Origin of the sequence: Parasphingopyxis sp. (assembly GCF_052168295.1) — a bacterium.
Classification (GTDB): domain Bacteria; phylum Pseudomonadota; class Alphaproteobacteria; order Sphingomonadales; family Sphingomonadaceae; genus Parasphingopyxis.
In genome coordinates this window covers 1-53,388 of sequence record NZ_JBQLZN010000003.1, presented here as the reverse complement: position 1 = coordinate 53,388, position 53,388 = coordinate 1, and the positions used below count along the sequence as shown (strand labels likewise).

The window sequence follows — 53,388 nt, the reverse complement described above, 5'->3', positions numbered from 1 at the left end:
GGTCGTGTTGACGAGCGAAAGCGGCGTTACGATCACCGCTTCGGAGCTCGCACTGTCGTCGGCCGCGATCGCGGCGCCATGCTGGCCCAAGGCCAGGGCAGCGGCGGACGCCGCCCACATCATCTTGCGTTTCATAAATCCCCCCGGATTCGAACGCTGCTTGTGGCCGATCATCGTCAAGATCGGGTCAAGCGACATGGTTAACGCTCTCTCAATGAGCCGATCGCGGTAAAGCTTTGCTTAAGCCTATTTTTCAGGACGGGCTTAAGAGATTGGGGCCTAATCGGGATGCATGACATGGCAATCTATCCTTGGCGCCTGGCGCAAGATGGTCGCGGAAATCGGCGACTCCGTCGCGCTCGTTGCGCAGACTTTCCAGTCCGGATCCTTCTGATCCGGCTGCGGCGCGGCGTGCCGCCAGCCCGCCACTTCTTCACCCCTGTCTAGCGTTCGCGAAGGCGATTGCGCGCGTATCGGCGCGTTGCTATGCGCAGCGCCGCTATGACAGACCAGCCTGAAACCGTGCGCGTCTCCGAATCGCGTGTCGCCTGCGACGGGGCGGACGACATCCCCGGCGGCGCGGCGCTCGGCCATCCGCGCGTCTGGCTCGAGATCGACGAGGCGGGCTTCGTCGATTGCGGCTATTGCGACCGCCGTTTCGTGCTGATCGGCGGCCCGGCCGATATTGGCTCGGCCAGTGCCGATGCGGACGCTGATTCCGGCAAGGGTGTATCCGGCGGCCAATAGCCTTATATCGGACGGCATGACGATAGCCTCCGATCCCCGTTCGCTGCTCTACCGCGCCGATGCGCTCGATCCCGATCGCGCCCAGTCGCTCGCGGCCGAGATCCTGAAGACCGCCGACGATGGCGAGCTTTACCTCCAATATAGCGCGAGCGAGGCCTTCGCCTTCGACGACGGCCGCCTGAAAACCGCCGATTACAGCACCGAGGCGGGATTCGGCCTGCGCGGCGTCTCGGGCGAGACGACGGCCTTCGCGCATGCCAACGAGATCAGCGAGGCGGCGATCCGCCGCGCGGGCGAGACGATGCGGTTGCTCGATCCGACGACGCAGACGCGCCAGCCGCCGCCGCGGCCGACCAACCGGCATCTCTATACCGATGCCGATCCGCTGACCCTCGTGCCCTTCGCCGAAAAGGTCGCGCTATGCGAACAGATCGACGCCGCGGCGCGCGCCCGCGATCCGCGCGTCGTGCAGGTGACGGCCGGACTTTCGGGCTCATGGAGCGTTGTCGAGATCGTCCGGCCCGACGGCTATGTCGCGACCGATATCCGCCCGCTGGTCCGGCTCAACGTCTCGATCGTCGTCGAGGAGAAAGGACGGCGCGAGAGCGGTTTCTTCGGCATGGGCGGGCGCTATCTGTACGAACGCCTGTTCGATCCGATCGCCTGGAACCGGGCGATCGACGAAGCGCTGGCCCAGGCGATCGTCAATCTGGGATCGGAACCGGCGCCGGCGGGCGAGATGACCGTCGTGCTCGGCCCGGGCTGGCCCGGCGTGCTGCTGCACGAGGCGATCGGCCATGGCCTCGAAGGCGATTTCAACCGCAAGGGCACATCGGCCTTTTCCGGGCGGATCGGCGAGCGCGTTGCGGCGCCGGGCGTTACTGTGGTCGACGACGGCTCGATCGCGGACCGGCGCGGCTCGCTCTCCATCGACGATGAGGGCACACCGACCCAGGAAACGGTGCTGATCGAAGACGGCATTCTCGCCGGCTATATGCAGGACCGGATGAACGCGCGGCTGATGGGCGTGCCGGCGACCGGCAATGGCCGCCGCGAAAGCTTTGCCCATGCGCCGATGCCGCGCATGACCAACACCTTCATGCGGTCGGGCGAAGACGACCCGCAGGAAATCATGAGCCGGGTGAAGGACGGCATCTTCGCCAAGAGCTTCGGTGGCGGGCAGGTCGATATCACGAGCGGCAAGTTCGTGTTCAGCTGCACCGAGGCCTATCGGGTGAAGAACGGCAAGATCGGCGCGCCGATCAAGGGCGCGACGCTGATCGGCGATGGCCCGACGGTGCTCACCAAGGTCGCGGCGATCGGCAACGATCTGGCGCTCGACGAAGGCATCGGCATCTGCGGCAAGGCCGGGCAGTCGGTGCCCGCCGGCGTCGGGCAGCCGACGCTGCTGGTGGACGGGCTGACCGTCGGCGGGACGGCGGCGTGAACCCAAGCTGGCGAAGCGTCGGGCTTTTAGCCGTCACTTTTTTGCTGCTCCTTCCAGCGCTTTCCACACTCGCAGCGTGCAACAACGGTGTGACGAGAAGCTACTACGTCACGTCTGAATCGATGATGCCGACACTTCTTCCGGGTGAGCGTTTTTTGGCCGTCCGGGCCGTCCAGCCACCCTATCGGCGCGGAGATCTCGTACTCGTTCGGACACCTACCGGCGAATATATCGACCGCGTCATTGGCGTTCCGGGAGACGTTGTTGAGGTGCGCGAAGGGATCGTCATTCTTAATGGCGAGGCCCTCGATCAGTCGCCCATGGGTGATCAGTTCGACACCGAGTACGGCCCGGCACACATTTATGAAGAGCGATTTCCCGGTGCGCGATCTAGCCATTTGATCGCCGATGCTGGCCCGTCTCCGAGCGATTTCTTTTCGGAGGCGACCGTGCCGGAAGCACATTATTTCGTCATGGGCGACAATCGTGACATGGCGGCAGACAGTCGGCATTCGCCAGAGATTGGTGGATTGGGTATGGTGCCAGAGAACGACATAGTCGGACAGCCCACACAGATTTATTGGAGCGAAGACACGTCCCGCATTGGAACCGCTCTATAGATCAGGCTTGTGACAGCTTGGGAGCAGATGCCGCTCCCCTGTATTGAGATGGAGAATCCTATGGCCGATTTTTTCGACGCACTGACGGACAAGCAAATCGCATTCGTCGATAAGCAGCCGATGTTCTTCGTCGCGACGGCGGCGAGCGACGGGCGGATCAATCTCTCGCCCAAGGGCTATGACAGTTTCCGCGTATTGGGGCCGAACCGCGTCGCCTATCTCGATCTCGGCGGATCGGGCAACGAGACGCATGCGCATCTCGCCGCCGACGGGCGGATCACGCTGATGTTCTGCGCCTTCGAAAATCCGGCGCTGATCTTCCGCATCTATGGCCATGGCAAGGCCGTGCTGCCGCAGGATGACGGTTGGGACGAACTGGCGGACCAGTTCGAGCTGCTGCCCGGTACGCGGCAGATTTTCGATATCGCGGTCGATAGCGTTCAAGAGAGCTGCGGCTGGGGCGTGCCGATGATGGAGCACAAACATGACCGCGTGACGCTGCAAAAAGCGCATAAGCAGCTCGATGAAGAGGCCTGGCTCGACAAGGCGGCGGGGCGCACGGAAAGCATCGATGGCCTGCCGACCCGGCCGACCACCAAATATTTCGGCGATCGCGAGATGAAGCTCGATGGCGCTGGTTGAGCTCGCCAAATTTTCGAGCGGCGCCGAGGCGGCCATCGTCCATGGCCGGTTGCAGGCCGATGGCATCGAATCGGTCTGTTTCGACACCGGCATGAACATCGCCGAGAGCGTCGGCATCATGATCCCCGTGCGGCTGATGGTCGATGAGGACGATCTGGAGGCGGCGCGCGCCGTGATCCGCGAAGCGGAGGCGCGATGAGCATTGCGCTGGTCCTCGGCGGCGGGGCGGGCCTGGGCTGGGCCCATATCGGCGTTTTGCGCGAACTCGAAGCGGCCGGCATCGAAATCGACGCGCTGACCGGCACGTCCATCGGCGGCGTCGTATCCATCGCCTTTGCCTCGGGCCGGCTGCAGACGCTGGAGGACCTCGCCCATTCCGCGTCCTCGATGCGCTCGGTGCTGCGCTATCTCGGGCCGAACTGGCGGCCGGGAAGCGTGTTGAGCGGCAAGGCCATCGCCAAGCTGATCGAGGAGCATCTCGGCGATCTGACTTTCGAGATGCTGTCCATCCCGACCGCGGTCGTCGCGGCCGACCTGCTCTCGGGAGAAGCGGTCGTGCTCGATTCCGGCCCGGTCGGCGATGCCATCCATGCGACCATCGCGCTGCCCGGTATCTTTCAGCCGGTCGTGCGCGACGGCATGATCCTGTCGGACGGCGGCGCGGTCATGCCGGTACCCGTCACCCCGGCGCGCGCGATGGCGAAGGGCCGCCCCGTCGTCGCGATCAACCTGCAGGGCAATTATACCGCGCGGCGGCAGGCGGTCGGTCTCAGCGATGTGGAAAATGCGAAGCTCACGACGCTGTCAGTGGTGCGCAGCGCGACCGGCCTGATGCTGTCCAAGCTCGCGCGCCTGTCGATCGACAGCGATCCGCCGGATCTCGAGCTCGCGCTGCCGGTCGGCCATATCGACACGTCCAATTTCACGCGCGCCGAGGACCTGATCGAGATCGGCCGGCGTTCGACAGCCGAGGCGCTGCCCCAGATCGAGCGGCTGATACAGTCTTAACAAAATTTTTTCGCATAGCCGCGCTGCCCGAAAAACAGCCATATTTTGATCTTCGCGCAATAATATTACTCTGAATTCGGCATTTTTATAGCTTTTCCGATTTGACAGTTTTGTTGCGATGCAGCAAGTTTGGCCAAACAGGGAGGCGATATGAAACTCATTATTGCGATCATTAAGCCGTTTAAACTCGACGAAGTGCGAGAGGCATTATCCGAAGTCGGCGTGCAGGGTATGACCGCCGTCGAGGCCAAGGGATTCGGCCGTCAAAAAGGCCAAACCGAGGTTTATCGCGGCGCCGAATACGCCACGAACATGGTCCCCAAAATCCGGATCGAGACGGTGGTGAGCGACGATCTCGCCCCGCGCGTCGTCGAGACGATCGCCGCGGCCGCAAACACGGAATCGATCGGCGACGGCAAGATTTTCACGCTCGACGTTGGTGCTGCACTGCGAATTCGCACCGGCGAAACCGACGAAACCGCCCTTTAGGGTCCAAGGGGGATATGATGAACAAATTTACCATTCCGGCTATCGGTTTTGCCGCGCTCGCCTTTGTCGAGCCGGCTTTTGCGCAGGAAGCGGCCGAAGCCGCGGCCGAGGCGCCCGATCCGGCAGCCGCTGTCTCGGGCGGCACAACCTATATCTTCAACACCTTGCTGTTCCTGATGGGCGGCTTCCTCGTCATGTGGATGGCGGCCGGCTTCGCGATGCTCGAGGCGGGCCTTGTGCGCTCGAAGAACGTCTCGATGCAGTGCCTGAAGAATATCGGCCTCTATTCGATCGCCGGCATCATGTTCTGGGTGCTCGGCTACAATATCGCCTATGGCGTGGGCGAAGGCGGCTGGCTCTCCAGCACCTGGGGTCCCTATGCCATGCAGGGCGTGGGCGAAGCCGATACCGGCACCGGTTACTCAGTAGCCTCCGACTGGTTCTTCCAGATGGTCTTCTGCGCGACCACGGCCTCGATCGTGTCCGGCACGGTGGCCGAGCGCGTGAAAATCTGGCCCTTCTTCATCTTCACCGTCGTGCTGACCGGTGTCATCTATCCGATCGTCGTCAGCTGGGAATGGGGCGCGGGTGCGCTCGACGCGATGGGCTTCTCCGACTTTGCCGGCTCCACCCTCGTCCACTCGACAGGCGGCTGGGCGGCGCTGGCCGGTGCGCTGATCATCGGTGCGCGGCTCGGGCGCTATGGGAGCGACGGGAAGGTCAACGTCTTCCCGGGCTCGAACATCCCGCTCGCGACGCTCGGGACCTTTATCCTCTGGCTCGGCTGGTTCGGCTTCAACGGCGCCTCGCAGCTCGCCATGGGCACGATCGGCGACGTCAGCGACGTTTCGAAGATCTTCGTCAACACGAACATGGCGGCCGCCGCCGGTGTCGTCGTCGCGATCATCGGCACGCAGATCCTCTACAAGAAGATCGACGTGACGATGGCGCTCAATGGCGCGCTTGCCGGTCTCGTGTCGATCACGGCCGAACCGCTCACGCCCTCGGTGCCCGAGGCGCTGTTTATCGGCGGTATCGGCGGCCTGATCGTCGTGCTCGCCGTGCCGCTGCTCGACAAGCTCAAGATCGACGATGTCGTCGGCGCCATTCCGGTCCACCTGCTGGCCGGTATCTGGGGCACGCTCATCGTGCCGCTGACCAACACCGAGGTGCCCTTCATGGCGCAGCTCACCGGTGTGGCCGCGGTCGGCGTGTTCGCCTTCGGCGCCAGCGCGATCGTCTGGATGGCGCTCAAATACACGATCGGCGTCCGCCCGGACGAAGAGCATGAAATGAGCGGCATGGACCACACCGAAGTCGGCGTGGAAGCCTATCCCGAATTTGCGCGGACCTGACCGGGGTCCCGCATACAGAGGTTCGTTCCCGCGAATCCCTGGGCCGGCGGAGAGATCCGCCGGCCCATTTTTATTGGTCGATATAGCCGTCGTCCCACAGGCGCTCCGGATCGTGGCTGCGCAGGTCGATGCCGAAATCGGCAACGCCCTTGAGCGGGAAAAGAACGTTGAGCCAGCCTGCAAGGACTTCCTCATACTCGTCGTCCGGTACGCCGCGATTGCGGAGCGTAAGATCGGTGCCGCCGCGCCCGTCGGGCGCCAGCTCGAAAACCACGTCGGAATCGAAATAGCGAAAGGCGATGCAGGTTGGCGGTTCGCTGGCCCTGACCAGGGTTTCGGTTTCGACGCCGTTGATAAAGTACATCACGATCCGGTCGCCGGACTGCCGGGATTTCTCGCACCAGAAACGCTCGCGTCCGTCATCGGTCGATAGCAGGGCGAAGACCTCTTCCGGCGGCGACGCTAGGTGCAGCTTCCAGACGATCTCCTCGCGCGAAGACGGAAGCGCCACCGTCAGGCCCCGTGTCGGACAGCGCGCGTGTCTTGCGCGTCCGGCACTGCGTCCAGGCCTGCTTCCGGCTCCTGCTCGCGCCAGCGCGCCTTGATCGTGTCGCTCGTGTCGCGCGAGCCGTCGTGACTCCATCCGGGCGGGCGGAAAATATAGCCGAGCTTGTTCCTGATGCCCGGCACGGTCGCGACGTCTTTCGCGATGTCGATCCATTCGTGGAATGCGGCCCATAACAGGTTGAACGACCCGAGATTCTTGATGATGCCGTAGCGCGGCCGGTCGTCGTCGCGTTCCGGCTCGAACGTGCCGAACATCCGGTCCCAGATGATCAGCATGCCGGCGTAATTCTTGTCGAGATAGCGCGGATTGGTCGCGTGATGGACCCGGTGGTGCGAGGGCGTGTTGAAGATCGCCTCGAACCAGCGCGGCATCCGCTGAATCGCCTCGGTATGGATCCAGAACTGGTAGATGAGGTTCACCCCGCTCGCGAAGAGCAGCATCTCGACCGGAAAACCGATCAGGACGATGGGCAGCGAAAAGGCGAAGGAGAGCGAGAAAAAGCCCGTCCATGTCTGCCGGAGCGCGGTCGAGAGATTATAGTGCTGGCTCGAATGGTGGATGACATGGCTGGCCCAGAACCAGCGGACGCGATGCGCGAGCCGGTGAAAGACATAATAGGCGAGATCGTCGAGCAGGAAGACGAGGATCCACGCCCACCAGACGAAGCCGATATCGAACAGCCGGAACTGGTAAAGCCAGACCGACAGCGCGACCACGGCGCCGCCGGTCAGTGCGCCCGCGACCGTGCTGCCCGTGCCGAGCAACAGCGAGGTCAGCGTATCCTTGGGTTCGTAGCGGCTCGGATCGACGCGCCGCGCGATCAGCATCTCGACGAGCACGAGGATGACGAAGGCCGGCACCGCATATTGAACGGGATCGGGCAGCTCGTTCATAGCGCCGCCTCGCTGCGGTTGCTTCCCAGCCTTTCCGACCAGCGCGCGGCATCCGCTTCGCCGAGATCGAGACGCAGGTCGCCGAACAGCTTTTCGCCCGTCGCCACCGTCAAAACGCCATCGTCGCGCCGCGCATCGGGCGCCCGCCGGAACACGCGTGCCGCGATATTGGCGCCATGCTCGCGCAGCAGCACGAAATCCCCGTCGCGCCCGGCGACCAGCGCCGCCTTGCCGTCCCGGCTCACCGCCGCGCCTTCCGGTACGAAGCCGCTATGCGCGTCGCGCGCCAGCCGTTCGGCCTGCGCGGTGTCGGCGATGCGCGGCGTCCGTCCCATGCCGAGCAGCCAGGCGATGGCGGCCAGCGCGAAAACCGCCGCCAGCGAGCCAATGAGCACGGTCAGGTTCATTTTGCCGCGGCGAAGGCGTCCATGATCGAACGGATCGGCGACACGTCATAGCCGGCTTCGGCGGCTTCGCCGGCAATCGTTTCGGGATCCCGGCCGTCATGCGCCTCGGCCAACGCCCAGAGCAACGTCGAGCGCGTGCCCGAGCGGCAGAAAGCCAGCGTCTTGCCGTCATTGCCGTCCAGCGCCTCGCGCATCGCCTCGACCTGCGGCACGGAAAAGCCGGCATGGGTCACGGGGATCGCGACATAGGCCATCCCCGCATCCTGCGCCGCGGCGGCGATCGCCGCGCCCGCCGGCTGGCCCGGATCTTCGTCGTCAGGTCGGTTGTTGATGATCAGCGTCACGCCCATCTTTGCGGCCTCAGCGACATCGTCGGTGGAAATCTGCGGCGAAGCCAGAAAATTGTCGGTCACGGTGCGGAACATACGCGCTCTCCTCTTGCGCCGCTCAATATGGCGAGACGGCCTTCCGGCGCAAGCCGTGCGGGCTAGCCATGTTCCGCGATAACGGCCAGGAAATCCTCGCCGTAGCGCGCGAGCTTGGCCTGGCCGATACCCGATATCTGCGCCATCGCCGAAAGGGTGGCGGGCTTGGCTCTGGCCATTTCGCGCAGCGTCGTGTCGTGGAAGATCACATAGGGCGGCACGGCGTTCTCGGCCGCCATCACGCGCCGCTTCTCGCGCAGCGCGTCGAACAGCGGATCGCCGACCGGGTTGGCGTCGCGATTGGCGCGGCGCTTGCGCGGCTTTTTCGGCGGCAGGACGAGCGCGACCTCGGTTTCGCCTTTCAGGATCGGCCGCGCCTCGGGCCCCAGCGCCAGCCCGCCATGTTCGGTCTGCACGAGCGCGTCGCGCGTCTGCAGCGCGCGGGCGACGGGCTTCACCATCGGCTCCTCTTCCTCGCCCACGATCCCGAAGACCGAGAGCCGGTCATGGCCGAGCTTGATGATCCGCTCATTCTCGCGGCCCGCCAGCACCTCGCCGACATGGCCCATGCCGAAGCGCTGGCCCGTGCGATAGACGGCGGAGAGGAATTTGCGTGCGGTTTCGGTCGCGTCCACGGCCTGGGGCGGATTGAGGCAATTGTCGCAATTGCCGCAGCGTTCGGGCGGGTCCTCGCCGAAATGCCGGAGCAGGATCGCGCGCCGGCACCCGGCCGTCTCGACCAGCGCGCCCAGCGCGTTCAGCCGCGCCCGCTCACCGCTCTTCCGATGATCCTCGACCTCCGTCTCGATCCGCCGCCGCGCGCGGACGAAATCCTCCGCGCCCCAGAAGAGATGCGCCTCGGCCGCGTCGCCGTCGCGGCCCGCGCGCCCGGTTTCCTGATAGTAGGCCTCGATGGATTTCGGTATGCCGGCATGGGCCACGAAGCGGACGTCCGGCTTGTCGATCCCCATGCCGAAGGCGATGGTCGCGCACATCACCATCTCTTCGGACGCGACGAAGGCGGCCTGGTTGGCGGCGCGCTCTTCGGGCGGCAGGCCGGCATGATAGACGCCCGCCGGGCGGCCGGTCGCCGCGATCTGCGCGGCCAGCTTCTCGGTCGCCGCCCGGCTCGGCGCATAGACGATGCCCGCGCCCGGCTGCTCAGCGATCAGCGCCGTGATCTGCCGCCCGATCCCGGCGCGCGGCTGGATCGCATAGCGGATATTGGGCCGGTCGAACCCGGCGATAATCGCACCCTCTTCGGGAATGCCCAGCTGCTCGAGAATGTCGGCGCGCGTATGCCGGTCGGCGGTGGCGGTCAGCGCGAGGCGCGGCACATCCGGAAACTGGTCGAGCAGGGGCCGGAGCAGCCGGTAATCGGGCCGGAAATCATGTCCCCATTCCGATACGCAATGCGCTTCGTCGATGGCGATCAGCGCCAGTGGCGTCTCGCGCAGCATCTCCTGAAAGCCCGCGCCGCTCGCCCGTTCAGGCGCAACGTACAGAAGATCGAGCGCGCCGTCGCGGAACCGCGCCATGGTCTCCGCCCGGTCGTCGTCGGCCGAGGTCAGCGTCGCCGCCGCGATGCCCGCCGCCTCGGCCGCGCGCACCTGATCGTGCATCAGCGCGATAAGCGGCGAAATGACGAGGCCCGTGCCCGGCCGGGCGAGCGCCGGGATCTGATAGCAGAGCGACTTGCCCGCGCCTGTCGGCATCACGGCCAGGCTGTGCGCCCCCGCCATGACTCGCTCGATCACTTCGCGCTGCGTGCCGCGAAAATTCTCGAAGCCGAAGACATTGTGGAGGATGGATTCGGGGGAGGGCATATCGGGTTGAACTGCCAAGTCCGTTTCTGGCCGACAGCGGCCGTTTGTCAGTTTGCCGTATCCGATCCGGGGACAACGCGCAGGATCCTGCTTTCGGAACCCGGCTCTTCGGTGAGCAGGTAGAGAAATCCGTCCGGGCCGGACCGCACGTCTCTGAATCGCACGTCCAGTTCGCCGAAAAGCTCGCGCTGCGCGCCCAGCGAACCATCGGCATTCATGGCGATATGCCGCACATGCTGGAGCGCCAGCGCGGACACGAACAAATCGCCCCGCCAGTCCGGAAAAGCCGCGCCCGAATATTGCGCAAAACCGGAGGGCGCAATCGACGGCGTGAAATGGACCAGCGACTGCTCCGTGCCTTCGAGCGCTTCGTAGGGCGACACGCGTCCGCCCGAATAGTCGAGCGCATAGGTCACCGTCGGCCAGCCATAATTGGCGCCGGGCTCTATCTCGTTGATTTCATCGCCGCCTGCCGGGCCATGTTCATGCTCCAGCACGCGGCCATCGGCGGCGAGGATAATCCCCTGCGGGTTGCGATGCCCGTATGACCAGATCTCCGGCAATGCGCCTTGCGTATCGACAAAGGGATTGTCCGCCGGCACGGAGCCATCGGCATTCAGCCGGACGATCTTACCGAAATGGTTGTCCAGAGTCTGCGCCTCTTCGCGGAAATGAAAGGCGTCCCCGATCGCCATCATCAAGGTGCCGTCGGGCAGGAAGATGAAGCGCCCGCCATAATGATTGCCCTGCACACGGCTTGGGGACGCGGAAAAAAGCTGTTCGCCATCGACCAGCCGCGGCCCGGCCTCACTGTCCACATAGCGGAAGCGCATCAGGAAGAGCGTGTTTTCGCCATCGTCCTGGATGCCGGCATAGGAAATATAGACGAGGGCATTCTCTGCGAAATCGGGATGCAGGACCACATCGAACAGGCCCGCCTGAAGGCCGTCACCGAAATGCACCGGGGGAAATTCGCCATTTTCGTTGAAATCATGAACGGTCTGCGTCGCGCCGTCCCGTCCAATCAGAAGCAGCGCGCCGGTCCGCTGCGTCACCAGCATGTCGCCATCGGGCAGGAACGCGATCGACCAGGGGTGATCGAGGCCATCGGCGACCGTTTCCAGGCTGTAGTTGACGGGCCCCGCCTCGACGCGCCCGACAAGCTCGCTGGTCTTCTCGCCCGATTCCGATGCGCCCTGGTTGGAGCAGGATGCCGCAAGCAGGCCTGCCGCCGATATCGCGAGAATGGTAGAGAATGTCCGCATCTTGGGCCCTTACTTCATACGGACGCCATGTCCGCCAATCGGATCGCTAACAGCATTTCGCCGCCGTATCCATAAAGCTTGATCGCGCGCCGGAAGCATCTAGGCTGTTTCGCGACGGGAGAGAATGGAATGCGGTTTGTTCGCTGGATCGTCGCGCTGCTCATCGCGGCGCTGGGCACCTATGTCGTGGCAGTCGTCGCCAACGCGCAGTTCGTCATGAACGCCCATAACGTGCCCATCAGCTTTGGCGACCGCCTCAACATGACCGCGTTCGATGTCTCCAATATGTGGCTCTACTTCGTCATCATAAGCGTCGCGCTGCTTCTGGGCTTTCTTATCGCGATGCTGGTCAAGCGGCTGCTCCCCGGCCTTTCGCGCGCCGCATTTCCCGTCGCCGGCGCCGCCGCGATCGGCGCCACGCTCGGGCTGATGTATCTGCAGTTCCAGACGGTGCCGATCAGCGGCGCACGCTCGACACTGGGCTTTCTCTCGCAGGTCCTGGCCGGCGGAATTGGCGGCTGGATCTTTGCGAAGATTCTGGAAGGGCCCAAGGCTTCGAGGGCAGCGCAGTCAGAGTAGGGCGCCCGGGTGGCATAATGGCGGGAGTGCCAAATTGGTGAATCCGCTTCTGGCCGAAAGCAAGTTTTTTGCGGTGGCCAGTTTTACGGCAGTCAACGACCCCAATTTTTGTCATCGTGCGACAATGACCTGAGGCTCGAAAGCTGACATTCCCTCGAGGTCGGCAAATGTTCGCTGCTCGGCTCCACTGCTCAGGCGACGCATTTTCGCGACTGTAGGATTTGGCATGAATCCCGGATTGGCAGGCAAGCGCCTATTTCTGAGCAAGGCTATTTAGCTTCTCGCAAACGCAAACCGCTTGACTTTTCCGAGGAGCAAATATGACAAATTCGAACCAAAATCTGGAAAGCACGCCGCATAACGACGGGCCCCAAAATCCGGATCGCCGAAGCCTGCTAGCTACGGCCGCAATCGGCGCGGCCGCAGTAGCCGGCCCTGCAGTTCTTAGTGCTACAAGCGCTTCCGCTCAATCATCTGACGACACGACCGACCGGCGCGAACTGTCGGGGAAAGTGGCCTTTATTACAGGTGGTGCTCGCGGCATCGGTCTTGCATCAGCCGAGGAGTTGGCCAAGGCCGGGGCAGACATCGTCCTCTTCGATATCGCAACCCCCAACGTGCCCCATGTCCAATATCCGTTATCGTCTGAAGCGGACCTGCAGTCTGCCATGACGAGCGTGGAAGCGCTTGGCGCCCGGTGCCTCGCCATCAAAGGCGACGTTCGCGATCGGGCGGCTTTGGACAGCGCGATGCAACAGGCCGTCGACACCTTCGGCAGCCTGGATATTGTCGTCGTCAATGCCGGTGTCTCTCAGATCGGAGCCATCCGCGAGTTCTCTGCGGACGAAATCAGCACGGTCTACGAGATCAATGTCGCTGGTGCGATCAAGACCACGCAGGCTGCCGCTCGCATCATGGTGCCGCAGAACTCAGGCCGCATGATCTTCATTTCGTCCGCGCTCGGTCGAATGGGCAATGAACTGTTTCCCGTCTACGCCTCGACCAAATGGGCAATGATCGGCTTCGCCAAGTCGGCTGCGGTGTCCTATGGCAAATCCAACATCCTGTGCAATGTGGTCGCGCCGGGCCTTGTCGACACTCCCCTTGCCAACAATTCCGTGGTTCTTGGCAGGATGATGCCCGATGCAGCAAATCCGTCCTTCGAAGAGGTCGCCGAAGCTGGCCTGGCCGGAAGTCCGTTGAATGTCGCGCATCTCGAACCCGTCGACGTTGCCAAGGCCGTTCTGTTCTTTGCCGGGGACAGCACATCGAAAGTCGCTGGTGAGGTCTTCGATGTCAGCTACGGGTCGCTTTCTCGGACGATCGCGTAGCTTGGCAGGCCGCCGGAAGGGCACTAGCTCGCAGCAGCTCTCGCCTCTTTCGGCGGCATTCCAAAATTCTTCGCATAGTCACGGCTGAAATGATTGACGCTCTTGTAGCCAACCTCGAAAGCCGCGTGCGTCACTGATGCTCGCTCGATTGAAAGCAAGCTGTGTGCCTCCTGAAGTCTCAACAACTTCTGATATTTGTTCGGCGTGGTCCCCGTGACTTCACGAAATCGCTGGTGGAACGCCGTTGCACTCATGCCAGCTGCGGCAGCGACGTCTCCGACCTGACAAGGCTTTTTGTAATTGTCTCTAATGAAGGCGATAGCCCGCGCAATTCTATTAGCCGGACTCTTCGGAGAACCTAAAGCGCGAAGCATTCCGCCATGCGATGCCTGTAGCATCCGAAGGTGGACTTCCTTCGATGCGGCTCGACCCAGCAACTGGGACTCCAGCGGATCTTCCAAAACGCCGAGCAATCGATCAATCGCTTCAAGAAGCGCCAATTCTGCCTTCTCCGAAGCGACGGACTGAATATCCTCAAGTCCGCCAGTAATTTTTTCGATTTCCGCGGCCAGGCTGCGAATGATCGACATGTCCAGCCTTACTATGAGAGCCGTGTATGGAGCCGCCTCGCTCGCTTCGGTGATTCTGGCCTGGACAGGAACATGGTGGCTGATGAGCACCGTGTCGCCGGCAGACAGGGCAAGCTTTCGGCCGTCGATGATGGTTTGCTTGGCGCCTTGCACGATAAGACAAAGCGCTGGCTCGTACATCGTGTCACGCAGTTCCGACGTGTGGCGCTCGCGAAAGCAGAAGACGTCATCGGAAAGCTCGCAAAAGTCGTCGCCCTTCGCCTGATCGCGAAAAACACGGTTGACCCGGCTTCTGATAACTTCAAGCATTGTTTTCAATTAGTTCGTTCGCGCACGCCGGGCAACTGCAACGCGTGGCGTGAACATTGGCTCCGCCCATATCGGCAGTATCAGCCAACCGCCTCCCGCTCCTCCTGCTGCCGCGCCCACATTTCGGCGTAGAGCCCGCCCTTCGCGATCAGCGCCGCATGGCTGCCGCGTTCGGCGATGCTGCCGGCGTCGAGCACGACGATCTCGTCGGCATCGACGATGGTGGAGAGGCGGTGGGCGATGACGATGGTCGTGCGGCCGCGGCCGGCGCGGTCGAGCGTCGCCTGGATTTCGCCTTCGGTGCGCGAATCGAGCGCGCTCGTCGCTTCGTCGAGGATCAGGATCGGCGGGTCCTTGAGGAGCGCGCGGGCGACGGCCACGCGCTGTTTTTCGCCGCCCGACAGTTTGAGCCCGCGCTCGCCGACGCGCGTGTCATAGCCGTCGGGCAGCGAGAGGATGAACGCGTGGATCGCGGCGCCTTTCGCCGCCGCCTCGATCTCCGCCTGGGTCGCGCCCTCGCGGCCATAGGCGATATTGTAGCCGATCGTATCGTTGAACAGCACGGTATCCTGCGGCACGATGCCGATCGCGGCGCGCAGGCTTTCCTGCTGCACGGCGGCGATATCCTGGCCATCGATCAGGATGCGGCCGTTCGTCGTGTCGTAGAAGCGGAAGAGCAGCCGGGCGATGGTGGACTTGCCCGCGCCCGAGGGGCCGACAATGGCGAGCTTGCTGCCCGGCGCGATCTCGAGATCGACGTCATGCAGTATGCGGCGATCGGCATCATAGCCGAAACCGACTGCCTCGAAGCGGACCGCGCCCTTGGACACGGCCAGCGCCGGTGCGTTCTCCCGATCGACGATCTCGGCGGGCGTGTCGATCAAGTCGAACATCGCTTCCATGTCGATCATGCCCTGCTGGATCGTCCGGTAGACGGTGCCGAGAAAATCGAGCGGGCGGAAGAGCTGCATGAGCAGCGCGTTGACGAGCACGACGTCGCCGACCGTAAAGCGGCCCTCGCTCCAGCCCCAGACGGTATAGGCCATGGCGCCCGCCATCATCGCGTTGGTCAGGAGCGCCTGGCCGACATTCAGGAGCGCGAGGCTGTTTTCGCTTTTGACCGCCGCGCCGGCCCAGCTCGATACGGCGCGGCTGAAGCGCTGCGCCTCGCGCGCTTCGGCGTTGAAATATTTGACGGTCTCGAAGTTGAGCAGCGAATCGACGGCCTGGCTGTAGGCGGTCGTGTCGAGCTCGACCATGTCGCGGCGCAGCTTGGTGCGCCAGATCGTCACGAGCCGGGTGAAGGTGATGTAGAGCGCGATTACGCCGAGCGTCACCGCGACGAGAGTCGGGCCGAACTTGACGTAGAAGATGATGCAGACGGCGAGCAGCTCGATCGCGGTCGGCGCGATGTTGAACAGCAGGAAATAGAGCATCGTGTCGATGCTCTTGGTGCCGCGTTCGATGATCTTGGTGACGCCGCCCGTCTTGCGCTCGAGATGGAAGCGCAGCGAGAGCGCGTGGAGATGGGCGAAGACGTTCTCGGTGAGCGCGCGGGCGGCGGTCTGGCCGACCTTCTCGAAGATCACGTTGCGCAGATTATCGAACAACACGCCGCCGAAGCGCGCGCCGGCATAGGCGACGACCAGCGCGATGGCGAGCATGACGGCCGGGTCGGCCTCGCCGTCCATGCTGTCGATCACGGCCTTGTAGGCGAAGGGCATGATCAGGATGACGGCCTTGGCGCACAGTACGAAGGCGAAGGCGCCGATGACGCGCGCCTTCAGCCCCGGCTGACCCTTGGGCCAGAGATAGGGGAGGAAGCGGCGCAGCAACGCCCAGCCGGGCTGTTGGAGTGCGGTGTCTTTCGGGAGATCGGGCGGCATGCGCGCCCTAGATAGGATATTTTCGCAAAACGGCCAGCCTGTGATGCGCGGCACAGTCCGGAACCGGCCTCTGCCGCTATGCATTGGTCTATCGAAGGGAAGGAAAGACCAATGGGTGCAGCATTTTACGTTCTGGCGATCATGGGATGCGGCGATGGCGCCGTCCAATGCGAACCGCTTATGCGCGAAGATCGTGTATTTCGCACCGAAGCCGCCTGCCAGGCGGAAATCGAAGGTGCGCTGATGCGCGCCACCGATCAGCCCTATCCGACGCTCGCCGCCGAGTGCCAGAATGTCTCATCGCAAATTGCGGCCTATTGGGGCGGCAGCGACAGCTAAGCGCCTTTACGGCATATCGAGGATAACGAGATCGCAGTGCTGACGCGCACCGTCTTCGCGGCAGCCGCGGCGCACAACGGCCGCAGGCGTCACCGGCAGACCGGAAATGTCCGCGAAATCACCACTGCTTTCGAATAACGCATCCGTACGCAGAGCGGTCGGGTTCAAGATCGTCGCGCTTGCATGCCCCATGACTGCGGCGCCGCGTGCATCGTCGGCACGCTCGGCCGCCTGCGCTGCCCCGCCGAGACCGGCGAACAGCATGACGCCGGCAAGCGCGGACAGGCCGCTGCGCAGCATTTTTCCAGTGATGGGGCGATCGCTCATACCCTATCGACGAATGGCGGCGGCAATCGTTGCATACCCGCCAGATTCGCACTCGCTCCAACCGGGGGTAACATCTGCGATAAACCACAGTTTTCTGCGGCTTTCGGCTTATGGAAGAAATATCGGTCTTAACCGTTACATAACGGTTTCGCGCTAATCAGAACGCGGCCGGGGGCGCGAAAGCGTGAGGCCTGCATGTCCATTACCGAAGCCAGTAGCGTGGATATTGCCAGCGCGCCGGCGATCGAAGCAGAAATCGCGCGGTTGTTCGCCGCGCCGCAATTTGCGCGTGCGCCCGTGATGCGCCGCCTGCTCACCTATCTCATCGACCAGACGCTCGCCGGCAACGGCACGCGCCTCAAAGCCTATACGATTGCCGTCGACGGGCTTGGCCGCGATCCCGATTTCGACGCCAAGCAGGACAGCTATCCGCGCGTGCAGGTCGGCCGCCTGCGGCAATTGCTCGACGATGCATATGCAAAGGCGGGCTCGCGCGCGGGTGTGCGGATTCAGATTCCGAAGGGCGCTTATGCGGTCGAATTCGAACAGGCCGACGAGGCTCCCGAGCAGATCGACCATGACGCGCGGACGGGCGTAGCACGCGCGGATATGCCGATCCGCCAATGGATCGTCATGGCCGCCATTGCTGTCGCCGCCGCCTTCATTGCCGTAGCCACTGTGCATGCGCTTGGCGGCGCCGCCGGCGCGAGCGCAGACCGTGCGAATAGCCCGGTATCGGCCAAGCCAGCCGCCGATATGGCCAGCCGCTAGAAGCTGCCGGCAATCTGGAAGGAAAAGATCGGTCCGAATTCGCGCGACCGGTCCTCGATGAAATCGATCGGGCCGTCGCGGCGGTTGACGAAGAATGTCCGCGTAAAATTCTCGTCGCGATCGAGCAGATTGTAGATGCCGCCGCGAACGCGCAGGCCGAACACATCCTTATGTTCGATATAGGCGCCGACAAATCCCGGCGTGGCGATGAAATCGTTGAGCTGGCTCAGCCGGAACCCCACAGCTTCCCGATAGTCCTCATATTCGAGGCCCCAGGCCCAGTCGGTGCCCGGTATATCGTGGCGCAGCTCGATCTCTATATCGCGCAGCATGTCGTTCGAAATCGACCGGCGCTCTCCGGTCAGCGGATCGCGCACCCGGCTGCGCTGGAACTGTGCCTCGATATCGAGCCGCCCGCCACGCCAGCCGAGCGGATCGAAGTTGAACGTGCTGTTCCACTCGATGCCGTAGCGGTTGGCACTGTCGATATTGCCGGGCGCTTCGGCCGTCGCCCCGATCGGGATCTGGTCGACGATATCGCTGATCTGCTCATAATAGACACGCGCGGTGATCGAACCGAACGCGCCAAGCTGCTGCGTCGCCTCGATCTCGTAATTCCAGCTTTGCGGCGGAACGAGATTGGGGTTGGCGGCGTCCTGATTCTCGCCGCCCAGATTGGTCGAGGCGACGAAATCGGAAAAGTTGAGCTGGCCGACTTCGCGCTCGACCCGGGCGCGGATGTCGAGCGTATCGCTCGCCTGCCAGGCAAACGACACAAAGCCCTTCGGCCGGTAGAAAGTCCGTGACAGCCCGATCGCGCCGCTCTGGGTGATCGTCGAATATTCGCCGCCGATTGAGGCCTGCAGCGTCAGCGAATCGGTGAGCGGACGGCCATAGGTGATGTTGATCTCCGCCCGCTCTTCTTCGACCTCCGAATTCGAATTCGGCAGCACGACCGGCTGGAAATCGCCATTGGCGTCGAGCGTCGAGAGCTGTGAGCGCACATCGAGCGTGTTGAGCGCGCCTTCCACGGCGACCTGCCAGTCCCCGCCCATCGCCCAGCCATATTCGGCGCGTGCGATCCATTCGCCTTCGTCCAATGTCCGCACGAAGAGATCGCCGATCGTCGGCGTATCGTCGATAAAGTCCGTGATGAGGCTGGTCTCGAACGGGCTGCGTTCGAAGCGCCTGAGCCCGATCAGCTTGAGCCGGCCGGGTCCGAGCGCGAATTCGAAGTCCCCGCCGATCTCGAAATTCCATTCGTCCTCCCGGTCGCGGAAGAAGCGCGTGCGGTCCGGCAGGCCCGAGCCCGTCCGTAAGGAATCTTCGCGCACGCGATTGTACCAGCGCTCGTACGAGAGGTTGAGATTGCCGACCGAACTGCCCGGGCCGTCGTAACGAAACGTGCCGGCGAGCTGCGGCCGATCGCCGTTGAAGGTCGCAATCTCTTCGTGCCGGCCGATGATGTTGCCATCCGCATCGAGCACAAGCTCCGGCCCTTCCGCGCCGCCGCGGAACGAATTATCCGTATTGGACAGGCTGAGCGTATAGTCGAACGCGCCCTGGCTGCCGCTGACCGAGATTTCGGCATTGGTGACGCGCGGCTCGGTGATCCGCGTGCGAAATTGCGGGTTCCAGGCGAAGTTGCCGCTGATCCCGGTCGTTTCGGCGATGATGTTGACGACCTGACCCGACAGGCCGGGAATGTCGAGCGAGGCGGCGTCGCGTACCTCGATCCGGATCACGTTGCTTGCCGAAATCCGGCTGAGCGTCGTCACCGCATCGTTCGATTTGCCCGAAACGCGTTCGCCGTTGATCAGCACATTATCGCCGCCCTGACCGAGGCCGCGCCGGTCGTCGCCCTGCTGGATCGCGAAACCGGGAATTTGCCGCACCATGTCGAGCGCCGTGTTGGGCGAGAATCGCGCGAAGAATTCGGGCGCGTAATTTTGCCCGTCCGTAGGTTCCGCCACGCTTTCCGCGGGCGCGGTGTCCGCGCTGTTGTCGGTTTGCGCATAGGCGGGCACGGCAAGCAATGAACAGGAAGTCAGCAGCCAGGAAGTACGCCGCATTATTTTTGTCCCCTCCCAGAGAATGCAGCGTCAATTCAGCAATACCGCCTCGTCATCCAGTGCCCGGGCGGCCTTTTACGACCGGAGACGGATAGTTTTCGACAAATGTCGTAAAAACGGGGTGGCTTTGCGGTTCGGTGCGTCAGGAAGTCTTGGTTTCGGTCGGGGCGGCACTGCCTTCGATCCGGTGCATTGGCAAGGCCCATTCGATCTGGGCCCGCACCATAGTCTCCAGATCGTGTCACCCATAAGATGGACTGCGCCTTTGGCCGGCTCTTGTGCGACAACCGCTTCGAGGTTTACCGGACCATATTTCGGCGGATCGCCTGTTTCGGCTTGGCTATCCGGGACAGCGCATCCGGATCGACATGCTGCCGTCGGGCGAATTGACGGTCAGCCGGTCGCCATCTTCGCTCAATTCGTAAGCCAGCGTTTCTTCCCACTCCTCGCCCTCGCCTGAAAAGCGATGGATGACGGTCAGCGTCGCCGGGCCGGTCTCGGTAATCGTCACCGGGATGGCGGCGCTCTCATAATAGGCGATCCGCTCCGCCTCTATATCCAGCCGCATTTCGCTGGCCGGGTCCGCGCAGGTTTCTTCGGAAAAATCCCAGCGTCCCCGGAAGCGTTCCGGGATCGTGTCCAGCGTCGCCGCTTCCGCTGCCGCTTCGACGTCGATATTTGCCGCAGCGGGCTGTTCCTGCTCGGCCGCCGGCTCGTTGCCGCCCGAACAGGCGGCGAGCGCTAACAGGGCGGCGGCGGTCGCAATACGGTACATGGCGATCTCCCTAGGGTGCGGTGCGTGCGATGAGCGCTTGCGCCGCGGCCGGGGCGCGCACCTTCGCGCCGCTGATGAAGAAGACATAGGCGTCCCGCCCGCCCTTCAGCGACGGTTGCTCGGGCGACGCATAGTCGAGGCCCTCGGGCTGTTTCCCGTCCCGCCATGCCTGCGCCGTTCCGGCCCAGTCATCGAGTTCGCCATCGGGATAACCGGTCTCCACCTCTTCGCGCGATCGCATCAGCCGCGCATAGGCGAAGTCGGCGGTCTGGTCGGCAAGCTGCGGATATTTGTCGCTGTCGGCACAGACGATCGCGGCATTATGCTTGCGCATCAGCGCGACGAAGTCGGGGCAGATGAAACTTTCGTGCCTGACGTCCAGCGCATGGCGCAGCTTCACCCCGTCCCATTCCGCCGGCAACATCTCCAGAAACGCCTCGAACTCTTCGGCGTCGAATTTCTTGGTCGCCATGAACTGCCAGAAGATCGGCCCGAGCTTGTCGCCGAGCTCGGCGATTCCCTGATTGCAGAATTTCTCGATGCTCTCGCCCGTCTCGCGCAAATCCTTGCGGTTCGTGCAGTAGCGCGAGGCTTTGATCGTGAACTGAAAGCCTTCGGGCGCGGCGTCGCGCCATTTGGCGAAGCTTTCGGGTTTCTGCAGCCGGTAATAGGTGCCATTGATCTCGATCGCGCCAAGCTGGCTCGCGGCATATTCGAGTTCATCGGCTTGGCGCAGGCCCTTGGGGTAGAAGGTGCCGCGCCAGGGTTTGAAGGTCCAGCCCCCGATGCCGACGCGGATTTTGCCGTTCGCCGCCATCTAGTCGGCCGCCTGCAAGGCACGGATTTCGTCGAGGCTCTCGGGCGGCGTCCGCCAGAGCGGCGCGTCGGTCTCGATATAGTTGCGCAGATCGGCGGGGATGCCGGTAAAATCGTCGATCCGCCAGGTGATCATATGCATGATCACATCCTGTCCGCCGGCCCAGTTCGGCGCCGGGCCGTAGCGGACCCAGCTGAGCTGATGCGGTTCATCGACGGCGCCCTCGGGCTGCACGAAGAAATCGTAATTCTCGAACGCCTGATACCGCATCTCGGTGCCCGGAATCGGAAAATCGAGATAGACGGGCGCGGTATAGACGGTCGTATCGCCGAGCATCCGGGCATGGATATCGCGACCCGGACCGATCCGGCGGACGGCCGCGCCCGCGCCCTGCTCGACAAAGGTTTCGACCTCGTCGCCGATCAGCTCATAGGTGATGAACTGATAGGGATAGGCGATCGGCTCGACCGGCTGGCCCTCATATTCGCGCAATATCTCGCCGCTGTCGGGATCGCGGAAGACGTAGATCTTGCGGTTATACTGGTGCGCGAGCGGCTGGGCCGGATCGGGGCGATGCATGCGGGCCGCGTCATAGCCTTCCATTGTGAAGAGCAGCTCGCCGCTCGGATAGGCGCGCACCGTGCCGATCGAATACCAGTAGACGGGTTCCCCCGTGCCGACCCGCGCATCGATCCAGCGCTCGAACAGGTCTGGGGTAAATCCGCCCGCCAGCGTGGGGCTCGCCATGGCGGCGAGGGCAAGGACCGCCGCGCGCATCAGGGATATCAGTCGGTTCATCCGTTGCTCCGTATCGCCAAACATTCCGCCGCCGCCTATCTATGCCATGAAGCGCGGACTGGGGGAAAGATAAAGTGGGAGGGCTGGCGCGACGCCGATGGCCTGCCTAAGATCGGCGCATGATACGCGCCGCGCCCATCCTTGCCGCTCTCGCAGTGCTTGCCGCCTGCTCGTCGTCGCCGGAAAGCGAGGGCACGCCGCTCGAAGGCGATCCCGATCCGCAGGTGGAATTCCTCGAGCGGCTCTCGGAACTCTGCGGTCAGGCCTTCGCCGGAGAGCTGGTCTCCGACAATGAAGCCGATGCCGATATCGCGGGCCAGCCACTCGTCATGCATGTCGCCGAGTGCGCGCCCGACCAGATCCGCATTCCCTTTCATGTCGGCGACGATCGTTCCCGGACCTGGGTACTGACCGATACGGGCACGGGCATTCTCCTCAAGCATGATCACCGCCATGAGGATGGCAGCGAAGACACCGTCACCCAATATGGCGGCGAGACGGGCGATCCGGGCACGGCGACGCGGCAGGAATTTCCGGTCGATGACGAGTCCATCGCGCTGTTCGAGCGCGAGGGGCTGAGCGCGTCGGTCACCAATGTCTGGGCAATGGAGGTGGACGAGACGCGTTTCGCCTATGAGCTGCGCCGCCCTCCCGGCGAGAATGAACGCTTCTTCCGCGCCGAATTCGACCTGACCGAACCGGTCGAAACCCCGCCGCCCGCCTGGGGCAGCGAATAAAGATTTTCGCGGCAACACGGCATTTTGGCCGATTTCCCCACCATTTGTTGGCGAAATTCCCCAACCCTCTGTGCGCAATTATCTGTCGCGGAACGGGTGTTTTCAGTCATATTCCTGAAAAACAACGATTTTCCAAAACTGGCACGCCTCCTGCTTAGTATTGGGCATACCGGCGGAATGGTCCGCTGGAGCAAACAGGAGACACACCATGCAGAACACTGTCAGCAACTTTCAGACCACGGCCCTGTCGGCCATCGCTGCCTTCATCGTCAGCGCCATGTGCATCAGCGCCGCCATCGGTCCGGTCGTTCCCGTCGCCTAACAGGCCACGGGGACACCGATCGCCCAACCCTTCGAACGAAAGACACAATCATGACCAACGCTTTCAACACCGCTTTTTCCGCAGTCGCCGCCCTGATCGTCAGTGCCGTCTGCATCACCGCCGCCGTCGGCCCGGTCCTTCCGGTCGCCTAAGCGCTTCGCCCACCCAACCCAAACAGGAAAGACACAACTCATGACGCAGAATTTCGCCCTCGACCGCAGCAACGCCAAGATCATGGGCGTATGCGCCGGTTTCGCCCGCTGGACCGGGTGGAACGTGCTGGCGATCCGCGTCGGCCTGCTGGCCCTCACGCTATTCGCCCTCGGCCCGGTAGCGATCCTCGCCTACCTGCTCGTCGGCTGGGCCGCCAACTAGGCGCGCCACCCCCGATAGTCATTCGGCCGATCCGCATAATCGCAAGCGGATCGGCAGGCAGCGAAACCGCATTGCGCGATCCGCCCACGGTTGACACTGGTTGACACACCCCGGGCAATTCCCCCGGCCTCCTTCGCACCATCGAACCCGTCCCGGATATTTCCCCACTTTCATATCATGGCGGCCCGGCTGTAGGACAGCGCACAATCAATCGCAGCGTATCCCGTTCAAACAGATAGCGTCCGTCATCCCAGCGAAAGCTGCGATCTCAGGCGGATAGGTACTGAGTTTGCGGCCAGAGATTCCAGCTTTCGCTGGAATGACGTTTCGCTTTTTCCGGTGCCGGATAATATGGTGCCCGCCATGTCCACACAGATCAAACTCCATGACAGCTGGAAGGAACCGCTCAAGGGCGAGTTCGCCGCGCCATACATGGCGCAGCTTCGCGAATTCCTCGTCGGCGAGCGGGAGAATGGCAAGCGCATCTTCCCGGCCGGTTCGCTCTGGTTTCACGCGCTCGACGCGACGCCGCTCGACAAGGTCCGCGCCGTCATCCTGGGGCAGGATCCCTATCACGGCCCCGGCCAGGCGCATGGGCTCTGTTTCAGCGTCCGCCCCGGCGTCCGCTCGCCGCCAAGCCTCGTCAACATCTACAAGGAGATGGAGACCGATCTCGGTATCCCGCCCGCGAACCACGGTCATCTCGAACACTGGGCGGAACAGGGCGTGCTGCTCCTCAACAGCGTGCTGACCGTCGAGCAGCACCAGGCCGCTTCGCACCGCGGCCGCGGCTGGGAACAGTTCACCGATGCGATCGTCCGGCTCGTGGCGGAGAAGGAGGAGCCCGTCGTCTTCCTCCTCTGGGGCAGCTACGCCCAGAAGAAAGCGGCCTTCGTCCAAAGCGTCGAACAGGGCGGGCGGCACTGCGTCCTGAAAGCCCCGCACCCGAGCCCGCTATCGGCGCATAACGGCTTTTTCGGGTGCCGGCATTTTTCGAAAGCGAATGCGTTTTTGGAGAGTGTGGGCAGGGAGCCGATTGATTGGGCTTTGCCGGAACGGCCCGCATAAAGGCGCCATTGTTCGCCAAGCCAATTCTGCGATGAGCAAGCTCCATGCTATTTCCAAGTTAGCTGGACTATAAGCCAAGTCCATGGCGATTAATGAGCATGAGATTATTCAGGCGATCCAGAAGGCTATCCCGAGTGTCGATCCCTACGGCGTTGTTCCCCATGCGGCGATTAAAGAGCTTTCGGAGCTGCTGCGAAGGTCAGGTAAGTATGACGAATTCGATAATCACTGTCTTCATAGGATCGGCACTACGGGCTCCACTTGGACAATCGAAGAGTTTGCGCAAGGACTAGTTAAGCGTGGCGCTATTGTGGGAGCTGATGTCGCTTTGGATGAGGTGCACAACTACCAAGCCGCTGACGAGGTAGCGTTGCAGGAAGTGCTCTTGCTGCACGATATCCACATAGATGAACCCTTCTCGTTTTCGAATGGGGTCCGCATCGTTGATCTTGCAGATCTGCCAGATTCATCATTGCGGGACAGTCTAATCCGGCGACGTTGGGGCTCGTCAATGGGCTGGCGCATCGATGCGGTTTTGACGGTCGAGTTTAAAGCTAAGAAGGACGTCCGAACGCACGACGAGGAGACAATACGCGATTGGGCGACAGCGACCGAACATTCCGCTCATACCAAATTGCTAGATGATACGCGATTGCTTCTGTCACTCGCCAGACACGCTGATTATGGTATTCCGGTTCTAGCCGCGACCACACTTGTTCCAGCCCAACTTAGCTTCGTTGAGCGCGGCATACGTTATGGTCAGTTCGCCGAGCCCCACGTGGTGTTTGGGCCTGAGATCATCGGCATTGAGGCACAACATGCTGAAGACTTGATACAGGCTTTCGGAAGACTTGATGAACAAGCGCAGGCGAGAATGCGGATCGCGCTCAAACGTCTCAATGACACCAAGATTGATCCGAATTGGGCGAACAAAGCCATCAACCTTAGAATTTGTTTAGAAAATATCTTTCTTAATCCAGAGGAAGGAAATCAAATCGCAAGGCGTATCTCGGAGCGCGCGCCGGAACATACAGAGTTTAGCAAAACCCGTGCGAAAAACGTCTACCATTTTTTGTCGAAGTCTGTTCACACCGGCGAAACGCAACAGCATCCAGAAATCAATGAGCGAATGATAGCTAACGAAGTTCAAAAAGTCTTACGCCAGATCATCCAAGATCACGCCTATCCGACTTGGTCCGATACGAACCGCTCATGGCGTTCGAAACTGATTAATCGGCTTCATCAGATCATACGGCGGCGAACTATCAAGTCCTAACTTCACCCCGCCCGCTCTGCTTCGCCAAATCCCACCAATAGGCCCCGAAATCGACTTGGACCGTATGCCGCTTCGATGCATATGCACCGATGCTCGCATCTCGTCGACAAAGCGCGTTTCCTAAAGGCACCCTTAACCTCATTGGCCTAACCCGCTCTGACAGGAGCGCAACGGGTCGATGCAAACGCAAATTCTTGGACTGGTGACGCCGCTCATGGCGCTGTTTTTCGCGGCGACATTCGTGGTGCTGTGGCGGGTCGGGCGGATGAAGCGCCATGTGCTCGGCTTCGGCATCGCCTATGCCCTGTCCGCGGTCGGATTTCTGATCACCCATTTCCTCCCGGCAGACGCCTTCTACGTCTTTCACACGACGCAATTATTCTACACTCTTGCGACGATCGTGATGCTGGCATCGGTCTGCGAGCGGGCGGGGCAGCGGCTCAACCTCGCAAGCTTCGCAGTCGTCTACCTGATCAGCGCACTGGCGCTGGCAGTAGCGGTAGGCTTTTCGGGCGATGTCGGCCCGCGGCTGATCATCGTCAACACGGGCTACGGGGTCATGTTCGCCATGGGCGTGACGACCCTTCTCGCCGCGCGGCGCCGCGACATGATCGACATCGCGATCATCGCGGTCATGGCCTTTCAGGCCGCCGATTTCCTCATCAGACCGAACCTGACCCTGATGTTCGAGCGCTCGATCCCGGCGGAGGTCTATCGGGATTCGATCTATTACTCGCTGATCGGCCTCGTGCTCGGGGTGAAGGGCGTGACGACGGCGATGGTCCTGATCGGCGCGACCATCGCCGAATGGACGACTGCGCTGCGCGAGAGCGGCGCGCGCGACGCGCTGACCGGGCTGCGCAATCGGGGTTCTTTCGAAGAGGCGATGCGGGGCCTTCTGGCGCGTGCGCAGACGGAGGGACGCCCGCTCAGCCTGGTCGTGGCCGATATCGATCACTTCAAGCAGGTGAACGACATTTGGGGGCATCAGGCGGGCGACCAGGCGATCTCGGGCTTTGGCAAACTGGTCGCAAAGATGATCCGGGGATCCGACACGGCGGGCCGGGTCGGCGGGGAGGAGTTTTGCGTCGCGCTCTGGAATTGCGAGAATGTTCCCGCACATCGCCTGGCCGAACGGATCCGGCAGGCATTCGCGGGCCTCCAGCATGCGGGCCTGAACGACGATATCCGTCTGACTGCAAGCTTCGGCATCGCCACGGCGCGCGTTGGCGAAACCTATATGCAGCTGTTCGCACGGGCCGATGAGGCCCTTTACCGCGCGAAGTCGAAAGGCCGGGACCGTGTCGAGAATGCCGAGGATCGGCGGGCGGAAGAGGCGGCAAGAACGCCGAATTCGGAGCCGGTCGAATTGAAGCGCGCCGCGGGCTAGCGATAGCCCGCTTCGGTTGCGCAGTTCGCGATTTTCTGCCGCGGGAAAACTAGGCGCTAACGGTCTGCCGTCGCCCCGCGCCCCGCCCGATCTCCTTCGCCAAATCCCGGCAATATGTCCCGAAATCGACCTGGATCGTATGGCGCTTCGACGCGTAGAAATGGCCGAGATGGATTTTCTCGTCTTCGACGATCACGCGTTCCATCTCGTCCGCGTCGGGGAAGGCATAGTCGCCGGTCAGCGCAGCCGCGACGAGTTTGCTCTGCTGTTCGGCAAGGTTGACCAGCGTCGGTAGCGGTTGGGCCAGCCCCAGGAAGAACAGATTCTCGTATCCCGGTTTCACCATGCGCTTGTAGAGCGGATAGGCGTTGCCCTTGGGCTGCAGCTCCGGATCGGTGAAGAAGGGGAAGCTGATCTTGTAGCCGGTGGCCCAGATGATCGCGTCGAGCTGCTCGCGGCTGCCATCGGCGAAGATCACGCCGTCGCCGTCGAGCCGGTCGATCGCGCCCTTGGGGATCACATCGCCGCAGCCGACCCGGGCAAGGAATTCTTCCGAAACGGTCGGATGGCCTTCGAGTGGTTCATGGTCGGGTTTGGGGAGGCCATAATCCTCCATCCGGCCGATGCGCTTCTTGATCATGCGCTGGGCGAGCTTGCGGCCGAGCTTTTGCGGCATCCATGCGGGCAGCACCGCCTTGTCCGCCGGCTGGCCGTTCGCGTATTTCGATAGCACCCAGACGCCGCGCCGCATGGACACGAAGAGCTTTTCGGCGATCGGTTTCTGCGACAGCTCGCTCGCAATATCCATCGCCGAATTGCCGCCGCCGACCACCATCACGCGCTTGCCCCGGAAGTCATAGGGCTCGAACGGATCGCAATAGGCGTGGCTATGCATCTGGTGGCCGTCGAACGCGCCCGGATAGTCGGGCGTGCGCGGATCCCAGTGATGGCCGTTTGCAACGATGAGCGCGTCGTAATCGCGGGCTTCGCCGGTCGAGAGCGTAACGCGCCAGCGCCCATCGTCCAGCCGCTCGGCTTTTTCGACGCGCGTGTTGAAGGTGATCGCGTCGCGCAGCCCGAAATGATCGACATAATCGTGAAAATATTGGAGCATCTGCGCATGGTGCGGGAAATCGGGCCAGTCCTCGGGCACCGGATAATCCTCGAACGCCAGGCGATATTTGGATGTGTCGATATGGAGGCTCTGATAGCAGGCCGACATGCCGTTCGGGTTTTTATAATACCAGTTGCCGCCGATATCGTCGGACGCTTCGAACTGGTCGTAGGTCAGGCCATGATCCTTCAGCCGCTTAGCCATGGTGAAGCCCGAACAGCCCGCGCCGATGATGCAGATGGATGGCGGCTCGTTCATGCGAGGCGCACCAGTCCGGTGAACAGGCCGGCCGCGACGACGATGGCGAGACTCCGCCATTTCCATGCCTTTGGGGCGTGGCGGATCGTGATACCCCAGGCGAGAGACCAAAGCGCGACACCGCCCAGCACCCAGCCGATAACGAAGCCGATGCTTTGCGCGCTGTTCGTCACGCCGGTGTCACTGCCCTGCGCGCCGAAAAGGGCGGCCGCCAGCAACAGGCAGACGACGAGCGTCGCGGCCTTCGGATAGCTTTTCTTCGCCTCTAGTTCGTCGGGTTCAGCGGCAAGCGGTTCGGGAACGGGTCTGACGGTTTCTCGCATGGTCTCTCCTGTCGCGGCGGCGCTCAGCCCTGTTTTGCGCTCGCTGCGCCGACCACCACATTCTCCTCTCCGAAGAAGAGCCGCGACTGGGAGAAATCGATGAAATTGGCTTCGTCCTCGGCAAGGATCGCGCCGTGGCGCGCGCCCTCTTCGGTCTGCGTGGCGGCGACCAGTGCCTCGATACTGTCATACCAGAGCTCGGCGACGCCATCATAATCCGCCGGGTCTAGCCCGCGCGTTTCGCGGACCAGCGCGTCGAGCGGCGTATCGACGCTGTGCGACTGGACGTAGCGGCGGATGCCGAGCGCGTCGGCCGCGGCATGGACGAGCGGCGCGTGCGTTTCGCGCCAATAGGCTTGAAAAGCCTCGCGCGTGAGATCGGAACGGCGGGTCAGGCAGTAGGTGAGTTTCAGCATGGCCCGAATGTTAGCGGTCAATGATCGTGATCGCCATGGGGACCGTAGGAGAATTCGCCGATAACGATGCTCGCGATTTCGAACGGCCAGCGGCCTGCAATGATCCGCTCGCCGATCGGCACCGCGCTTGAAGGCACGCTGCCATAGCCGCCATTGCCGTTGCGGTCGGCCAGCGCGTCGAAATAGAGGATCTCGTCCGTGCCATTCTCCATCTCGAGCCAGGTTTCGCCAGCATCGGTGTAGAGCACCGCGCGCACTTCGCCGGGCGCGAGCGGCGTCGCCAGCGCCTCCTCTCCGCGATGGCGGACGAGCAGCAGCTGATGGGTGAAGCCCTCGGCAAAACCGAATACGACGCCCTCGCCCGGCACGAGCGCGATGGAATCGACCTCCATGTCCGGATCGGTGACTTCCTGCGCCGCCGCGGCCGTGAGCGGGATTGCGGCGCACGCCAACGCGAGCAGGATCGGAATCAGGCGCATCGGCATCTCCCCCGGGCTTGCCTCTGACCGTCCGAGTCTAGCAGTTGTGCCGCGAAAAGTCTCTGCTACTCGGCGACGCGGGTCAGGGTCGTGCGGTTGCGGGTGATCCATTCGTCGGCGCCGTCATTCGCCGGATCGACCTCCTTCAGCGTGATGACCGTATCCCCGTCGCGCACGGTCGTCTCGCGGATCCGCGCCGGTTCGCCGCCGTCCGTGCCCTCGGTGGTCGCGATCATCGTCCAGCTATCGGCCGCGTCCGCGCTTTCGAGGGTCAGTGCATAAGTGGCGAGTTCGGCCGGGCGGCCCGCACGGAAGGTGCCGACATATTCGGCGGCATTCTCGGGATCGAACATCGCGGTCGACACGATGCGGACACTGCCGACCGCGGGGCCGTCGTCATAATCGGACTTGCGGATGATCGTCACGCCGTCGCCCGCATCCTCGATCGTCACGTCCATCGGCAGGCCGAACCATTCGCCGGACTGATAATCGAGATAGGCGAGTTCGCCTTCCCAAGTACCGGCGAGCGCGAGGCGCAGGCTCGCGATATCGAGCGACGCTTCGGCTACGCCGGCCTCGCCTGCCGCAGGTTCGTCCGCCCATGCTGCGGTCCCGAGGGTGAGCAGTGTTGCAGCAAAAGCCGCAGCATAAATCTTCATCGTATATCGCCTTCTTTCGCCCAGCATCGGGTTCGTCTTAATGGTTCCGCGCGTGCGCGCAACGCGGAATGGCCGTGGCCAAGACCGTGCGTTTCGTGCAGAGCGCTGGCGATGGATTCGCGCCGCTCAGATGGTCCGCCACGGATGGGCCTGCTCGCCCGCTTCGTGCGCGCGATCCTCCTGTTCATCTATCGCCGTCACAATTTCACAGCCGTCGGCACGCCGCCGGATGAGAAGCGCTTCGTCATCATCGCCGTACCGCATACGAGCAACTGGGATTTTCCCAACTATATCGGCCTCACGCACGAACTGGGGCTGACCACGCATTTCATGGCGAAAGCCTCGCTGTTCAAATGGCCGATCGGCAGGTTCATGCGCCAAGTCGGCGGCGTGCCTGTCGAGCGCAGCGCCAATCGCGACATGGTGCAGCAGATGGTCGAGGAGTTTGCGCGGCGCGACGAGTTCGTGCTGACCGTGGCGCCCGAAGGGACGCGTCAGAAAGTCGCCGGCTGGCGCACGGGCTTTTACCGGATCGCGCATGGCGCGGGTGTGCCGATCGTCTGTGGCTTCATGGATTACAAGACCAGGCGCGCCGGCGTCGGGCCGGTGATCGTGCCGACCGGCGATTACGAGGCGGACATGGCGCCCGCCTTCGCATTCTATCGCGACATGCTCGGCAAGCGCGGGCCGGGAACCGATCCGGTCTAGCGCCTCAGCTATGCTCGGCGATATAGGCGAATTCGGCGGCAATCTTCGCGTCGGAATCGGTGATCATCAGCTTCTCGATCTTGCCGCCCATCAGCGGGATCGCGCAGCGCGCTTCCATCGTCGCATCGCAGCGGCAGCCTGAGCCATTGGGGCTGAGCACCGTTTCGCCCTGCATCGACGCCGGCATGCCGACCGGTTCTACCGCGACGTCCGCCGTGTAGCGCCCGCCCGCTTCGCTGCGCCAGCGCTCGGTCTGGCGCACGCGCTGGCTGTCGCCGACCGCGGCCTGAAGCGGCCCCGACACCTTGACCGGCACTGTGCGCTCGATCGTGACGATGGTTTCGCCGTCCGCCTCGCTGACATCGATTTCGATATCGCGCGATCCCAGCGCCTCGAGCTTGGCGCGGACGAAGTCCGGATCGGTGAAGGCGGCATAGACCGTATCGACGCTTTGCGCGAAATCATGGGCGTGGTGGCTTTTGCGTCCCATCGCGTCAGGCCCCCGCCGCCGTCAGCGCCTGGTCGATATCGGCGATGATATCGTCGACATGTTCGAGCCCGATCGAAAGGCGCACATAGCCCGGCGACACGCCGGTCGCCATCTGCTCCTCGGCCGCGAGCTGGCTGTGCGTGGTCGAGGCCGGATGGATGGCGAGGCTGCGCGCATCGCCGATATTGGCGACATGATAGAGCAGCTCAAGCGCGTCGATGAAGGCCTTGCCGGCATCCACGCCGCCCGCAAGCTCGAAGCCCAGCAGGCCGCCGAGTCCGCCGGTGAGCACGGCCTCGGCGCGCGCCTTCTGTTCGCCCTCCAGCAGAGAAGGATGGATAACGCGCGTAACGCCGTCGCGGCCCGTGAGCCAGTCGGCGACCGCTTGGGTGTTTTCGCAATGCTTCGGCATGCGCAGCGGCAGCGTTTCGAGGCCCTGCAGGAACTGGAAGGCGTTCATCGGGCTCATCGCGGCGCCGAGATCGCGCAGCAGCACGGTGCGCGCGCGCAGGATATAGGCGATCGGGCCGAGCGGGGCCGCAGCCTCGGTCCAGACCGCCCCGTGATAGCTTGGGTCGGCGGTGTTGAGCAGCGGCTGGCGCTCGGCATGCGCGGCCCAGTCGAAATTGCCGCCATCGACGATCAGTCCGCCGATCGAAGTCCCGTGCCCGCCGATATATTTGGTCGTCGAATAGACGATGATCGCCGCGCCATGGTCGAACGGCCGGGCGATGAGCGGCGCGGCCGTATTGTCGACGATGAGCGGGATGCCCATCGGCCGCCCCGCCGCCGCGATATCGGCCATCGGGCATACGACGAGTTTGGGATTGGGCAGCGTCTCGACATACCAGGCGCGCGTCCTGTCGTTGCTCGCATCGACGAAAGCCTGCGGATCGGCTGGATCGACGAAGCGCGTCTCGATGCCCAGATCCTTCAGCGTGTTGGCGAACAGGTTGTAGGTGCCGCCGTAAAGATCGGTGCCGCTGACGATATTATCGCCCGACCGCGCCAGATTCTGCACCGCATAGGCCGAGGCCGCCTGGCCCGAGGCGACGGCGAGGGCCGCTGCGCCGCCCTCGATCGCGGCCATCCGCTCCTCGAGTATCGCCGTCGTCGGATTGCCGATGCGGGTATAGATGTTGCCGAGTTCGGAGAGCGCGAAGAGGTTGGCGGCATGTTCGGTGCTGTCGAACTGGTAACTCGTCGTCTGGAAGATCGGCGGGGCGACCGAACCGGTGCCCGGATCGGCGCGCCATCCGGCGTGCAGCGCCAGCGTTTCCGGGTGCAGTCTCTTCTCCGCCATCGGCGCCTCCATCATGAGCCGGACGGTCCATCCGCCGGCGCGCAACCAACTGCCCCGTCCGTACGTTGACGGCACACGCAAATACAGGAGAATCTGCCATGTCGAACAGTTTTCAGACCGATCAATATGTCGAATGGGATTGGGGCCAGGGTACGGCCAAGGGCCAGATCGCCGAGCGTTTCGAGCGCGAAGTGACGCGCACGATCGACGGCACCGAGGTGACGCGCGACGGATCGGAAGACAATCCGGCCTATCTGATCAAGCAGGACGATGGCGACGAGGTGCTGAAGCTCGGCTCGGAGCTGCGCGCGGCGAACGGCTGACGAACCGTCTTGCGCGCCGCTCATCTGCGGTTCAAATTGTCCCGGCTAGGTGCTGACCGGCACTAACGCATTGCGAAGAGGGGGTATGCCATCCGGAAACCGGGAAAGATCGGCGTCGCACTGAGCGCGCTGGCGCTGCTCGCATCCTGCGGCGGTGGCGGCGGAAACGGGGGCAGCGGCGGGACGCCGTCTCCGCCCATCGCCGGGCCGGCACCTCCGCCCCCGCCCCCGTCGACCAACGCCTGCTCCACGCTGGAGCGTCAGCGCTGGGCCGAGGCGCAGATCGACGAATGGTATCTGTTTCCCGAAACGCTGCCCGCGAATCGCGATCCGTCGGGCTTCGCGACCGTCACCGCCTATATCGACAGCCTGACCGCGACGGCGCGCGCCCAGGGCCGCGACCGTTTCTTCACCTTCCTGACGTCGATCGCCGAGGAAAATGCCTTCTTCCAGCAGGGCGCGAACGCCGGCTTCGGCATCCGCCTCGCCTATGACAGCGCCAATCGGCGCCTGTTCGTCTCGGAGGCGTTCGAAGGCGCGCCGGCGCTGGCCGCGAATATCGATCGCGGCACGGAGATTCTTGCCATCGGCACGAGTAGCGCGGACCTGCGCAGCGTCAGCGACATCGCCGCATCCGGTGGTTCGGCCGCACTGACCGAGGCGCTCGGCCCCTCCTCGGCGGGGGTCAGCCGCACGCTCGAGGTGACCGACAGCGCGAACGGCACGCGCACGCTGTCGCTCACCAAGGCCGATTTCGATCTCGATCCCGTATCGCCGCGCTATGGCGCGCAAGTGCTGGCCGACGGCGGACGCGAGGTCGGCTACATAAACCTGCGCACCTTCATCGAGACGGCCGATCCGGCGCTGACCGCCGCGTTCGACGATTTCAGGGCGCGCGGCATCACCGAGTTCATCGTCGATTTCCGCTACAATGGCGGTGGGCTGGTGAGCACGGCCGAACTGATGGGCGACCTGCTGGGCGGGAACCGGGCCAACGACATATTCTCGCGTCTCGTCTACCGGGCGAGCAAATCGCAATTCAACTCGGTCAACCGCATCGCCCCGCGGCCGGAATCGGTGGCGCCGACGCGCATCGCCTTTATCAGCACCGGCGCGACGGCGTCGGCCAGCGAGCTCGTGATCAACGCCTTCATTCCGTTTCTGGGGCCGGACCTCGCGCTGATCGGCAGCGATACGTTCGGCAAACCCGTCGGGCAGATCGCGGAGGATCGGCCGCAATGCGACGACCGGCTCCGCATCGTCGCTTTCGCGTCGGAGAATTCCGCCGGGGATGCCGATTATTTCGACGGTCTCGCCGGCACGGTCGGTGCGACCTGCGCCGCGGGCGACGACATCGCTTTCCCGCTCGGCGATCCGCGCGAGAATTCGGTAGCCCGCGCGCTCGATTTTCTTGCCGGGCGGAGTTGCCAGCCGATCAGCGCGACGAGCGTTGCGCCGGGTGCCGAGGCGGGCCAGGCCGAAGCGCTCCAGCTGCGGCAACGCACGATGCTGATGCCCAGCCGTCCCAATCCGGCACAGATCAATTCGCCCGGAATCTTCTAAAGGGGCGAAACGGGGCGGGAACGCGCCGGACGGATTTGGGACGACTCGGCCCTGCCATGATAGTCTCCGCCGATGTCCGGCGGTCTTGCTCTTGTCTTGTCGGGCGGCGGCGCGAAGGGCGCGTTCCAGGTCGGCGTGCTCGAGGAGCTGATCGTCCATCGCGGCGTGCGCCCCGATATCGTCGTCGGCGTGTCGACGGGCGCGATCCAGGCGCTCGGGACCGCGCAGGACGATGTTCCCGGCATGGTCGAGCAGTGGCTCGGCATCCGCGGCAATCGCGATATCTACCGCAAGAAGTTCCTCGGCGTGGTCGGCGGGATTCTCGGCGCGGATTCGCTCTATAACGCCAAGCCGCTGCGCCGGCTGATCGAAGATTTCGCCGATGAGGAGAAATTGCGTGCGAGCGGGATCAACATGCTGCTCGGCGTCGTCAATCTCGGCACCGGCCAGTTCCGCACGATAGACGAGACCGTGCCGGGCATCGCCAACTGGGTCTATGCGAGTTCGGCGATGCCCGTCTTTTTCGAGCCGCTGGTGACGCAGGCGGCAGACGGCACGAAGGAACAATGGGTCGATGGCGGGGTGCGCGACGTGACACCGCTTTCGGCCGCGCTCGCGCAGAAGCCGCGCGGCGTAATCGTCGTGCGTGCATCGCCCAAACCCGGTGTGGGCGAGCCCCGTATCTTCCCGGACCTGATCCGTATCGGCTTGCGTGCGGTCGATATCCTGCAGTCCGAGGTGTCGATCAACGACACGGCGATTGCGACGCTGATCAACGACCTGATCGCCGCGCGCGAGGCGCAGTTCAAGGAACTGGACGCGCAGGGCATCGGCGGCGAGGAGGCCGCCGCGATCCTCCGTCCTCTCGACATGCAGATTGCCGATTATTGCTTCGCCCCGATCCGCGTGATCGAGCCGGACCGCGAATTTTCCGATACGCTCGAATTCGATCCGGCCAAGATCCGCGCGGCCATCGCCGCCGGGCGCGCGGCCGTCGAGCGCGAATGGACAGCGCTCGAACCGCTGATCGCCTGAGGCGCGGTCGGCCGATATCCGTTTCGCGGCAGCGGAAGACATTGTCAGTTGACGCGCCTCCTCGCTGCGCCTGATATCGCTCTTCGAGTGTGACACGGATCGGGAGACAACAGCGATGAACGCGGAGTCCGAAGCGAACGAATTGCAAGGCCAGTGCCTGTGCGGCGCGGTGACGGTAAAGGCGACGCCCGCGCGGTCGCATATCGAGGCGTGCCATTGCGATATGTGCCGCCGCTGGGGCGGGATTGCCTTTGTCGGCGTGCAATGCGGCCAGAATGTCGAATTTTCCGGCGACGAGCACATCGCGCGCTACGCTTCGTCCGACTGGGCCGAACGGGGTTTCTGCAAGCAATGCGGCACCAACCTCTTCTACCGCTTCGTGCCCGCCGACAATTATTCGCTGCTCGCCGGGCTGTTCGCCGATACGGACGATCTGACGCTCGGCGAACAGATCTTCATCGACGAAAAGCCCGGCTGGTACGACTTCGCGCAGGATACGCCGAAAAAGACCGGCGCCGAGGTGATCGCCGAAGCGAAGGCAGCCGGGTTCAGCTTCGATTGAGCGTGGCGGGGACGGTTGTGCCAGCCGCTTGCCGTCGCTCCGACCCTGCATGCTATATCAATCGAACAGCTCGCCTTGCCGCGCGATCAATGGCCATCTGCCGAGCTCGATATGCCGCGTTTTGCCGACCACGCTATGGATCAACACGAAGTCCCGCGCTTCCCAGACGATGGGCCGTATCGACCGTGTCGCCGGTCGCGATACTCTGTATCGCAGGGTGACATGCGGACTAAATTTCCAGCCAATCCGCCTTATGCCAAGGCGTGTCATCGGGCCGTTCAAAGCTTCGTACAGCATCTGCAATTCGGCCGACTTTCTCTCCGGCCGCAGCGCGATGGAGCGTTCCGATCCGCTCAACCGGCCGAGCGCAATTCGCACCGGCGGCGAGCGAACCGCGGCCCCGATCTCCATCATCGAGTCGGCGATCATCTCCGGGAAGGCGACAAAATCATTCGTGATGGCGACCGTCATATGGAGGCGGTCTTTGAGGACGGGCGTTCCGCCCAGCCCCAATTCGCGGTTGTACGTGTCGATTTGCTGCCGCGCTTGGGCTGACGGCAGGATTGCAAAAAGGAAGCGATGCAGTACCGAGATCGAATCGAGAGGCCGAGACATATGTTCACTATATGTTCTTATAGCGCCGATGTCGAATCCGGCGCGTCATGACAGGCGAGCCCATAGCGACTGACGATAGCGCCGCGATGGCGGCGCTGCTCGATGCGGCGGGTGAAGCGGGCGTGGATATCGTGCCCATCGTCTTCGACCGTTTCTTCGCCGAATTTCCCGAGGCGCGCGATCTCTTCCCGCATGTCGAGGCGGCGGCCGGGCGGATGGTCAACGAAACGCTCGAGGCGCTGCTCGGGCTCGCCGAAGACGCCTGGTGGGTCGAGACCACGATCGTCAATTTCGTCGATCTCCACCGCAATTATGGCGACATAGCGCCCGCGCAATGGGACGCCTGGGTGGATATGACGGTCGATGTCCTGGCGGACGCCGCCGGCTCCGATGCGCCCGGCGAGGCGGCGTGGCGGCGGCAGGCGGAGCGGCTGAAGGCGATGATCGCGGCGCAATAGCGCGCGTCACCAGCCGCCCGTGCCCGGCCCGCCCTTGATCGGCCCCTTGATCCGGTCCGTCACCCAACCGCCGTAGAAATTCCCCGGCTGCGGCCGCGCCCGCTCCTCACCGATGAAACAATCGAGTTTCCCTGCGTAGAAGCCGAACCAGCCGGCAATTTCCGCGTAGCCCTCCTCCAGATCGTCGAACGGATCGGGATAGTTCCACGCGGCCTCCGCGATGCGCTCCCCGCCCGGCAGCGCGAGATCGTAATAGAGCGTCGCGCCCTTCCATTCGCACACGGTCAGCCGGCCCGTATCCTCGAGCCATTCGGTCCGCACGTCTTCGGGCCGGATATAGGGCACGGGCGCCCCGGCAGTTTCCTTCACCTCCAGCGCGCAATCGCTCTCGGCGATCACCGTATCGCCCAGCATCACGCGGACCGGACCGGGCACCGGCGCGATGATCGGCGGGCGCGGATAGTCCCACACCGATTCCTCGCCTTCGCCCACCGGCTCGACGCCCGGCGGGCGGAAGCTGCGGTCCCAATTGTCGCGATAGGGTTTCGCGCGGGCGAGCAGGGCGGCTTTGTCGGGCAGCGGGGTCGGCATCGCGCGATCGCAGCAGCCTCGCGCCTACATTGCAAGGCCAGTCCCAACGATAAGGAGCGCATGGCGGGCATCGCTGCCGCGCCATGCGCCCCGCCCCCTAACCGGTCTTCAGGACGAAACGACTTCGATGCGTCCTTCGTAGACATAGACGGTGACATAGGCCCGGCCGCCCCGGATCGCCGCGGCCGTCTGCCCGTCGACATAGCCGTTGCTGACCCAGCCCGGGATCAGCGCGCGCGAGGCGGAGGAGAGGAACATGTCCTCATACTGGTCTCCCGCATCCGCCCGGCCGAAACGGTGCATATTGGCCCGGTCCTGCCGCAGGATCGCGCCGACCGAGCTGAGGCGATTGCCGCTGCTGTTCACCGTGTCCTGCGGGCTGATGACCGTCCGGTAGACGCCGATCGGATCGTCATGCATGCCCCAATCGTCGCCGGCCTGCGCCGCCATGGGCATTGCCGCCGCCGCCATCGCCGCCATCGCCAAAACCGTCTTCTTCATTTTCCGTCTCCCCGTTGATCTGGTGAAAGCGGTATGGGGGTTTCGGCCCCGGCGATCTGTGGCGCGGATCACAGCCTGGGCGGTTTGCCGCTACAGAAATTCGTCGAACAGCTCGAGCAGCCCGCCCAGCACGAAGACCGGCGTCACCAGCCACAGCATGATCTTGCGGACCTGCAGATCGACCCGCCCGGTCCGGAAGCGGCGAATGCCGAATATGATGCCGACTAGGCCGAATATGCCGATCAGCGAGAGCAGGGCGAGGATCGCATAAGCCATCGCCCGGCTGCCGTTGAAACTCTCGCCCGTCGGATCGAACATCAGCGGGGTCAGGATCCACGCGAGCACCGCCATTCCGACGGCGAGGCCGAGGCCGATGACGATGCTCACCCCGCCATTGATGCGCGCCGAACGCATCGTCACCGTCGCGCCGCCGCAATACTCGCAGGTCTCCGCCGCGCCCCTGTATGGGTTCGCGCAATCCGGCGCCGCGCAAATCCTGTCTTCGCCCATGATCACGCCTCCTGTCGCCGCCGACTATAGGTCGACCGGGTCGGAAAGCGCAGTGCTGCGCAGCACAGGCGGACCGGATGGCGGATCGGTTGACACCGAAGCGCCCTTTTGCGGCGTGTGACCTTCCGCCCGGGCGGCGCGCCGGTGCGTGCTGTCGAGCACGCGGTCGGCATGGGCGAGGGCGCCGCGAAGCGCTGAATTGTGGGCTTTCCGCTCGGTACCGATATAGCGCCCGCCGCGCAGCACGGGGCGCAGCATGCCATGTGCGATACGATGCGCGCGCATGGCAGGTGTGACCTTCCGCGCGGGCCGCCGAGACGTACCCCGCCCCGTTTCCGCATCGCCCATTATCGCATCCCACGCCGCGCAAAATCCTTCCGCCCCCGCTTTCCGGCGCAATCGATAGGCGCTCTCCCGGCTCATGCCGACCTTGCGCGCCGCCCGCTTCACGCACCGCGTCTCGGCCAGATAGCCGAGGAATGCGGCCTGCCGCCCCGGCGTCCACCCGTCGCGGCGGGCGCGGACGGGCACGGGCGTGAACGAGGGGATTCGGGAGGTGCGGCGGGCCTTGTCGGCCGGAGCTTTAGCGTAGGCTGAGGTGGGGCGCTTCATGTGCGGAGAGCATCATGGACGCTCCTACATTGCAAGCGGATAGAATGCGCCGGGTTTAGCGAGCTACAGTAACAGATTTCGCACTATATTACAGGGCGTTATCTGATTTTACTTGCAAAAAGCGAATATTTATGGTATAATAATGGTGTCGGATCGCATTCTGCGTGAAACGGTTTCACCGCGGGTTACGGCGGCCGACAGGAAAAAGGAAAGTAACTATGTCGAACACGTCAAACGACGTGCGCGGTCGTGAAACGCGCATCTCCTATCAGCTCATCCGTAACGTCACCTCGCCTGAAGAGAAGGATAACGGGGTCCAGACTTACGTCGCTAATATTCCGGCGACGGAGCTTAAGAAGCTTGGAACCGAGGACAATCTTCGAACTTATATCCCCGAACACAGTGCGAAGCGGCGCAATGCGGTGCACAAAGCGATTGAGCGTACGATAGTCGAAGAGCCCACAAGGTTTATTAACCGCAACTCCGGCGTGACAATTGCTTGTTCCAAAGCGAATGTTAATGATAGCGCAAGCACTATAGCGATGGTCGGCGCTAGCATTATTAATGGCGCGCAAACTCAAGGCGAGATATTGAGGTATCTCGCTGAGCTCGATAGCGATGATCAGTCTTTGCTGGAACCGAACTTCAACGTTCGAGCCGAGATAATCATTGATCCTGAACATTCATCCATTGTCGAAACCGCTATAGCTAGAAACACGGCAACACGTGTGCAGGAGATCTCTCAGGCGGGCGCTCGCGGTCACCTGAACGACCTTCGGGATGCCATGAAAGCGAAATTGGGCGTGAACATTCGCATGTCGGAAACGGACACCGATGTCGTCGAAACCATGCAAGTGCTGCAGTACGCCCGCCTGCTTATGCCCTCATGGGTATCCGGCAACGAAAACTCAGCAGAACTTCTTCGCCCATACAAAAACCGCGCGCAGTGTCTTGAGGACTTTTCCGAATGGTGGTTTGCCAAGGACAAGGCGCCAACCGCAGAGGAGCGTGCCACGGCCCAAACCAAATATGACTTTGTCATCCAGTTGGCTCCGGTCGCGTGGCGTGAGTATAAATATTGGGAAGGCCATAGCGGCTGGAACAACAAGTACATCTGGGAGCAGACACAAAAGGGCGGTCGCGTCGTGCGTCGCGATAAAAACGGCAAGATTGTCTGGGTTTCTCCGGGGATCGTATTTCCTGTTATGAAGTCGCTATCCGCCTTTGTTGATCAGGATGCCAATGGAAAGTGGCGGCTTCAGAAGCCCTCACTTTTTAAGCCCGACGATATGATCCGCCGTGCGGTAGCACAGTTTCGAGCTCACGATTCCAACCCGATGGACATGGGTCGCAGCGAGAGTGCGTACGAGGCGCTGCTGACGTATCCGGAAACAATTGTCGAGGTTATGAAAAGTGCGGAAAGCGAGGCGGCATAACACAACAGGGGGCGCTAGTGCGCCCCCTTTTTTTCCGCCTCGAGGTAGAGATTTCCCCCCTCCTCGCGAAACTTCTCGCTCATCTCCGCCATACCCTTTTCGGCATCCTCGGCCTCGCCGCTCACAGCCATAAACTCTTCCGCGCCGCTATCCGGCTCGTCGCCGTCCCGCACTCACGCCGCTTCGGGCTCCAATTTGCGGGGCGTTGCCACAAAGGGCCGGTCGTCGAGATCGCGCAGGCTGCTCGCGATGCGGGTGCGGTCGCTGATCAGCCGGATAAATTGGGCATCGCAGCCCGAGATCGGCGTCGGATAATCGGCGATTTCCTGCAGGAGGAGCGACAGCGCGCTTTGCAGTTCCGTGCGTGCGCGCTCCAGCGCCTCTTCATAGGGTAGCTGCGTCATGCTCGTCTCCTTCTGTTGCGGCCCCGCTTATTCCTCGGGTTCGGCATCGCTGACACGCGCGACGATCTTTATTTCCACCAGCCCGGAATCGGGGAGCAGGCGGTCGATGTCGATCGCGGTCCAGGCCGGGAAGGGGGCGGTGATGTGGCGGTGTTTGACTTCCGCGAAAAGGTCAATCTGCGCGGGCAGGTCGGTGTGGTACGTGGTGATGTCCAGAACATCGTCAAGGCTCGATCCTGCGCGTTCGAGGATGGAGGCGATATAGCGCCAGGCATTGTCGTAGGCCTCTTCCTCGCTCAGCGTGCCGCCGCGCGTGCCCGCGACCACGCCCGAGAGATAGACCGTATCACCATGCACGACCGCTTCGGAAAAACCGAAGCGTTCCAGCATGGCGCGCGCCTGCTCGTCTTCGGGCATGATCGTGCGGACCGGCTCTTGCGCCGCAATGGGTGCCGCCAGACACGACACGGCAAGGGCGGCGGCTATGGTCTTCCAGATCATTGTGCATCCTCCGCTTTCACATACAGATCGCCTCCGCTATTCCGCGGCTGGAACATAGAGCTTCCCGCCCTCCTCTTTGAACTTCTCGCTCATCTCTTCCATGCCAAGCTCGGCCGCATCGGGTTTCACGTCATCCGCATTCCCGAGCACGCCGTTCGGGTTGTTCGCCGCAAACTCCCTGACCTCCTGACTGATCTTCATCGAGCAAAACTTCGGCCCGCACATCGAGCAGAAATGCGCGGTCTTTGCGCCTTCGGCGGGCAGGGTCTGGTCGTGGAAATCCTCGGCCGTGTCGGGGTCGAGGGAGAGGTTGAACTGGTCGCGCCAGCGGAATTCGAAGCGGGCTTTCGATAGCGCATCGTCGCGGACCTGGGCGGCGGGGTGGCCTTTGGCGAGGTCGGCGGCGTGGGCGGCGAGCTTGTAGGTGACGACGCCGACTTTCACATCGTCCCGGTCGGGCAGGCCGAGATGCTCTTTTGGCGTCACGTAACAAAGCATCGCCGTGCCGTACCAGCCGATCTGGGCGGCGCCGATGCCGCTCGTGATATGGTCGTAGCCGGGGGCGATGTCCGTAGTTAACGGCCCGAGCGTGTAGAAGGGCGCTTCGCCGCAGGCTTCGAGCTGCTTCTCCATATTCTCCTTGATCTTGTGCATCGGCACATGGCCGGGGCCCTCGATCATCACCTGCACATCCTGGTCCCAGGCGACCTTGGTCAGCTCGCCCAGCGTGTAGAGCTCGGCGAACTGGGCTTCGTCATTGGCGTCGTAGATCGAGCCGGGGCGCAGGCCGTCGCCGAGGCTGAAGGCGATGTCGTACGCCTTCATGATCTCGCAGATGTCCGAGAATCGCTCGTAGAGGAAGCTCTCCTTGTGATGCGCGAGGCACCATTTCGCCATGATCGATCCGCCGCGCGAAACGATGCCCGTCATCCGGTCCGCGGCCATGGGGACGTAGGGGAGGCGCACGCCGGCATGGATGGTGAAATAATCGACGCCCTGCTCGGCCTGTTCGATCAGCGTGTCGGCGAAGATTTCCCAGGTCAGGTCTTCGGCGACGCCGCCGACCTTTTCGAGCGCCTGGTAGATCGGCACCGTGCCAATGGGCACCGGGCTATTGCGCAAAATCCATTCGCGGGTGTCGTGGATGTTGCGGCCGGTCGAGAGGTCCATGACCGTGTCCGCGCCCCAGCGGATCGCCCAGACCATCTTGTCGACTTCGCTGGCGACATCGGACGCGACGGCCGAGTTGCCTATGTTCGCGTTGACCTTGACGAGGAAGTTGCGGCCGATCGCCATCGGCTCGCTCTCGGGATGGTTGATATTGTTGGGGATGATCGCGCGGCCGCGGGCGACCTCGTCGCGGACGAATTCGGGGGTGACATAGTCTGGCAGCGCCGCGCCGAAGCTCTGGCCCTCGGCGAGCTTGGTACGCGCCTGTTCGGCATTGAACGCGCGCCCGAGATTTTCGCGCTCGGCGACATATTCCATTTCGGGCGTGATGATGCCTTTGCGCGCATAGTGCATCTGGGTGACGTTCGCGCCGTCTTTAGCGCGCAAGGGACGCTTCACGACATTCGGGAAGGGGTCGACGCCGCCGGACCGGTCCGGGCCGAGCTGGCCGTTATCTTCGGGCTTGGTCTCGCGTGCGTCATAGCTTTCGACATCGCCGCGCGCCATGATCCAGTCGCGCCGCATTGCGGGAAGGCCCGCCATGATATCGATATGCGCTTCGGGATCGGTATAGGGGCCGGACGTGTCATAGACGCGGACCGGCGGTTCGTCGCCTTCCAGATGAATCTCGCGCATCGCGACGCGCACGCCGCTGCCGGACTGGCAGGCGACGTGGATTTTCTTGCTGCCGCGAATGGGGCCGGTGGTCACGCCGATTTCGGTGCGGGCGGGGATATCTGCCATGGTCGTCTCTCCATCTAGTCGGAGAGGGTCTGCGGATTTCGGGTGAAGACCGCTCCCTCCCTCCGCCGGTGTCAGCCGGATCAGGTTCTGCGGGTCGCGAGCCCTCTAACTCTCGCCTCTCAACCGCATATGGGTGCGGTCCCCCGGGGATGGATGGACGATAGGCGAAACAAATGCCGCTGTCATGGATTTTCGATGTGACCGGTGCCAAAAGGCCGGGCACAAGCGCCCGATGACGGGAATATGACAGGAGAATGTCCGTTGAAGAAATCGATCGCCCTTTTTGCCAGTGTTACTGCCCTCGCGACCGCGCCCGCGCTCGCCCGGCCGATGACGCCCGAAGACGTAACGCGGCTCGCCGATGTCGGCGGGATCGCCGTGTCGCCGGACGGGACGCGCATCGCCTTCGGCCTGAACCAGCTGCCGGACATTCTTTCGGGCGAGGAGAACGGGACGACGGATACGACGCTGCATGTGGCGACCGCGGCCAATGTCGCGCAGGAATTCCTGCCCGAGGGCATGGACGTGAGCGGCATCCGCTTTTCGCCGGACGGGCGGATGGTGACCTTCCTGTGGAAGCCCGAGGGCGATGATACGCACACCGCGCTGTACGGAATCCCGGTTGCGGGCGGCAGCCATCGCGAGCTCGCCGCGGTCGAGGGCGCGGACATCCGCAGCTATGAATGGGCGCCGGACGGGCGGACCGTCTATGCGATCGTCGCCGCCGCAGAGGATGCGGCGAGGACGCGCGAGAACGAGGCCGGCTTCAACGCGATCATCTATCAGGAGGAACAGCGCTTCAACCGCCTCTTCGCGCTGACGCCGAACGCGCCCGAAGGCGCCACGCCGCGCGAGATCACGGTCGACGGGCATGTGACCCAGGTGCAGGTTGCCCCGGACGGGACATGGCTTGCGCTGCGCCGGGCGCCGACGACTTTGGTCGATGACAGCTTCACCCAGCAGCGCGTCGTGATCGTCGACAGCGACGATGGCGATGTCCGCACGACCATCGAAACGCCGGGCAAGATCGACGATTTCGAGATCTCGCCCGACGGGTCGGTGATGTCGCTGATCGCCGCGGTCGACCAGCACGATCCCGCGCCGACGACGCTGCACATGGTGAACCCGGCGACCGGCACCTTCACCGCCGTCAACGCTGGCGCGGCCGAGGCGGTCGTCGATACCGAATGGCTGGCCGATGGCCGGCTCGCGACGATCGTCCATGTCGGCGCGCAGAGCGAGCTGCGCTTTTACGATACGAGCGGCACGGTGACGGCGACCGTCGATCCGGGCGCGCTGATCCTGCGGCGGATAGACGCGGCGGGCAACCGGCTGGCCGCCGTCGCCGATGCGCCGCAGCATCCGAGCGAGCTGTTCCTGCTCGACGGGAGCAGCTTCGTGCGCTGGACGAGCCACAATCCCTGGCTCGCCGATATCGATATGGGCGCGCAGCGCACCATGACCTACCAGTCGCGCGACGGCCATACGATCGAAGGCATCGTGATCGAGCCGGTCGGCGGCGCGCCGGCTGGCGGTGCGCCCACCATCCTCACCGTGCATGGCGGGCCCGAAGCGCATTATTCGAACGGCTGGCTGACCCGCTATTCGATGGCCGGGCAGGTCGGCGCGGGCCGCGGCTATGCGGTCTTCTACCCCAATTATCGCGGCAGCACCGCCTATGGCACGGACTTTTCCAAGCTCCACCAGGGCGATTATGCGGGCGGCGAGTTCAACGATCTCGTCGACGGCATCCAGGCGCTGGGCGCGGAAGGGCTCGTCGATCTCGACCGGGTCGGGATCACGGGCGGTTCCTATGGCGGCTATGCGACGGCCTGGGGCGCGACCGCGCTGACCGAACATTTCGCCGCGGCCGTGATGTTCGTCGGCATCTCGAACCAGATTTCGAAGTTCGGCACGGGCGATATTCCGATGGAGATGTATCTCGTCCATTCGCGCGCCTGGCCCTGGGACGACTGGCAGGCGATGCTGGAAGTGAGCCCGATCTTCCACGCGGGCCAGTCGCAGACGCCAACGCTGATCCTGCACGGCCAGGACGATCCGCGCGTCGATGCCGGGCAGAGCTTCGAGCTCTACAACGCGCTCAAGATCCGCACCGACACGCCGACGCGTCTCATCCTCTATCCGGGCGAGGGCCATGGCAACCAGCGGGCCGCGGCGCGGTATGACTATAATATCCGCCTGATGCGCTGGATGGATCACTATCTGACCGGCCCCGGCGGCGAGCCGCCCGAGCCGCGCTTCACGCTGCCGGAAGGTACGGTAGGAACTGCGGCGAGCGAATAGCGTTTCGGCCGTAGCCGCGCCGCCTTATCTGGCGTCGCCCTATTCGGCGGCGCCAAATGGCTGCTCGGGCCGCTCGATCTCAACGAATTCGTGCCGAATGCCGAGGCGGGCAGCGATTTCATAGAAGACATGGTCACCGTTGGCCCCGTTGGCGAAAGCGACGAACCCATAGCCCCTGTCGGGCGAGAAGACGGTCAGCGACCGCTCGCCCGCATTGGCGCCCGAATGCGCGACGAGCGTCTCGTCGCCATAGTCGTAAACATACCAGCCGAGACCGAAGCCCATATGATCGGGGCACGCCTCCGGCACCGCTTCGCGTTCGAGGCAGGAGTCCCTTTGTTCGCGCGAGATGGCATATCGCGCGGCCGCCAGCTCTTCCGACACCTCCTGATCGTTCATGACCCCGACAATGAAGCGGGCATAATCCCGGGCATTGGTGTGCACCTCGCCCGCTCCGAGCGGTTCGTCCCGCGCCGTGGGCTCGCGCCACTCGCCATCCGGGAAATAGCGCCAGGCCATGCGGCCCTCGAACCAGTCCCGGCGGACGAGCGACGTATCCGTCATCCCGAGCGGCGAGAGGAGCAGTTCTTCGGCGATATCCTCGAATTGCCGGCCGAGCTTGGCTTCGACGAAGCGCACCAGATACTGCATCCCCTCGCCCGAATAGCGGGTGCTCGCACCCGGATCGGACTGGAAGACGAGGACATCGTCGGTCAGGTACCGCCAGTTGGGAAGACCGGTCTGGTGCGTCAGGACATGACGGGGCGTCAGCAACTGCGCCCTCGGATCGTCGGCGATATCCGGATCGAGCCAATGACTTGCCATAGGTTCGTCCAGCGAAATGCTGCCCTCTGCGGCCAGGCGCAACACGATCTCGGCCGTGATGGGCTTGCCCAGCGAAGCCGTGTCATAGAGTGTTTCGGCGTCGGCGGGTTGCGACGGGCCCTGCTGGCCGAACGTGCCAGACCAGACGATCTGCCTGTTCTCAATCCATGCCACGGAGACGCTCGGCGTATCGTACCGTTCGAGCCATTCGACGATCTGCGATTCGAGTTCCGCATAGGATGCCGATCGCGGCGCGGAAGTCGTGTTGGTCGGGTCCTGGGCCGTCGCGCCGGCCCCGGTCGAACCGGCGAGGAGGGACAAGACGGCTATAAGCGTGCGGCATATTTCCGGTCTGATCATCGGCACCTCCCATGAAACGAACGTTTAATTACGTCATATGTCGTGTTCATGGCGAAATAGATCGTTCGGCCCTGTTGTCAATGACATATGGTGCGCGAACGGGCACGGACCGTCGTTTGCGACGGGTGCTGAGCCGGCTTATTCGGCGGCGGTGGCGGCCTCGGTTCTGGCATCCTCGGGAGCATCCGCTGGCGTATAAACGAATTCCGCGCCCTCGAGATCGATCGCGGGGATGATGTCGCACTCGGTCCAATAGTCCTGCGTGTGGCGCCATTCGGGCTTGTCGCCGGCCTTGGGCAGCAGGTGCATGTCACGCATCAGGTAATTGGGATTGAAATCCTCGGGGTCGACCCAGGGGCCGATCGTCATGTCCGCATCTTCGGGGCGCAGCGCGACCTCGACGCGGGCGGCACCGGTCGCGTCCATATGGTTGAGCAGGCCGCAGACGAAATCGGACACGATGTCGACCCGCAAGGTCCAGCTCGCGCGGAAATAGCCGAAGATCCAGACCATGTTCGGCACGCCGGTGAACATCATGCCGCGATAGGTGATGGTTTCGGGCCAGCTGACCGGCTCGCCGTCGACGCTGAACGGGATATCGCCGAGCACCGAGAGGTTGAAGCCGGTCGCCGTGACGATGATGTCTGCTTCGATTTCCTCGCCCGAGTCCAACAGCACGCCCTTCTCCGTGAAGCGGTCGATCGTGTCGGTCACGACGCTGGCCTTGCCGCTCGCGATGCCCTGGAACAGGTCGCCATCGGGGACGAAGGCGAGCCGCTGCTGCCACGGCCGATATTTGGGCGTGAAATGCGTTTCGATATCGAAATCCTCGCCCAGAAATTCGCGCACGCCCGCAAGCAGCTCTTCCTTCACGACTTCGGGTTCGGTCTTGCAGCGGCTTGTCGTCTGGAGCTGGTCGAACAGGATCTTCTTGCGGACGATCGGGTGGATGATCTCCTCGTCGATCTCGATCTCGCGCAGCGTGTCGGCCAGCTCGTTGGCGTTGGGCGCGGGCCAGAAATAGGTCGGCGAGCGCTGGAGCAGCGTGACATGCGCCACCTCTTCGGCAATCGCGGGGACGAGCGTCGCCGCCGTCGCGCCCGAACCGATGACGAGCACGCGCTTGTTCTTGAGGTCGGCATCCTCGGGCCAGAGCTGCGGATGAATGATCTCGCCGGCGAAATCGTCCATGCCCTCCCATTCGGGCGTGTAGGGCTTTTCGTGATTGTAATAGCCCTGGCACATCCAGAGGAAATTGGCGGTGAAGCTCTTGCGTTCGCCCGTCTCGTTTTCGGTCGCCTCTATCGTCCAGAGATTGTCGGCGCGCGAGAAATGCGCGGCCGTGATCGTGTGGCCGTAGCGGATATGCGGGTCGATCCCGTTCTCCTCAATCACTTCGCCCATATATTTGAGGATCTCCTCGGCGCTCGCGATCGGCGCGGAGGTCCAGGGCTTGAAGCGATAGCCGAACGTATAGAGATCGCTGTCCGAGCGGATGCCCGGATAGGTGTGCGTCACCCAGGTGCCGCCGAACGTGTCTTTCTTTTCGAGGATCAAGAAGCTCTTGCCCGGGCACTGGTTTTTCAGGTGCCAGGCCGCGCCGATCCCCGAAATGCCCGCGCCGACGACGAGCACGTCGACATGGGTGGCTTCGTCCCGAACGTCCGCATTCTGGCTCGGCATATCCATCTCAACTCTCCCTCAATGCTGCACTTTTGCTGCGCAGCATGGCGAGCCGCATTGACTTGAGTCAAATGCGATGGCCGATTGTAAGGCGCGATGCGCTGCGGCGCGTTTAGCTTGGCTTGGCGCGCAAACCCGCGATCGCATAAAGCGCCGCGGCGGCGAGCAGCGTCCCGCTGCCGATAAAGGGCCCGACAGCGCTGTAGATCAGCGCCGCATCGGCCGCGAGGAGCAGGGCGCAGCCGAACAGCAGCACGCGGAGCGCGGCGAGCCCGAACCATGCGGCGGCAAACAGCCCGATGGCGATGGCGAACCAGTGGATCGATGGGAAAAGCCAGATGGTCGGGATGGCCGTGGCGAAGAAGGACCGGTCGCCGAGCCCGTCGACCCAGGCCGAGATTTCGGCAAATCCGGTGTAGTGCAACGCGGCGGTGCCCGCCAATATCAGGCTGCCCGTTGCGACAAGAGCGATGGTGCCGCTGCGTTTCATCGCGTCCTCTCCGTCCGCCTCTACAGGTCTTCCTCGTACCAGCCGGTCTCGTTGCACTCGAACACGCTGCCGCCGTTGCCCTCGGCGTCGACGAACGCGGCGAGCCCGTAATAGTCGTACATGACGCCGTCCTCGCCGAGCGTCGTGCGCCGCATGCTGCCATCCGCATTGACCGGATAGCCGGCCTCGGCAAGCGCCGCGGTTACGGCTTCGACCGGCGCTTCGAAATGCACGCGCATGGCCGTCGGCATATCGGTGCGCGGCAGGAATTTGTACGATACGGCATCGACGGGCAGCCCGAGCCAGGATCCAGCCAGTCCGACATAAATCGTAAACCGGTCTTCGCCGGGTTGGGGCAGGATGACGCTCGGATAGACGGTCACCCCTTCCACTTCGAATTGGGGGTTCGAGATCGGTTCCAACTCCATCTCGTCTTCGAACCGGAAACTGTCTTCGAGCAGCATCGTCCGGCCCGCATCGGTCAGGAAATTGCAGTTTTCGGCGTTGTCGGTGGTCAGGATAGCGTCGAGACCCGCGGCTTCGGCCTCGGATGTCGCGGTCTCCGTGCCGGCACTTTCGGATGGCTGTGCTTCCGCCTCGTTCGCCTGTCCCGAACAGGCCGCCAATATCGCTATTCCGGCCAGCGCCGCGCCCGACTTCATCCGCATCTGCAATTCCCCCTTTTTTGTGATTGCTATCGGATGAATCGAAATTCCGGCCGGAAGTCAACACGCTGGCGACCTCACAGCTCGAGCCCGAGCTGCGCCGGTTGATCGTCATCCTCCGCGCTATCCTCTTTCTCCCCGAAACCCGACATGGTCAGGCCCAGCAGGCGCACGCCGCGCGGGTCGGGGACCAGCGTGTCGAGCAGTTCCACGCCGATGGCGAGTAGCGCATCGCGGCTCGCGACGGGTGCGGGCAGAGAGCGGGCGCGGGTCGGAGTCTCGAAATCGGCATAGCGCAATTTCAGCGTGACCGTGCGCCCGAAGCTCTCCGACTTTTCTGCGCGCTGCCAGACCGTGTCGGCGATCTCTTCGAGCTTGGCGATCATCGCGTCGCGATCGTGCAAATCCTCGCCATAGGTGCGTTCGGCGCCCAAGGATTTGCGGATGCGGTTGGGCTTGACCTGGCGGTCATCGATGCCGCGCGCGGCGCGATAATAATAGCTGGCGCTCTTGCCGAAATGGGCCTGGAGAAACTCCAGGCTCTGCGCGCGCAGGTCCGCGCCCGTTTCGATGCCGAGCCGCTGCATCTTCTCCGCCGTCTTCGGCCCCACGCCATGGAAACGGCGCACGGGGAGGCGCGCGACGAATTTCGGCCCCTGTTTCGGCGTCACCACGCAGATGCCGTCGGGCTTGTTCTGGTCGGAGGCGATCTTGGCGAGGAACTTGTTGTACGAGACGCCGGCCGAACAGGTGAGCCCGGTGGCGTCCTTTACCCGCGCGCGGATTTCCTCGGCGATGGCGGTAGCGGTCGGCAGTTTGCGATAGGCGCTGACGTCGAGATAGGCCTCGTCTAGCGACAGCGGTTCGACGAGATCGGTATAGCTTCTGAAGATGCCGCGGATCTGGTTGGAGACGGCACGGTAGATATCGAAGCGGGCGCGCACGAAAATGAGGTCCGGACAGCGGCGCTTCGCCGTGACGGAGGGCATCGCCGAGCGCACGCCATATTCGCGTGCCTCGTAGGAAGCCGCCGCGACGACGCCGCGCCCGCTCGACCCGCCGACCGCCACCGGCTTTCCCCGCAATTCGGGATTGTCCCGCTGTTCGACCGACGCGTAAAAGGCATCCATATCGATATGGATGATCTTGCGCGGTGGCGTATCGGCCTTGGGTTCATCGGGCGGCGGATCGGCCATGCTGCGGTTCCTAGTCAGGGCGCGGCAGGAGTCCAGATCAGGGAGCGATGGCGGGGCTCGCCGTGCAGGGCGGGCGGGCCTCGCAATCCGCCAGCAGGGCGGGGAGAATGTGCGTGTTGATCAGGTCCGCCGTCAGGTCGTGCATGTCGCGGTCGTTATAGTTGGTCGCGAGGATCGTGACGACGGCGTCGAGTTCGGGGAACAGCGCGACCTTGTTGCCGCCATTGCCGGACATCATCAGCGCCGAATAGTCGCGCTCGGCGTCCGGCGCCCGGAAATTGGCGAACCACCAGAGATAGCCATAGGCCTGGCCCGGCGTCGCCCCGACGCGCGGGCGGAAGAGGCCGCGCACCCAGTCCCGCGAGACGAGCTGCGCGTCGCCCCGCGCACCGCCGTTAAGCACGAGCCGGCCGAGCGCGGTGAAATCGCGGACGCGCAGGCTGAGCTGGCCGCCGGTCTGCACCACGCCTTCGGGCGCGCGTCGCCATTCGGGATCGACGATGGCCAGCGGATCGAACAGGCGGCGTTGCACATAGTCTTCGAACGGCTGGCCCACGGCCCGTTCGACGACGCCGCCCAGAAGGAAGACGCCGGCCGTGCAATAGGAAAAGCGGCCCTGCCCGCTCTCCTCGTGGCGGTGATAGTCGGGGTCGACCGGGATATCGAGCGCGAAGCGGGTCCAGTCGCGCGTATCGTACATCCGTTCCTCATTGCCCGGGCTCGCCATCGTCCAGTCGTTGCAATCGAACGCGGACGACATGGTCAGCGCATCATGCAGCGTGATCGCGCGTTTTTCCGGTCCATCATGCGCGATCGGTTCGTGGTCGGTGAAGAAGGAGAGCAGCGGCAGTTGGACATTCGCGATCGCGCCGTCATCGATTGCCATGCCGAGCGCGAGTGCGGTGATCGACTTGCCGGCCGAGCGTGCGTCGATCGGGGATTCCGGTCCGCTGCGCCGGTAATAATCCTCGAACAGGATTTCGCCGCCCCGCTCGACCATGATCCCCTCGATCCGGCGATAGTCCCGATCTTCGATTTCGGCGACCATGGCATCGAGGGCGAGCCGGTCGATCTGGGGCGGGGCGCTGTCGGCGCAGGCGGGCGCATACGTAAAAAGCGCCGCGCTCAGGGCGGCGGCACGGATCAGGCGGGCGCGCATATTGCGGCTAGAGGAAGTAGCGCATCCGGATGCTCTGGACATCGCCATGCGGGCTCAGCCGGAAGCGTGCCGAAGAGAAGCGCGGCGGGCCGAAAGAAAAGCGCGGATTGCGCGAAAAGCCGATGCCCTCACGCGGGATACCGGCGAAACGGTCGAGCCGCGAATTGCCGTTCTCGTCGTGCAGGATGGCGATCGCGTAATCGCCCGATGGCAGGTTGGCGAAACGCACCGAGCGCGTCTCGGCGACGCGGAAGCTTTCCCGGGTCGCCGCCGGATCGTTCTCGCAATCGGGAAAATGCTCGGCGTCGCGCGTTACGCAGATATGGAGCAGGCCGTTGTTCGACCGCAAATCCTCTACATTGACTTCAAGCTGACCGCTCGGGCTGACCCCGCCGAGCAGAAGGAATGCCGCCGCTGCCGCGCCGGCTTTCGCCGTCGAAGCTGCCCAGCCCCGTGTCCGTCCGGCAGAGCCGGTCC

Annotated in this window: 64 protein-coding genes and 1 riboswitch (1 of these 65 only partly in view); of the genes, 25 read left to right on the top strand and 39 right to left on the bottom strand. The window is 63.4% G+C overall.

The genetic code is table 11. The features are described from left to right. Window positions 1-135, bottom strand: partial view of a DUF4402 domain-containing protein gene (locus tag ACTS1Z_RS00590; RefSeq protein ID WP_442622487.1) — the 5' end (the start) only. It extends 372 nt beyond the left edge of the window; only the first 135 of its 507 coding nucleotides appear in the window; the start codon lies at window positions 133-135; its stop codon lies beyond the left edge, outside the window. A 366-nt stretch (window positions 136-501) separates the two neighbouring features. Between ACTS1Z_RS00590 and ACTS1Z_RS00585 the strand changes: the two genes are divergently transcribed. The 8 genes from ACTS1Z_RS00585 (at window position 502) to ACTS1Z_RS00550 (ending at window position 6,308) form a co-directional block, all read left to right on the top strand. Next, entirely contained in the window at window positions 502-747 is a 246-nt protein-coding gene (locus ACTS1Z_RS00585; protein WP_442622486.1) for a zinc-finger domain-containing protein, read from the top strand. A gap of 16 nt (window positions 748-763) precedes the next feature. Then, window positions 764-2,194 (top strand): metalloprotease TldD, encoded by a 1,431-nt coding sequence (tldD, locus tag ACTS1Z_RS00580; protein WP_442622485.1) that lies wholly within the window; start codon window positions 764-766, stop codon window positions 2,192-2,194. Next, complete coding sequence (gene lepB, locus ACTS1Z_RS00575; protein WP_442622484.1) at window positions 2,191-2,814, top strand: signal peptidase I; 624 nt, start codon at window positions 2,191-2,193, stop codon at window positions 2,812-2,814. The genes tldD and lepB overlap by 4 nt, the downstream gene beginning before the upstream one ends. Window positions 2,815-2,874: 60 nt before the next feature. Continuing rightward, entirely contained in the window at window positions 2,875-3,456 is a 582-nt protein-coding gene (locus tag ACTS1Z_RS00570) for a pyridoxamine 5'-phosphate oxidase family protein (RefSeq protein WP_442622483.1), read from the top strand. Next, a complete protein-coding gene (locus ACTS1Z_RS00565; RefSeq protein WP_442622482.1) occupies window positions 3,443-3,655 on the top strand; it encodes a putative signal transducing protein in 213 nt (70 codons plus the stop codon). Before ACTS1Z_RS00570 ends, ACTS1Z_RS00565 begins: the two co-directional genes overlap by 14 nt. Further along, window positions 3,652-4,464 carry a patatin-like phospholipase family protein gene (locus ACTS1Z_RS00560; protein ID WP_442622481.1) on the top strand — a complete coding sequence of 271 codons (813 nt, stop codon included), beginning with the start codon at window positions 3,652-3,654 and terminating at the stop codon, window positions 4,462-4,464. Before ACTS1Z_RS00565 ends, ACTS1Z_RS00560 begins: the two co-directional genes overlap by 4 nt. A gap of 150 nt (window positions 4,465-4,614) precedes the next feature. After that, the gene (locus ACTS1Z_RS00555) at window positions 4,615-4,953 is read left to right on the top strand and encodes a P-II family nitrogen regulator (RefSeq protein ID WP_442622480.1); all 339 of its coding nucleotides are present in this window, start codon (window positions 4,615-4,617) and stop codon (window positions 4,951-4,953) included. A 17-nt stretch (window positions 4,954-4,970) separates the two neighbouring features. Continuing rightward, window positions 4,971-6,308 carry an ammonium transporter gene (locus ACTS1Z_RS00550; RefSeq protein ID WP_442622479.1) on the top strand — a complete coding sequence of 446 codons (1,338 nt, stop codon included), beginning with the start codon at window positions 4,971-4,973 and terminating at the stop codon, window positions 6,306-6,308. Between the two features lie 70 nt (window positions 6,309-6,378). Here the strand turns inward: ACTS1Z_RS00550 and ACTS1Z_RS00545 are convergent, their stop codons facing one another. From ACTS1Z_RS00545 to ACTS1Z_RS00520, 6 genes are all read right to left on the bottom strand, one after another. Next, window positions 6,379-6,819, bottom strand: a complete 441-nt coding sequence (locus tag ACTS1Z_RS00545) for an SRPBCC family protein (RefSeq protein ID WP_442622478.1) — start codon at window positions 6,817-6,819, stop codon at window positions 6,379-6,381. 2 nt (window positions 6,820-6,821) lie between these two features. Further along, window positions 6,822-7,769, bottom strand: coding sequence for a sterol desaturase family protein (locus ACTS1Z_RS00540; RefSeq protein WP_442622477.1), 948 nt, complete (start codon window positions 7,767-7,769; stop codon window positions 6,822-6,824). Next, window positions 7,766-8,176, bottom strand: a complete 411-nt coding sequence (locus tag ACTS1Z_RS00535) for a hypothetical protein (protein WP_442622476.1) — start codon at window positions 8,174-8,176, stop codon at window positions 7,766-7,768. Before ACTS1Z_RS00535 ends, ACTS1Z_RS00540 begins: the two co-directional genes overlap by 4 nt. Continuing rightward, on the bottom strand, window positions 8,173-8,601 hold the full coding sequence (locus tag ACTS1Z_RS00530) for a TIGR01244 family sulfur transferase (RefSeq protein WP_442622475.1): 429 nt from the start codon (window positions 8,599-8,601) through the stop codon (window positions 8,173-8,175). The genes ACTS1Z_RS00535 and ACTS1Z_RS00530 overlap by 4 nt, the downstream gene beginning before the upstream one ends. 62 nt (window positions 8,602-8,663) lie before the next feature. Beyond that, window positions 8,664-10,427, bottom strand: a complete 1,764-nt coding sequence (recQ, locus tag ACTS1Z_RS00525) for a DNA helicase RecQ (protein ID WP_442622494.1) — start codon at window positions 10,425-10,427, stop codon at window positions 8,664-8,666. Window positions 10,428-10,474: 47 nt separating this feature from the next. Beyond that, window positions 10,475-11,692: a PQQ-dependent sugar dehydrogenase gene (locus ACTS1Z_RS00520; RefSeq protein WP_442622474.1), complete on the bottom strand. Its 1,218-nt coding sequence runs from the start codon at window positions 11,690-11,692 to the stop codon at window positions 10,475-10,477. 129 nt (window positions 11,693-11,821) lie between these two features. Here ACTS1Z_RS00520 and ACTS1Z_RS00515 point away from each other — a divergent pair, with 129 nt between their 5' ends. Further along, window positions 11,822-12,271 carry a hypothetical protein gene (locus ACTS1Z_RS00515; RefSeq protein WP_442622473.1) on the top strand — a complete coding sequence of 150 codons (450 nt, stop codon included), beginning with the start codon at window positions 11,822-11,824 and terminating at the stop codon, window positions 12,269-12,271. Between the two features lie 320 nt (window positions 12,272-12,591). Then, window positions 12,592-13,602 (top strand): SDR family NAD(P)-dependent oxidoreductase, encoded by a 1,011-nt coding sequence (locus tag ACTS1Z_RS00510; RefSeq protein ID WP_442622472.1) that lies wholly within the window; start codon window positions 12,592-12,594, stop codon window positions 13,600-13,602. A gap of 23 nt (window positions 13,603-13,625) precedes the next feature. On the opposite strand, the gene ACTS1Z_RS00505 is transcribed toward ACTS1Z_RS00510, so the two are convergent. Then, a complete protein-coding gene (locus ACTS1Z_RS00505; RefSeq protein WP_442622471.1) occupies window positions 13,626-14,501 on the bottom strand; it encodes an AraC family transcriptional regulator in 876 nt (291 codons plus the stop codon). Between the two features lie 80 nt (window positions 14,502-14,581). Continuing rightward, window positions 14,582-16,387 (bottom strand): ABCB family ABC transporter ATP-binding protein/permease, encoded by a 1,806-nt coding sequence (locus ACTS1Z_RS00500; RefSeq protein ID WP_442622470.1) that lies wholly within the window; start codon window positions 16,385-16,387, stop codon window positions 14,582-14,584. 111 nt (window positions 16,388-16,498) lie between these two features. On the opposite strand from ACTS1Z_RS00500, the gene ACTS1Z_RS00495 reads away from it, so the two are divergent. Then, complete coding sequence (locus tag ACTS1Z_RS00495; RefSeq protein WP_442622469.1) at window positions 16,499-16,726, top strand: hypothetical protein; 228 nt, start codon at window positions 16,499-16,501, stop codon at window positions 16,724-16,726. A gap of 6 nt (window positions 16,727-16,732) precedes the next feature. Here ACTS1Z_RS00495 and ACTS1Z_RS00490 read toward each other — a convergent pair whose 3' ends face one another. Next, a complete protein-coding gene (locus tag ACTS1Z_RS00490) occupies window positions 16,733-17,053 on the bottom strand; it encodes a hypothetical protein (RefSeq protein WP_442622468.1) in 321 nt (106 codons plus the stop codon). A gap of 195 nt (window positions 17,054-17,248) precedes the next feature. On the opposite strand from ACTS1Z_RS00490, the gene ACTS1Z_RS00485 reads away from it, so the two are divergent. Next, a complete protein-coding gene (locus ACTS1Z_RS00485; RefSeq protein ID WP_442622467.1) occupies window positions 17,249-17,824 on the top strand; it encodes a hypothetical protein in 576 nt (191 codons plus the stop codon). Here the strand turns inward: ACTS1Z_RS00485 and ACTS1Z_RS00480 are convergent. The 4 genes from ACTS1Z_RS00480 to ACTS1Z_RS00465 form a co-directional block, all read right to left on the bottom strand. Continuing rightward, window positions 17,821-19,896, bottom strand: coding sequence for a TonB-dependent receptor plug domain-containing protein (locus ACTS1Z_RS00480; RefSeq protein ID WP_442622466.1), 2,076 nt, complete (start codon window positions 19,894-19,896; stop codon window positions 17,821-17,823). The genes ACTS1Z_RS00485 and ACTS1Z_RS00480 overlap by 4 nt on opposite strands. 340 nt (window positions 19,897-20,236) lie before the next feature. Then, entirely contained in the window at window positions 20,237-20,671 is a 435-nt protein-coding gene (locus ACTS1Z_RS00475) for a hypothetical protein (protein WP_442622465.1), read from the bottom strand. Window positions 20,672-20,681: 10 nt separating this feature from the next. Next, window positions 20,682-21,488 carry a DUF72 domain-containing protein gene (locus ACTS1Z_RS00470; RefSeq protein WP_442622464.1) on the bottom strand — a complete coding sequence of 269 codons (807 nt, stop codon included), beginning with the start codon at window positions 21,486-21,488 and terminating at the stop codon, window positions 20,682-20,684. Next, on the bottom strand, window positions 21,489-22,286 hold the full coding sequence (locus ACTS1Z_RS00465; protein ID WP_442622463.1) for a DUF1838 family protein: 798 nt from the start codon (window positions 22,284-22,286) through the stop codon (window positions 21,489-21,491). A 119-nt stretch (window positions 22,287-22,405) separates the two neighbouring features. Between ACTS1Z_RS00465 and ACTS1Z_RS00460 the strand changes: the two genes are divergently transcribed. The 5 genes from ACTS1Z_RS00460 to ACTS1Z_RS00440 all read left to right on the top strand — a co-directional run bounded on the left by ACTS1Z_RS00460 (window position 22,406) and on the right by ACTS1Z_RS00440 (window position 27,454). Next, the gene (locus ACTS1Z_RS00460) at window positions 22,406-23,023 is read left to right on the top strand and encodes a hypothetical protein (RefSeq protein ID WP_442622462.1); all 618 of its coding nucleotides are present in this window, start codon (window positions 22,406-22,408) and stop codon (window positions 23,021-23,023) included. Window positions 23,024-23,537: 514 nt separating this feature from the next. After that, the gene (locus ACTS1Z_RS00455; RefSeq protein WP_442622461.1) at window positions 23,538-23,720 is read left to right on the top strand and encodes a PspC domain-containing protein; all 183 of its coding nucleotides are present in this window, start codon (window positions 23,538-23,540) and stop codon (window positions 23,718-23,720) included. A gap of 363 nt (window positions 23,721-24,083) precedes the next feature. Next, on the top strand, window positions 24,084-24,788 hold the full coding sequence (gene ung / locus ACTS1Z_RS00450) for a uracil-DNA glycosylase (protein ID WP_442622460.1): 705 nt from the start codon (window positions 24,084-24,086) through the stop codon (window positions 24,786-24,788). A gap of 82 nt (window positions 24,789-24,870) precedes the next feature. Continuing rightward, a complete protein-coding gene (locus tag ACTS1Z_RS00445) occupies window positions 24,871-26,064 on the top strand; it encodes a hypothetical protein (RefSeq protein ID WP_442622459.1) in 1,194 nt (397 codons plus the stop codon). A gap of 178 nt (window positions 26,065-26,242) precedes the next feature. Beyond that, entirely contained in the window at window positions 26,243-27,454 is a 1,212-nt protein-coding gene (locus ACTS1Z_RS00440; RefSeq protein WP_442622458.1) for a diguanylate cyclase, read from the top strand. A gap of 49 nt (window positions 27,455-27,503) precedes the next feature. On the opposite strand, the gene ACTS1Z_RS00435 is transcribed toward ACTS1Z_RS00440, so the two are convergent. From ACTS1Z_RS00435 to ACTS1Z_RS00415, 5 genes are all read right to left on the bottom strand, one after another. Next, on the bottom strand, window positions 27,504-28,826 hold the full coding sequence (locus tag ACTS1Z_RS00435) for a flavin-containing monooxygenase (RefSeq protein WP_442622457.1): 1,323 nt from the start codon (window positions 28,824-28,826) through the stop codon (window positions 27,504-27,506). Further along, complete coding sequence (locus ACTS1Z_RS00430) at window positions 28,823-29,149, bottom strand: hypothetical protein (RefSeq protein ID WP_442622456.1); 327 nt, start codon at window positions 29,147-29,149, stop codon at window positions 28,823-28,825. Before ACTS1Z_RS00430 ends, ACTS1Z_RS00435 begins: the two co-directional genes overlap by 4 nt. 23 nt (window positions 29,150-29,172) lie before the next feature. Beyond that, the gene (locus ACTS1Z_RS00425) at window positions 29,173-29,565 is read right to left on the bottom strand and encodes an EthD domain-containing protein (RefSeq protein WP_442622455.1); all 393 of its coding nucleotides are present in this window, start codon (window positions 29,563-29,565) and stop codon (window positions 29,173-29,175) included. A gap of 17 nt (window positions 29,566-29,582) precedes the next feature. Then, window positions 29,583-30,044, bottom strand: coding sequence for a hypothetical protein (locus ACTS1Z_RS00420; protein WP_442622454.1), 462 nt, complete (start codon window positions 30,042-30,044; stop codon window positions 29,583-29,585). Between the two features lie 65 nt (window positions 30,045-30,109). Next, complete coding sequence (locus tag ACTS1Z_RS00415) at window positions 30,110-30,703, bottom strand: hypothetical protein (RefSeq protein ID WP_442622453.1); 594 nt, start codon at window positions 30,701-30,703, stop codon at window positions 30,110-30,112. A gap of 111 nt (window positions 30,704-30,814) precedes the next feature. Between ACTS1Z_RS00415 and ACTS1Z_RS00410 the strand changes: the two genes are divergently transcribed. Further along, window positions 30,815-31,411 carry a lysophospholipid acyltransferase family protein gene (locus ACTS1Z_RS00410; protein WP_442622452.1) on the top strand — a complete coding sequence of 199 codons (597 nt, stop codon included), beginning with the start codon at window positions 30,815-30,817 and terminating at the stop codon, window positions 31,409-31,411. Between the two features lie 4 nt (window positions 31,412-31,415). Here the strand turns inward: ACTS1Z_RS00410 and ACTS1Z_RS00405 are convergent, their stop codons facing one another. Further along, on the bottom strand, window positions 31,416-31,901 hold the full coding sequence (locus ACTS1Z_RS00405; RefSeq protein WP_442622451.1) for a DUF2505 domain-containing protein: 486 nt from the start codon (window positions 31,899-31,901) through the stop codon (window positions 31,416-31,418). 4 nt (window positions 31,902-31,905) lie between these two features. Next, complete coding sequence (locus ACTS1Z_RS00400) at window positions 31,906-33,204, bottom strand: O-acetylhomoserine aminocarboxypropyltransferase/cysteine synthase family protein (protein ID WP_442622450.1); 1,299 nt, start codon at window positions 33,202-33,204, stop codon at window positions 31,906-31,908. 98 nt (window positions 33,205-33,302) lie between these two features. On the opposite strand from ACTS1Z_RS00400, the gene ACTS1Z_RS00395 reads away from it, so the two are divergent. Continuing rightward, a complete protein-coding gene (locus tag ACTS1Z_RS00395) occupies window positions 33,303-33,527 on the top strand; it encodes a DUF2945 domain-containing protein (RefSeq protein ID WP_442622449.1) in 225 nt (74 codons plus the stop codon). Between the two features lie 356 nt (window positions 33,528-33,883). On the opposite strand, the gene ACTS1Z_RS00390 is transcribed toward ACTS1Z_RS00395, so the two are convergent. Beyond that, the gene (locus ACTS1Z_RS00390; protein WP_442622448.1) at window positions 33,884-34,006 is read right to left on the bottom strand and encodes a hypothetical protein; all 123 of its coding nucleotides are present in this window, start codon (window positions 34,004-34,006) and stop codon (window positions 33,884-33,886) included. Window positions 34,007-34,015: 9 nt separating this feature from the next. Beyond that, window positions 34,016-34,258, bottom strand: a complete 243-nt coding sequence (locus ACTS1Z_RS00385; RefSeq protein ID WP_442622447.1) for a hypothetical protein — start codon at window positions 34,256-34,258, stop codon at window positions 34,016-34,018. Here ACTS1Z_RS00385 and ACTS1Z_RS00380 point away from each other — a divergent pair. From ACTS1Z_RS00380 to ACTS1Z_RS00370, 3 genes are all read left to right on the top strand, one after another. Further along, entirely contained in the window at window positions 34,230-35,090 is an 861-nt protein-coding gene (locus ACTS1Z_RS00380; RefSeq protein ID WP_442622446.1) for a S41 family peptidase, read from the top strand. The two genes, ACTS1Z_RS00385 and ACTS1Z_RS00380, sit on opposite strands and share 29 nt — an antisense overlap. 72 nt (window positions 35,091-35,162) lie before the next feature. Beyond that, entirely contained in the window at window positions 35,163-36,125 is a 963-nt protein-coding gene (locus ACTS1Z_RS00375; protein ID WP_442622445.1) for a patatin-like phospholipase family protein, read from the top strand. A 115-nt stretch (window positions 36,126-36,240) separates the two neighbouring features. Further along, window positions 36,241-36,687, top strand: coding sequence for a GFA family protein (locus tag ACTS1Z_RS00370; protein WP_442622444.1), 447 nt, complete (start codon window positions 36,241-36,243; stop codon window positions 36,685-36,687). A 57-nt stretch (window positions 36,688-36,744) separates the two neighbouring features. Here ACTS1Z_RS00370 and ACTS1Z_RS00365 read toward each other — a convergent pair whose 3' ends face one another. Beyond that, on the bottom strand, window positions 36,745-37,302 hold the full coding sequence (locus ACTS1Z_RS00365) for a 2'-5' RNA ligase family protein (RefSeq protein ID WP_442622443.1): 558 nt from the start codon (window positions 37,300-37,302) through the stop codon (window positions 36,745-36,747). A 47-nt stretch (window positions 37,303-37,349) separates the two neighbouring features. Between ACTS1Z_RS00365 and ACTS1Z_RS00360 the strand changes: the two genes are divergently transcribed. After that, window positions 37,350-37,760, top strand: a complete 411-nt coding sequence (locus ACTS1Z_RS00360; RefSeq protein WP_442622442.1) for a globin — start codon at window positions 37,350-37,352, stop codon at window positions 37,758-37,760. A gap of 6 nt (window positions 37,761-37,766) precedes the next feature. Here the strand turns inward: ACTS1Z_RS00360 and ACTS1Z_RS00355 are convergent, their stop codons facing one another. The 4 genes from ACTS1Z_RS00355 to ACTS1Z_RS00340 form a co-directional block, all read right to left on the bottom strand. Beyond that, complete coding sequence (locus ACTS1Z_RS00355) at window positions 37,767-38,351, bottom strand: DUF427 domain-containing protein (protein ID WP_442622441.1); 585 nt, start codon at window positions 38,349-38,351, stop codon at window positions 37,767-37,769. A 108-nt stretch (window positions 38,352-38,459) separates the two neighbouring features. Further along, the gene (locus ACTS1Z_RS00350) at window positions 38,460-38,852 is read right to left on the bottom strand and encodes a hypothetical protein (RefSeq protein ID WP_442622440.1); all 393 of its coding nucleotides are present in this window, start codon (window positions 38,850-38,852) and stop codon (window positions 38,460-38,462) included. 90 nt (window positions 38,853-38,942) lie between these two features. After that, window positions 38,943-39,362 (bottom strand): hypothetical protein, encoded by a 420-nt coding sequence (locus tag ACTS1Z_RS00345; protein ID WP_442622439.1) that lies wholly within the window; start codon window positions 39,360-39,362, stop codon window positions 38,943-38,945. 24 nt (window positions 39,363-39,386) lie between these two features. Beyond that, window positions 39,387-39,974, bottom strand: coding sequence for a hypothetical protein (locus tag ACTS1Z_RS00340; RefSeq protein WP_442622438.1), 588 nt, complete (start codon window positions 39,972-39,974; stop codon window positions 39,387-39,389). A gap of 218 nt (window positions 39,975-40,192) precedes the next feature. Between ACTS1Z_RS00340 and ACTS1Z_RS00335 the strand changes: the two genes are divergently transcribed. Next, window positions 40,193-41,410 carry an AIPR family protein gene (locus tag ACTS1Z_RS00335; protein ID WP_442622437.1) on the top strand — a complete coding sequence of 406 codons (1,218 nt, stop codon included), beginning with the start codon at window positions 40,193-40,195 and terminating at the stop codon, window positions 41,408-41,410. Window positions 41,411-41,424: 14 nt separating this feature from the next. Here ACTS1Z_RS00335 and ACTS1Z_RS00330 read toward each other — a convergent pair whose 3' ends face one another. Genes ACTS1Z_RS00330 through thiC form a run of 4 tightly spaced genes read right to left on the bottom strand, consistent with a single transcriptional unit; the run spans window position 41,425 to window position 44,229 of the window. Continuing rightward, complete coding sequence (locus ACTS1Z_RS00330; RefSeq protein WP_442622436.1) at window positions 41,425-41,583, bottom strand: hypothetical protein; 159 nt, start codon at window positions 41,581-41,583, stop codon at window positions 41,425-41,427. Further along, complete coding sequence (locus ACTS1Z_RS00325) at window positions 41,584-41,814, bottom strand: hypothetical protein (protein WP_442622435.1); 231 nt, start codon at window positions 41,812-41,814, stop codon at window positions 41,584-41,586. It abuts the gene before it with no gap. Window positions 41,815-41,841: 27 nt separating this feature from the next. Next, on the bottom strand, window positions 41,842-42,315 hold the full coding sequence (locus ACTS1Z_RS00320) for a Rid family hydrolase (protein ID WP_442622434.1): 474 nt from the start codon (window positions 42,313-42,315) through the stop codon (window positions 41,842-41,844). A gap of 36 nt (window positions 42,316-42,351) precedes the next feature. After that, complete coding sequence (gene thiC / locus ACTS1Z_RS00315; protein WP_442622433.1) at window positions 42,352-44,229, bottom strand: phosphomethylpyrimidine synthase ThiC; 1,878 nt, start codon at window positions 44,227-44,229, stop codon at window positions 42,352-42,354. A gap of 40 nt (window positions 44,230-44,269) precedes the next feature. Continuing rightward, a riboswitch (TPP riboswitch) is annotated at window positions 44,270-44,385 on the bottom strand. A gap of 105 nt (window positions 44,386-44,490) precedes the next feature. Between thiC and ACTS1Z_RS00310 the strand changes: the two genes are divergently transcribed. After that, window positions 44,491-46,533 (top strand): S9 family peptidase, encoded by a 2,043-nt coding sequence (locus ACTS1Z_RS00310; protein ID WP_442622432.1) that lies wholly within the window; start codon window positions 44,491-44,493, stop codon window positions 46,531-46,533. A 39-nt stretch (window positions 46,534-46,572) separates the two neighbouring features. On the opposite strand, the gene ACTS1Z_RS00305 is transcribed toward ACTS1Z_RS00310, so the two are convergent. From ACTS1Z_RS00305 to ACTS1Z_RS00275, 7 genes are all read right to left on the bottom strand, one after another. Next, window positions 46,573-47,718, bottom strand: coding sequence for a serine hydrolase domain-containing protein (locus tag ACTS1Z_RS00305; protein WP_442622431.1), 1,146 nt, complete (start codon window positions 47,716-47,718; stop codon window positions 46,573-46,575). Window positions 47,719-47,856: 138 nt separating this feature from the next. Continuing rightward, window positions 47,857-49,407 carry a flavin-containing monooxygenase gene (locus ACTS1Z_RS00300; protein ID WP_442622430.1) on the bottom strand — a complete coding sequence of 517 codons (1,551 nt, stop codon included), beginning with the start codon at window positions 49,405-49,407 and terminating at the stop codon, window positions 47,857-47,859. Window positions 49,408-49,513: 106 nt separating this feature from the next. Then, the gene (locus ACTS1Z_RS00295; protein ID WP_442622429.1) at window positions 49,514-49,891 is read right to left on the bottom strand and encodes a hypothetical protein; all 378 of its coding nucleotides are present in this window, start codon (window positions 49,889-49,891) and stop codon (window positions 49,514-49,516) included. A 20-nt stretch (window positions 49,892-49,911) separates the two neighbouring features. Then, window positions 49,912-50,559, bottom strand: a complete 648-nt coding sequence (locus tag ACTS1Z_RS00290; RefSeq protein WP_442622428.1) for a hypothetical protein — start codon at window positions 50,557-50,559, stop codon at window positions 49,912-49,914. A 74-nt stretch (window positions 50,560-50,633) separates the two neighbouring features. Continuing rightward, a complete protein-coding gene (gene dinB, locus ACTS1Z_RS00285) occupies window positions 50,634-51,752 on the bottom strand; it encodes a DNA polymerase IV (RefSeq protein WP_442622427.1) in 1,119 nt (372 codons plus the stop codon). Window positions 51,753-51,789: 37 nt separating this feature from the next. After that, window positions 51,790-52,911, bottom strand: coding sequence for a serine hydrolase domain-containing protein (locus ACTS1Z_RS00280; RefSeq protein ID WP_442622426.1), 1,122 nt, complete (start codon window positions 52,909-52,911; stop codon window positions 51,790-51,792). 7 nt (window positions 52,912-52,918) lie between these two features. Beyond that, on the bottom strand, window positions 52,919-53,388 hold a 470-nt coding region (locus ACTS1Z_RS00275), incomplete at its 5' end, for a DUF2141 domain-containing protein (protein ID WP_442622425.1).

Coding starts and splice junctions, on each gene's coding strand:
- ACTS1Z_RS00530 (WP_442622475.1), bottom strand. CDS start 8,601: ATGTTCCGCACCGTGACCGACAATTTTCTGGCTTCGCCGCAGATTTCC.
- ACTS1Z_RS00535 (WP_442622476.1), bottom strand. CDS start 8,176: ATGAACCTGACCGTGCTCATTGGCTCGCTGGCGGCGGTTTTCGCGCTG.
- ACTS1Z_RS00510 (WP_442622472.1), top strand. CDS start 12,592: ATGACAAATTCGAACCAAAATCTGGAAAGCACGCCGCATAACGACGGG.
- ACTS1Z_RS00500 (WP_442622470.1), bottom strand. CDS start 16,387: ATGCCGCCCGATCTCCCGAAAGACACCGCACTCCAACAGCCCGGCTGG.
- ACTS1Z_RS00420 (WP_442622454.1), bottom strand. CDS start 30,044: ATGCGCCTGATTCCGATCCTGCTCGCGTTGGCGTGCGCCGCAATCCCG.
- ACTS1Z_RS00560 (WP_442622481.1), top strand. CDS start 3,652: ATGAGCATTGCGCTGGTCCTCGGCGGCGGGGCGGGCCTGGGCTGGGCC.
- ACTS1Z_RS00550 (WP_442622479.1), top strand. CDS start 4,971: ATGAACAAATTTACCATTCCGGCTATCGGTTTTGCCGCGCTCGCCTTT.
- ACTS1Z_RS00365 (WP_442622443.1), bottom strand. CDS start 37,302: ATGTCTCGGCCTCTCGATTCGATCTCGGTACTGCATCGCTTCCTTTTT.
- ACTS1Z_RS00415 (WP_442622453.1), bottom strand. CDS start 30,703: ATGAAGATTTATGCTGCGGCTTTTGCTGCAACACTGCTCACCCTCGGG.
- ACTS1Z_RS00405 (WP_442622451.1), bottom strand. CDS start 31,901: ATGGGACGCAAAAGCCACCACGCCCATGATTTCGCGCAAAGCGTCGAT.
- ACTS1Z_RS00410 (WP_442622452.1), top strand. CDS start 30,815: ATGGATTCGCGCCGCTCAGATGGTCCGCCACGGATGGGCCTGCTCGCC.
- ACTS1Z_RS00425 (WP_442622455.1), bottom strand. CDS start 29,565: ATGCTGAAACTCACCTACTGCCTGACCCGCCGTTCCGATCTCACGCGC.
- ACTS1Z_RS00395 (WP_442622449.1), top strand. CDS start 33,303: ATGTCGAACAGTTTTCAGACCGATCAATATGTCGAATGGGATTGGGGC.
- ACTS1Z_RS00440 (WP_442622458.1), top strand. CDS start 26,243: ATGCAAACGCAAATTCTTGGACTGGTGACGCCGCTCATGGCGCTGTTT.
- ACTS1Z_RS00460 (WP_442622462.1), top strand. CDS start 22,406: ATGATACGCGCCGCGCCCATCCTTGCCGCTCTCGCAGTGCTTGCCGCC.
- ACTS1Z_RS00320 (WP_442622434.1), bottom strand. CDS start 42,315: ATGATCTGGAAGACCATAGCCGCCGCCCTTGCCGTGTCGTGTCTGGCG.
- ACTS1Z_RS00585 (WP_442622486.1), top strand. CDS start 502: ATGACAGACCAGCCTGAAACCGTGCGCGTCTCCGAATCGCGTGTCGCC.
- ACTS1Z_RS00455 (WP_442622461.1), top strand. CDS start 23,538: ATGACGCAGAATTTCGCCCTCGACCGCAGCAACGCCAAGATCATGGGC.
- ACTS1Z_RS00505 (WP_442622471.1), bottom strand. CDS start 14,501: ATGCTTGAAGTTATCAGAAGCCGGGTCAACCGTGTTTTTCGCGATCAG.
- dinB (WP_442622427.1), bottom strand. CDS start 51,752: ATGGCCGATCCGCCGCCCGATGAACCCAAGGCCGATACGCCACCGCGC.
- ACTS1Z_RS00465 (WP_442622463.1), bottom strand. CDS start 22,286: ATGAACCGACTGATATCCCTGATGCGCGCGGCGGTCCTTGCCCTCGCC.
- ACTS1Z_RS00445 (WP_442622459.1), top strand. CDS start 24,871: ATGGCGATTAATGAGCATGAGATTATTCAGGCGATCCAGAAGGCTATC.
- tldD (WP_442622485.1), top strand. CDS start 764: ATGACGATAGCCTCCGATCCCCGTTCGCTGCTCTACCGCGCCGATGCG.
- ACTS1Z_RS00540 (WP_442622477.1), bottom strand. CDS start 7,769: ATGAACGAGCTGCCCGATCCCGTTCAATATGCGGTGCCGGCCTTCGTC.
- ACTS1Z_RS00305 (WP_442622431.1), bottom strand. CDS start 47,718: ATGATCAGACCGGAAATATGCCGCACGCTTATAGCCGTCTTGTCCCTC.
- ACTS1Z_RS00565 (WP_442622482.1), top strand. CDS start 3,443: ATGGCGCTGGTTGAGCTCGCCAAATTTTCGAGCGGCGCCGAGGCGGCC.
- ACTS1Z_RS00515 (WP_442622473.1), top strand. CDS start 11,822: ATGCGGTTTGTTCGCTGGATCGTCGCGCTGCTCATCGCGGCGCTGGGC.
- ACTS1Z_RS00435 (WP_442622457.1), bottom strand. CDS start 28,826: ATGAACGAGCCGCCATCCATCTGCATCATCGGCGCGGGCTGTTCGGGC.
- ung (WP_442622460.1), top strand. CDS start 24,084: ATGTCCACACAGATCAAACTCCATGACAGCTGGAAGGAACCGCTCAAG.
- ACTS1Z_RS00490 (WP_442622468.1), bottom strand. CDS start 17,053: ATGAGCGATCGCCCCATCACTGGAAAAATGCTGCGCAGCGGCCTGTCC.
- ACTS1Z_RS00340 (WP_442622438.1), bottom strand. CDS start 39,974: ATGAAGCGCCCCACCTCAGCCTACGCTAAAGCTCCGGCCGACAAGGCC.
- ACTS1Z_RS00400 (WP_442622450.1), bottom strand. CDS start 33,204: ATGGCGGAGAAGAGACTGCACCCGGAAACGCTGGCGCTGCACGCCGGA.
- ACTS1Z_RS00350 (WP_442622440.1), bottom strand. CDS start 38,852: ATGAAGAAGACGGTTTTGGCGATGGCGGCGATGGCGGCGGCGGCAATG.
- ACTS1Z_RS00485 (WP_442622467.1), top strand. CDS start 17,249: ATGTCCATTACCGAAGCCAGTAGCGTGGATATTGCCAGCGCGCCGGCG.
- ACTS1Z_RS00370 (WP_442622444.1), top strand. CDS start 36,241: ATGAACGCGGAGTCCGAAGCGAACGAATTGCAAGGCCAGTGCCTGTGC.
- ACTS1Z_RS00570 (WP_442622483.1), top strand. CDS start 2,875: ATGGCCGATTTTTTCGACGCACTGACGGACAAGCAAATCGCATTCGTC.
- ACTS1Z_RS00390 (WP_442622448.1), bottom strand. CDS start 34,006: ATGCCGAAGCCGGCGTTCGCGCCCTGCTGGAAGAAGGCATTTTCCTCG.
- ACTS1Z_RS00345 (WP_442622439.1), bottom strand. CDS start 39,362: ATGGGCGAAGACAGGATTTGCGCGGCGCCGGATTGCGCGAACCCATAC.
- ACTS1Z_RS00555 (WP_442622480.1), top strand. CDS start 4,615: ATGAAACTCATTATTGCGATCATTAAGCCGTTTAAACTCGACGAAGTG.
- ACTS1Z_RS00295 (WP_442622429.1), bottom strand. CDS start 49,891: ATGAAACGCAGCGGCACCATCGCTCTTGTCGCAACGGGCAGCCTGATA.
- ACTS1Z_RS00495 (WP_442622469.1), top strand. CDS start 16,499: ATGGGTGCAGCATTTTACGTTCTGGCGATCATGGGATGCGGCGATGGC.
- ACTS1Z_RS00325 (WP_442622435.1), bottom strand. CDS start 41,814: ATGACGCAGCTACCCTATGAAGAGGCGCTGGAGCGCGCACGCACGGAA.
- ACTS1Z_RS00335 (WP_442622437.1), top strand. CDS start 40,193: ATGTCGAACACGTCAAACGACGTGCGCGGTCGTGAAACGCGCATCTCC.
- ACTS1Z_RS00470 (WP_442622464.1), bottom strand. CDS start 21,488: ATGGCGGCGAACGGCAAAATCCGCGTCGGCATCGGGGGCTGGACCTTC.
- thiC (WP_442622433.1), bottom strand. CDS start 44,229: ATGGCAGATATCCCCGCCCGCACCGAAATCGGCGTGACCACCGGCCCC.
- ACTS1Z_RS00290 (WP_442622428.1), bottom strand. CDS start 50,559: ATGCGGATGAAGTCGGGCGCGGCGCTGGCCGGAATAGCGATATTGGCG.
- ACTS1Z_RS00375 (WP_442622445.1), top strand. CDS start 35,163: ATGTCCGGCGGTCTTGCTCTTGTCTTGTCGGGCGGCGGCGCGAAGGGC.
- ACTS1Z_RS00430 (WP_442622456.1), bottom strand. CDS start 29,149: ATGCGAGAAACCGTCAGACCCGTTCCCGAACCGCTTGCCGCTGAACCC.
- ACTS1Z_RS00480 (WP_442622466.1), bottom strand. CDS start 19,896: ATGCGGCGTACTTCCTGGCTGCTGACTTCCTGTTCATTGCTTGCCGTG.
- recQ (WP_442622494.1), bottom strand. CDS start 10,427: ATGCCCTCCCCCGAATCCATCCTCCACAATGTCTTCGGCTTCGAGAAT.
- ACTS1Z_RS00300 (WP_442622430.1), bottom strand. CDS start 49,407: ATGGATATGCCGAGCCAGAATGCGGACGTTCGGGACGAAGCCACCCAT.
- ACTS1Z_RS00280 (WP_442622426.1), bottom strand. CDS start 52,911: ATGCGCGCCCGCCTGATCCGTGCCGCCGCCCTGAGCGCGGCGCTTTTT.
- ACTS1Z_RS00520 (WP_442622474.1), bottom strand. CDS start 11,692: ATGCGGACATTCTCTACCATTCTCGCGATATCGGCGGCAGGCCTGCTT.
- ACTS1Z_RS00360 (WP_442622442.1), top strand. CDS start 37,350: ATGACAGGCGAGCCCATAGCGACTGACGATAGCGCCGCGATGGCGGCG.
- ACTS1Z_RS00355 (WP_442622441.1), bottom strand. CDS start 38,351: ATGCCGACCCCGCTGCCCGACAAAGCCGCCCTGCTCGCCCGCGCGAAA.
- ACTS1Z_RS00475 (WP_442622465.1), bottom strand. CDS start 20,671: ATGTACCGTATTGCGACCGCCGCCGCCCTGTTAGCGCTCGCCGCCTGT.